Raw genomic sequence first — 54,432 nt, forward strand, 5'->3', positions numbered from 1 at the left:
GTTGGCCAGCGACAGCGCCCCGGCCCACGAGTCGAACACCTGGACGGCGTCCACCCCGGCGTCCAGTTGCACCCGCAGGAAGCCCACGGTGATGTCGGTCAGCTTCTCCATCAGGGCGTGCCAGCTGTCCGGGTCGGCCAGCATCATCGCCTTGGTGCGGGCGTGGTGGCGGCTGGGCCCGCCCTCGATCAGATAGGACGCCAGCGTGAACGGCGCACCCGCGAAGCCGATCAGCGGAACCTCACCGAGCGCGGACACCAGCAGCCGCACCGCATCGGCGATCGGCTGAACACGTTGCCGCTCAAGCGGTTTCATCGCGGCCACGTCCGCGGCGGTGCGCACCGGCGATGCGATCACCGGCCCGACGCCCGCCACGATGTCCAGGTCGATGCCGGCGCCCAGCAGCGGCACCACGATGTCGGAGAACAGGATCGCCGCGTCGACGTCGTGCCGGCGCACCGGCTGCAGCGTGATCTCGCAGACCAGCTCGGCGTCGAAACAGGCCGACAGCATTTCGTGCTGGGCCCGCAGCGCCCGGTATTCGGGCAGCGACCGGCCGGCCTGCCGCATGAACCACACCGGAACCCGGTGGGGTTTGCGGCCGTTCACCGCGGCCAGATACGGCGACTCGGGAAGGTCGCGGCGGGTACGCGCGCTGCTGTTCATCGGGCTCAATGCTGCCATGACGGCGTCGCTGCGTAGTATCGACGACCGTGCCAGTCAGCCACCCGCCGGTCGATTACCACGACTTCCCCAGCCTGCGCTGCGAACTCGGCGACGACGGGGTGCTGACGGTGGTGCTCGACTCGCCGGGTCTGAATTCGGTGGGGCCGCAGATGCACCGCGACCTGGCCGACATCTGGCCGGTGATCGACCGCGACCCGGCGGTGCGCGCGGTGCTGGTCCGCGGTGAGGGCAAGGCCTTCTCCTCCGGCGGCAGCTTCGACCTGATCGACGAGACCATCGGCGATTACCAGGGCCGGATCCGCATCATGCGGGAGGCCCGCGACCTAGTGCACAACATGATCAACTGCGACACCCCGGTGGTGTCGGCGATCCGCGGGCCGGCCGTGGGCGCGGGCCTGGTGGTGGCCCTGCTCGCCGACATCTCGGTGGCCGGCCGCACCGCCAAGCTGATCGACGGGCACACCAAGCTGGGCGTGGCCGCCGGCGACCACGCCGCCATCTGCTGGCCGCTGCTGGTCGGCATGGCCAAGGCCAAGTACTACCTGCTGACCTGCGAGACGCTGCTCGGCGAGGAGGCTGAGCGGATCGGCCTGGTGTCGCTGTGCGTCGACGACGACGACGTGCTGTCCACCGCCGCGGGCATCGCCGGGAAACTGGCGCAGGGCGCCCAGCACGCCATCCAATGGACCAAGCGCAGCCTCAATCACTGGTACCGCATGATGGGCCCCACCTTCGAGACCTCGGTGGGGCTGGAATTCCTCAGTTTCAGCGGGCCCGACGTGCAGGAAGGCCTGGCCGCGCACCGGGAAAAACGCGCCGCCCGCTTCACCGGCGGATCTGCCACCTGAGCTGGACATATAGCTTTGGTGGAGGCCCGGTAACGGCTTGGTCGCGGCGGGTGTATAACCCGGCGCGCCTGTCGCGGCGTGTCGGCCGATGGGTCTACCGTCGATCCCTGTGACCCGCGCTGTGACGATGCAGAACGGCCGGGATGAACAGGAGCGGCGTCAAGTGACCTCATCCGAACCGGCCCCATTCCGCGAGGCGGTAGCGGCGATGAACGCCGTCGTCATGCGGCCGGAGATCGAGCTGGGTCCGATCCGGCCGCCGCAACGCCTGGCGCCCCACAGCTACGCCCTGGGCGCCGAGGTCAAACATCCCGACCGCGAAATCATTCCGGAACGGTCCGACGGTGACGCCTTCGGCCGGTTGATCCTGCTGTACGACCCCGAAGGCGCCGATGCCTGGGACGGCACCATCCGCATGGTGGCCTACATCCAGGCCGACCTCGACCCCAGCGAGGCGGTGGATCCGCTGCTTCCTGAAGTAGCGTGGAGCTGGCTGGTCGAGGCACTGGAGTCACGCATGGAACACGTCGTCGCGCTGGGCGGCACCGTCACCGCCACCACGTCGGTGCGCTACGGCGACATCTCCGGACCGCCGCGTGCCCACCAGCTCGAGCTGCGGGCGTCCTGGACTGCGACGTCGCCCGCAGTGGGCGCGCACGTGCAGGCGTTCTGCGAGGTGCTCGAGCACGCCGCGGGGCTGCCGCCCGCCGGAGTCACCGACCTGAGCTCGCGGTCACGCGCCTAGCATGGGCGAACCGTCGGCCGAGGGGCCGGGTAGCGGCGTGCCCGCTCCCATCCCGCTGCCGCACCCGTCCGAAGGCGTCCCGCCGATCTCGGCCAGCGTGCCCGACATCGAGGACGCGGCGCGGCGGCTGGACCGCGGCCGCGGGCCGTTCGCGGTGGACGCCGAGCGGGCGTCGGGATTCCGCTACTCCAACCGGGCCTACCTGATCCAGATCCGCAGGGCCGGGGCCGGCACCGTGCTGATCGACCCGGTGAGCCACGGCGCCGACCCGGTGCGAGCGCTGCGACCGGTGGCCGAGGTGCTCGGCAGCGACGAGTGGATTCTGCACTCCGCGGATCAGGACCTGCCCTGTCTGGCGGAGGTGGGCATGCGGCCGCCGGCGCTGTATGACACCGAGCTGGCCGGTCGGCTGGCCGGGTTCGAGCGGGTGAACCTGGCGACCATGGTCGAGCGGCTGCTGGGCTTCGGGCTGGCCAAGGGCCACGGCGCGGCCGACTGGTCCAAGCGCCCGCTGCCCGCCGAATGGCTCAACTACGCCGCCCTGGATGTGGAGCTGCTCATCGAGCTGCGCGCCGCGATCGCCGACGTGCTGGCGGAGCAGGGCAAAACCGATTGGGCCGCACAGGAATTCGACTATCTGCGGCAGGCGGGTTCCAAGGAGCCGGGCCCCGCCGCGCGGCGCGACCGGTGGCGGCGGACGTCGGGAATCCATCGGGTGCGCGATCAGCGCGGCCTGGCCGCGGTGCGCGAACTGTGGTTGACGCGCGACCGCATCGCGCAGCGCCGCGACATCGCCCCGCGGCGCATCCTGCCCGACTCGGCGATCATCGAGGCCGCCCTGGCCAACCCGACGACCATCGAGGAGCTGGTGGCGCTGCCGGTGTTCGGCGGGCGCAATCAACGGCGCAGCGCCGCGACCTGGTTGGCGGCGCTGGATGCGGCCCGGCAGAGCGAGAATCCGCCGGTGGACTCCGAACCGCCGAACGGGCCGCCGCCGCCGGCGCGGTGGAGCCGGCGCAAACCGGAGGCGGCCGCGCGGCTGGAGGCCGCGCGCGCGGCGCTGGCCGAGGTGTCCGAACGCGTGCACGTCCCCACCGAGAACCTGGTCGCGCCGGACCTGGTGCGACGGCTGTGCTGGGACTGGGAGCCCACCCCCGACCCGTTCGCGGCGGTGGAGGCGTTCCTGTGCGCCGGGCACGCCCGGCCCTGGCAGCGCGAGTTGGTGGATCCGGTTCTGGCCCGGGCGCTGCAGCAGCCGCCGCCGGCGGTTGCGGACGACGACGGCTGACGCGCACCGGCCGCGCCGGGTGGGCACCCAGACCCGTGACTAGTCGAGGTGCTCGCGGATCTCGGCCTCGGCCACGCCGCTGCCCAGCGCGGCGACCCAGCCGGTGATGCGGCGGGCGATGTCCTGATCGGTCAGCGCCAGATCCGCCAGCAGCTCCCCGCGCGAGGCGTGCTCGTAGAACCGCTGCGGCAATCCGACGTCGCGGCACGGGACGTCGAGCTCGGCGCGGCGCAGCGCGGCCGAGACCGCCGACCCCACCCCGCCGTTGACGCCGTTGTCCTCACAGGTGACCACCAGCTTGTGCCAGGCCGCCAGCTCCAGGATGGAATCCGAGACCGGCAGCACCCAGCGCGGATCGACGACCGTGACGCCGATGCCCTGATCCGCCAGCCGCCTGGCCACCGCCAGGGCCATCGGCGCGAACGCGCCGACGCCGATCAGCAGCACGTCGTGGTTGCAGCCGCTGGCCGGCAGGGCCAGCACGTCGACGCCCGACAGGCCGGAGCCGCGCCGCTCGATCGCCGGAATGTCCTCGCCCACATCACCTTTGGGGAAGCGCAGCGCCGTGGGCCCGTCGTCGACGTCGAGCGCCTCGCCGAGCTCCTCGCGCAACCGGGCGGCGTCGCGGGGTGCGGCCACCCGCATGCCGGGCACGACGCCGAGGATGGACAGGTCCCACATGCCGTTGTGGCTGGCGCCGTCCGAACCGGTGATGCCGGCCCGGTCCAGCACCATGGTGACCGGCAGCCGGTGCAGCGCGACGTCCATCATGATCTGGTCGAAGGCGCGGTTGAGGAACGTCGAGTAGATGGCCACCACCGGGTGCATGCCGCCCATGGCCAGGCCGGCCGCCGAGGTCATCGCGTGCTGTTCGGCGATGCCGACGTCGAACAGGCGGTCGGGGAACTGCTGGCCGAACGGCGTCAGCCCGGTGGGCCCGGGCATGGCCGCGGTGATGGCCACGATGTCGCGGCGCTTGCGGGCGTAGCCGATCAGCGCGTCGGAGAAGGTCGCCGTCCAGCCGGGCCCGGCGACCTTGGTGGCCTGCCCGGTGATCGGGTCGATCACGCCGCAGGAATGCATCTGGTCGGCCTCGTCGTCCTCGGCGGGCGCGTAGCCCATCCCCTTGCGGGTCACCACGTGCACGATCACCGGGCGCCCGAAGCCGCGGGCATGGCGCAGCGCGGCCTCCACCGCGCGTTCGTCGTGGCCGTCGACGGGGCCGACGTACTTCAGCCCGAGGTCGGTGAACAGCAGCTGCGGCGACAGCGAGTCCTTGATGCCGGCCTTGACGCTGTGCATCACCCGGTAGGCGAGCTTGCCCACCAGCGGCAGCGCCCGCAGCGCGTCGCGGCCCCGCTGAAGCGCCTGCTCGTAGGCGGGTTGCAGCCGCAGCGTGGCCAGGTGGTCGGCCACCCCGCCGATCGTCGGCGCGTAGCTGCGGCCGTTGTCGTTGACCACGATGATCACCGGGCGGCCGGACGCGGCGATGTTGTTCAGCGCCTCCCAGCACATGCCGCCGGTGAGCGCGCCGTCGCCGACCACCGCGACCACGTGCCGGTTGCGGTGCCCGCTCAGCTCGAAGGCCTTGGCCAGGCCGTCGGCGTAGGACAGGGCGGCGCTGGCGTGGCTGGACTCCACCCAGTCGTGTTCGCTTTCGCTGCGCGACGGATACCCCGACAGGCCACCCTTTTTGCGCAGGCTTTCGAACTCGTGCGCCCGCCCCGTCAGCATCTTGTGCACGTAGGCCTGATGGCCGGTGTCGAAGATGATCGGGTCGTGCGGAGAGTCGAACACCCGGTGCAGCGCGAGCGTCAGCTCGACCACGCCGAGGTTGGGCCCCAGATGCCCCCCGGTGGCAGCGACCTTGTGGATCAGGAACTCGCGAATCTCGGCGGCCAGTTCGCGGAGCTGATGCGTCGAAAGGTGCTGCAGATCAGCGGGCCCGCGGATCTGTTCCAGCATCCCGTCAGTCTACGCAGCGCCCGGCGGAACACTACTGATCAATGTGGCCGGCGCTCGTCGTATTGTCCTGGGTATGCGCGCGGCGGAACTGGCCGAGGACTTCCCGGTCGTCTCGGTCGACTCCGACGCCCTGGACGCCACCCGGCTGCTGGCCGAGCACCGGCTGCCCGGGATCGTCGTCACCGACGCGTCCGGTAAACCGTTCGCGGTGCTGCCCGCCTCACAGGTCGTGCGCTTCATCGTGCCCCGCTACGTGCAGGACGATCCGTCGCTGGCCGGGGTGCTCAACGAGTCGGTGGCCGACCGCTGCGCGGAAAAGCTGCGCGGCAAGACGGTGCGCGACGTGTTGCCGGACCACCTGGTCGACGTGCCCCCGGCCGACGCGGACGACACCATCATCGAGGTGGCCGCGCTGATGGCGCGGCTGCGCAGCCCGCTCGTCGCGGTGGTCAAGGAGGGCCGGCTGATCGGGGTGATCACCGCATCGCGGGTGCTCGGGGCGGCGCTGCGGCCTTGAATCGGGTGGGACATAGATGAGCGTCATCGCGATTGCGGTGTTCGTGGTGGCCTACGCCCTGATCGCCAGCGATCGCGTCAACAAGACGTTCGTCGCGCTGGCCGGCGCCGCGGTGGTCATCACGTTGCCGCTGATCCGTTCGGACGACGTCTTCTACTCGCGCGAGACCGGAATCGATTGGGACGTAATCTTTTTGCTGCTCGGCATGATGATCATCGTCAGCGTGCTGCGCCAAACCGGTGTCTTCGAGTACGTCGCGATCTGGTCGGCCAAGCGGGCCCGGGGCTCCCCGCTGCGCGTCATGATCCTGCTGGTGCTGGTGACCGCGCTCGCGTCGGCCCTGCTGGACAACGTGACCACGGTGCTGCTGATCGCCCCGGTGACCCTGCTGGTGTGCGATCGCCTGGCGATCACCGCGGCCCCGTTCCTGATGGCCGAGGTGTGCGCGTCGAACGTCGGCGGCGCGGCGACGTTGGTCGGCGACCCGCCCAACATCATCATCGCCAGCAGGGGCGGGCTGAGCTTCAACGACTTCCTGGTTCATCTGGCGCCCATCGTGGTCATCGTCGTCGGCGCGCTGATTGCGTTGCTGCCCAGGCTTTTTCCCGGAGCCTTCACCGTCGATCCGGAGCGGGTGGCCGACGTGATGTCGCTGGAGGAAAAGGAGGCCATCCGCGATCCCCGGTTGCTGGTCACCTGCGGGGTGGTCTTGCTGGCGGTGTTCGCGGCGTTCATCGCCCACGGGCCGCTGCACCTGGAACCCTCGCTGGTGGCACTGTTGGGCGCCGGCATCCTGGTGGTGGCGTCGCGGTTGCAGCCCGCCGACTACCTGTCCGGCGTGGAGTGGGACACGCTGCTGTTTTTCGCCGGCCTGTTCGTCATGGTCGGCGCCCTGGTGAAGACCGGCGTCGTCAAACACCTTGCCCGCCTGGCGATCACCGCCACCGGCGGCAACACCCTGACCGCGACGATGGTCATCCTCGTCGCGTCGGTCGTCATCAGCGGGATCGTCGACAACGTCCCGTACGCCGCGACGATGGCGCCGGTGGTCGCCGACCTGGTGCCGGCCCTGGGCGACCACGCCAACCCCGCAGTGTTGTGGTGGTCGCTGGCGCTGGGCACGGACTTCGGCGGCAACCTCACCGCGATCGGCGCCAGCGCCAACATCGTGCTGCTCGGGATCGCCCGCCGGGCCGACAATCCGATCTCCTTCTGGGAGTTCACCCGCAAGGGCGTGGTGGTCACCGCGGTCTCGGTCGCGCTGTCCGCGCTGTATCTGTGGCTGCGCTATTTCGTGTGGGGCTGATTCGGCGTCGAACGTGGGGCCTGGGTACGAGCCTCGTTCGTTTTTCGTCCATATCCCCCACGCTCGGCGAGTGCGAAACTCACCGCGTCAGCAGCGCGACGCATTCGCTGTGATGGGTGAGCGGGAACGCGTCGAACACCCTGATCTTCTCGATGGTGTAGCCGTGCGCCAGGTAGGTTCCCATGTCGCGGGCGAAAGATGCTGCCTCACAACCGATGTGGACGATGCGGGCACACCGGCGGCGGCCAGCGAGTCGATGACCTCGCGCCCGGCGCCGGCCCGCGGCGGATCCAGCACCGCCACGTCTGCTTGCAAGGCGGGGTTCGTTGCGCCGCCAGGGCGCGGCGCACCGAGTCGGTGACCACCTGCACCTGCGGCAGGTCGGCCAGCGCCGCCCGGGCGGCCCGGGTGGACGCCCGCGAGGTGTCGACGCTGAGCACCCGCCCGGACGCGCCCACGGCCTCGCCAGCGCCGCGGCGAAAACGCCTGCGCCGCCGTAGAGATCCCACGCGGTCATGCCGGCGCCGGGCTGCGCCCAGTCGAGCACCAGGGCGCGGTAGGTCGCCGCCGCGTCGCGGTGCGCCTGCCAGAACGCGGTCACCGGCACCCGCCAGCTGCGCCCGCTCACCCGCTGCACCGCCTCGTAGCGTCCCTCGATGACCTTGGTCGCGGTGCGCCGGCCCTGCCGCAGGGTGCGCACCACGTGGCGGGCGCCGTCGTCGTCGACGGCCACGTGCAGCTGGGCGGCCGACGGCCACTGGGTCTCGGCGATGCCGTCCAGCATGCCGGGCGGCAGCTGCGCGCAGCGCAGGTCGGTCACCAATTCCTCGCTGTGGTACCGGTGAAAGCCCGGCCGGCGGTCGGCGCCCACGTCCAGCCGGACCCGGGTGCGCCACCCCGTCGGCCCGGTATTCCCCAGCGGTTCGGCCTCGCCGGCCCAGCGATGCCCGCCGAGGCGCTCCAGCTGATTGGCCACCACCGCGGCCTTGAGCGCCCGGGCCGCCTCGGGCCGCACGAAAGCCAGGTCGCAGCACCCGGCGCCGTCCACCCCAGCGATCGGGCACAGCGACTCGATGCGGCCGTCCGCCGCCTCGATGACGTCGAGAACCTCTGCGTGCCAATAGGATCCGCGGTCGGCGGTGACCCGAACCCGGACCCGCTCACCGGGCAGCGCGTACCGGACGAACACCACCCGGCCCTCGTGATGCGCCACGCAGCTGCCGCCGTTGGCCGGGCTGCCGGTGGTCAGCGTCAGCTCGCCCACCGGGGGCGGCCCCGGGCGGGTCAATCGAAGATTCCCCGCCGGGCGTCGCCCGGGGCCATGTGCGGCTCCAGGGTCTTGCGCCGCTCCGACGAACTCAGTTGCCAGGGAACGGAAGTCACCATCACCCCCGGCATGAATAGCAGCCGCCCCTTGAGCCGCAGCGCGCTCTGGTTGTGTAGCACCTGCTCCCACCAGTGGCCGACCACGTACTCCGGAATGAACACCGTGACCACGGTGCGCGGCGACTCTTCCCTGGCCCGCTTGACGTATTCCAGTACCGGGCGGGTGATTTCGCGGTAGGGCGAGGCGATGACCTTGAGCGGGACGCTGATGTCGGCCTCCTCCCACTTGTGCACCAGATCGCGGGTTTCGGCGTCGTCGACACTGACCGTCACCGCCTCGAGCACGTCGGGTCGGGTGGCCCGGGCGTAGGCCAGCGCCCGCAGCGTCGGCAGGTGCAGCTTCGACACCAGCACCACGGCGTGGTTGCGGCTGGGCAACACCACGTCGTCCTGGTCGGCGGCCTGCTCGGCCAATTCGCGGTTCACCGTGTTGTAGTGCCGGTTGATCATCTTCATGATCCCGAACAGCAAGCTCATCGCGAACAGGGCGATCCACGCCCCGGCGGCGAACTTGGTGATCAGGACCACCAGCAAAACCGCGCCGGTGGAAAGCAATCCGACGGTGTTGACCGCCCGGGAGCGCATCATCTTGCGCCGCGCGGCCGGGTCGGTCTCGGTGCGCAGCAACCTGGTCCAGTGCCGCACCATGCCGATCTGGCTCAGCGTGAACGAAATGAACACGCCGACGATGTAGAGCTGGATCAGCGCGGTGACCTCGCCGCGGAAGGCGATGATCGCCAGCAGCGCCGCCCCGGACAAAAACAGGATGCCGTTGGAGAACGCCAACCGGTCGCCGCGGGTGTGCAGTTGCCGCGGCAGGTAGCTGTGCTGCGCCAGGATCGAGCCGAGCACCGGGAACCCGTTGAACGCGGTGTTGGCGGCCAGCACCAGGATGAGCGCGGTCACGGTGGCGATCAGCAGGAACCCGATGTGGAAGCCGCCGAACACCGCCTGCGCCAGCTGGGTGACCAGGGTCTTCTGGTAGTAGCCCGGCGGCGTCCCGCTCAGCTGCGTCGCCGGATCCTCGACGAGTTTCACCCCGATCTTCTCGGCCAGCACAATGATGCCCATCAGCAGCGTGACGGCGATGCCGCCCAGCATCAGCAGGGTCGTGGCGGCGTTGCGCGACTTGGGTTTCTGGAACGCCGGCACCCCGTTGCTGATCGCCTCGACACCGGTCAGCGCCGCGCACCCGGAGGAGAACGACCGCGCCACCAGGAAGGCCAGCGCGAAGCCGACGACCTGGCCGTGCTGCGCATGCATTTCGAATCCGGCGGATTCCGCCCGCAGCGGGTTGCCTAGCACGAAGATCCGGAACAGCCCCCAGCCGATCATCGTGAGCACCCCGATGATGAACGCATATGTCGGGATCGCGAAGGCTACCCCGGACTCGCGCACCCCGCGCAGGTTCAACGCCATCACCAACAGGATGGCCGCCACACAGAAGAACACCTTGTGTTCGGCCACGATCGGGACCGCCGAGCCGATGTTGGCCATCGCCGAGGCCGTCGAAACCGCAACGGTCAGAACGTAATCCACCATCAGCGCGCTGGCCACCACCAGGCCGGCGGTCTCGCCGAGATTGGTGGTGACCACCTCGTAGTCCCCGCCGCCGGACGGGTAGGCGTGCACGTTCTGCCGGTAGCTGGCCACCACCACCAACATCACCGCGGCCACCGCCAGGCCGATCCAGGGCGTCAGCGCGTACGCGCTCACCCCGGCCACCGACAGCATCAAAAACACCTCTTCGGGCGCATACGCCACCGACGACAACGCATCGGAGGCGAACACCGGCAAGGCGATCCGCTTGGGCAGCAGGGTGTGACTCAGCCGGTCGCTACGAAACGGCCGACCGATAAGCAACCGACGAGTGGCGGTTGAAAGTTTGGACACGAGAGCCAAGAGTAAGCCCCGGCGAGTATGCCGGTAGCGTTCGTAGGCGAGAATGTTCGCCGACCGAAACGGCTTGCCGACGTGCGTTGCCGGTGACGGCGCCAGACGCGGCCGAGAGGATCTGGATGTGCGTGTAGTGGTGATGGGCTGCGGCCGGGTCGGGTCCTCGGTCGCCGACGGGCTGTCGCGCATCGGTCACGACGTCGCGGTCATCGACCGCGACAGCACCGCCTTCAACCGGCTCAGCCCCGAATACGCCGGCGAGCGGGTGCTGGGCCAGGGATTCGACCGGGATGTGCTGCTAAGGGCCGGCATCGAGGAGGCCGACGCGTTCGCCGCGGTGTCCTCGGGCGACAACTCCAACATCATCTCGGCGCGGCTGGCCCGCGAGACGTTCGGCGTCAAGCGGGTGGTGGCCCGCATCTACGACGCCAAGCGCGCCGAGGTCTACGAGCGCCTCGGCATTCCCACCATCGCGACCGTGCCCTGGACCACCGACCGTCTGCTCAACGCGCTGCTGCGGGAGACCCAGACGGCCAAGTGGCGCGACCCGACCGGCACTGTCGCGGTGTCGGAGGTCGTGTTGCACGAGGACTGGATCGGGCACCGGGTCACCGATCTCGAGCAGGCCACCGGCGCGCGGGTCGCGTTCTTGATCCGGTTCGGGTCGGGCGTGCTGCCCGAGCCCAAGTCGGTCATCCAGGCCGGCGACCAGGTGTACGTGGCGGCGATATCGGGCCGCGCGGCCGAGGCGGCGGCCATCGCCGCGCTACCGCCGAGCGAAGACCTGTGAACCACGAGGAGCGGCGCGCATGAAGACCGCCGACGACGAAGGAGCCGGCTTGCCCCATGGGCAAGCCGGGTACGAGGAGCGGCGCAAATGAAGGTAGCTGTCGCCGGCGCCGGCGCGGTCGGCCGCTCGGTCACCCGGGAACTTCTGGCCAATGGGCACGACGTGACCCTGATCGAACGCAACCCCGATCACGTCGACGTCGACGCCATCCCGGCCGCGCACTGGCGGCTGGGCGACGCCTGCGAGCTGAGCCTGCTGGAGTCGGTGCAGCTGCAGGAGTTCGACGTGGTGGTGGCCGCCACCGGCGACGACAAGGCCAACGTGGTGCTGAGCCTGCTGGCCAAAACCGAGTTCGCGGTGCCGCGGGTGGTGGCCCGGGTCAACGATCCCCGCAACGAATGGCTGTTCACCGACGCCTGGGGGGTGGACGTGGCGGTGTCGACGCCGCGCATGCTGGCCTCGCTCATCGAGGAGGCCGTCGCCGTCGGTGATCTGGTGCGGCTGATGGAATTCCGCAAGGGGCAGGCGAACCTGGTCGAGATCACGCTGCCCGACGACACCCCGTGGGGCGGCAAGCCAGTGCGCCGGCTGCAGCTGCCCCGCGACGCCGCGCTGGTGACCATCCTGCGCGGGCCGCGCGTGATCGTGCCCGAGGAGGACGAGCCGCTGGAAGGCGGCGACGAGCTGCTGTTCGTCGCCGTGGCCGAGGCCGAAGAGGAACTGCAGAAACTGCTGCTCGGCTAGCGGCCGCCGGATTACTCGCCGGCGGCGCCGGAGGCCAGCTCGACCGCGGCGATGGCCCGCTGCGCCGACTTGATCGCGGCGTAGGTGGCCAGCGCGGCCAGCACGGTCAGCGGCCAGCCCATCCCGATCCGCGCCGCCGCCAGCCAGCCGGTGCGGTCGGCGTCGTACAGCAGCCCCTGCACCACGAAGCGGGCGGCGAACACCAGCACCCAGCACAGCGAGGCGACGTCGAACGCGTACACGGCCCGCGGCACGCTGCGCCAGCCGTCGCCGCGCCCGCCGGCCCAGCTCCACGCGTAGCCGACCAACGGGCGGCGGATCAGCACCGACGCGGCGACCACCACCGCCCACAGCAACGACATCCAGATGCCCAGCAGGAAGTAGCCCTTGGACTCCCCCACCACGTAGGCGATCAGCGCGCACAGCGCCACACCGAAGAACCCCGAGATCGCGGGCTGCGGCGAGTCCCGGCGCACCAGGCGCCACAGCAGCACCAGCGCGGCCACCCCCAGCGCGGCCGCGATCGCCGCGACCAGGCCGGACACGCTCGACGCGATGACGAACACGACCACCGGCAGCGACGAGTAGATGACACCACTGACTCCGCCTGCCTGTGCCAGCAGACGTTCGGGATTGATGCGGTTAGCGGTCATTTGTTCCGATGAGCCCGGCTCCCCGGGGGACGGGATTGCCCCCATGTCGTCGGGGACGGTCACCGTTGAATTTCGTAGTGCGGGTTGTAGATCGCCTTGGTTCCGTTCTCCAGCTTGCCCAGCCGGCCGCGCACCCGCAAGGTGCGGCCCGAGTCGATGCCCGGGATGCGGCGCTGGCCCAGCCACACCAGGGTGACGGTGTCGCTGCCGTCGAACAACTCGGCGCGCACACCGCCGGCGCAGGCCCGGCCGTTACATTCCACGCTGCGCAGCGTGCCGACCATGGTGACCTCCTGGCCACGCTCGCAGTCGATCGCACGTTGCGCGCCGGTGCTGGCGACCTCGTCGGACAGTTCCTCGGAGTCGCGTTGCTCCGGATCCTCCGTCAACCGTCGGGTGAGCCGGCGCAGATACCCTTGGGCCCCCATGGCCACTCCTGACAATGCTGATAAGCCTCGACGCTTCCATTTATGCCAACGGACACCGTAGACCTCTTGGTTCCCCCGCGCCAACCGACTCAAACACCCCGGTTGGAGCCCCGGTGAACGCCGGGGCACTATCAAGGGGTGGTGGTCGATCTGCGCGGTGTCAGGGCCGTGTTGTTGCCCGGCACCGGCTCCGACGACGACTACATTCACCGGGCATTCTCGGGTCCGCTCGCCGGGGTGGGCGCGGTGCTGGTGGCCCCGCCGCCAAGTCCCGACCGGTTGGTGGCGGGCTATCTGGAGGCGCTGGACGACGCGGCGCGCCGAGGGCCGATCGCGGTCGGCGGCGTGTCGATCGGCGCGGCCGTGGCGGCCGCGTGGGCGCTGGCCCATCCCGATCGGGCGGTCGCGGTGCTGGCCGCGCTGCCGGCCTGGGCCGGGGCCCCCGAGGAGGCGCCGGCCGCGCTGGCGGCGCGCTATTCGGCCGCCCGGTTGCGCGCCGACGGGCTGGCGGCGACGACGATCCAGATGCGCGCGTCCAGCCCGGCGTGGCTGGCCGACGAGCTGACCCGCTCGTGGGGCGCGCAGTGGCCGCACCTGCCCGACGCCATGGAAGAGGCGGCCGGCTACGTGGCGCCGAGCCGCGACGAGCTGGCCGGGTTGACCGCGCCGCTGGCGGTGGCGGCCGCGCTCGACGACCCGATTCACCCGCTGCAGGCCGGCCGGGACTGGGTGGCCGCCGCGCCGCGGGCGGCGCTGCGCACGGTGACGCTGGATCAGATCGGCGCCGACCCCGCCGCCCTGGGCGCGGCCTGCCTGGCCGCGCTGGCCGAGCTGTAGTCCCGAGCGGCCGGGTCAGCCGCCGGTGGTGGTGCGCAGCTGTTGCATGGCCGACCCGTCGGCGCTGCGCCGCGCGGCCGGCTCGTTGCCCGGCGACTGCTGGGACTGGGCTTGCTGCGCGGCGGCCTGTTGCGCGGCCGCGGCCTCCCGCAGCTGCTGGGCCATCGGCTCGGGCAGCTGCACCGGCAGCGGCGTGCGCACCGGAAGGGGGGTGTCGCCGCGGCGAACGACGGTGTCCGCCAACGCCGCTCGCGCTTCCTGCTCGAGTGCCTCCATCGTCTCGTGGGTGCCGTTGACGACGCAGCGGATCATCCACCGGTAGCCGTCGACGCCGATGAAGCGCACCACGCCGGCGGCGGTGCCGACCACCTCCCGCCCCCAGGGCCCGTCCTGGATGCTGACCTTGGCCGAGTCGTTGCGCAGCGACTCGGCCAGCTCGGCGGCCACCTCGCGCCACAGCCCGCCGGTCTTGGGCGCCGCGTAGGCCGCGATGGTGAAACGGCCGTTGGCCGTGACGACCCAAACCGCGCTCGGCACACCGGTTTCGGTCAACTCCACCTGCAGTTGGCCGGCCTCCGGCATCGGGATCAGCACCGAGCCCAGGTCCAGCCGGGCCAGCTCCGCCACGGCGGGGTCGTCGAAATCGTCGATGTCGAACGGACCCTCGAGCTCGTCGGCGGCCTGCTCGTCCGCGTCGTCGTGCGCCACCACCGGGTCGGGTTCGGGGATCTCCGCGCCGACCGGGGTGTCCTCGTCGTCGCCCCTGCGGGCGCGCCTACCGAATACAGCCATCAGCGCCGCTCTTCCCCGGGTGGGGTGCCCACCTCATCGCGCCTCATCGCGCCTCCTCGTGAAATCCTCGCCGGCGCGCATCACAGACTCGCGTGTCCGCCGGAGGAACCGTGGCCGCCGTCGCCCCGGGACGTACCGGCCAGCCCGGCCTCGTCGAACGACGACACCTCGACCAGCTCCACCAACTCGACGCGCTGCACCAGCAGCTGGGCGATGCGGTCGCCGCGGTGCACCACGATCGGCTCGGCCGGGTCCAGGTTGATCAGCGCCACCTTGATCTCGCCGCGGTAGCCCGCGTCGATGGTACCCGGGCTGTTGACGATCGAAAGTCCAACGCGCGCAGCAAGTCCCGACCGCGGATGCACCAGGCCCACCATGCCGAACGGGATGGCGACCGCCACCCCGGTGCGCACCAGGGCGCGCCGGCCGGGTTCCAGCCGGACGTCTTCGGCGCTGTAGAGGTCGACGCCCGCGTCGCCTTCGTGGGCGCGGCTGGGCAGCGGAAGCCCGGGGTCGAGACGGACGATGGCCAGACTGGTCGACACGGGGCCACAGACTACCCTTGACCGCGTGTCCGATACCCGCGTCGCGCCGCACCACGTGCGATATCGCGAACGATTGTGGGTGCCCTGGTGGTGGTGGCCGCCGGCGTTCGCGCTGGCCGGCATCATCGCGTTCGAGTTCAACATGGGCGTCACCCGCCAGTCCTCGTGGTGGCCGTACGCGGCGCTGTTCGCGGTGGCCGCCGCGGCGCTGCTGTGGCTGGGCCGCATCGAGGTCCGGGTCACCGCCAACCCCGCCGCGCCCGGCGACGTGGAACTGTGGGCCGGCCCGGCGCACCTGCCGGTCACCGCGATCGCCCGCTCCGCGCCGGTGGCGCCGTCGGCGAAATCCGCCGCCCTGGGCCGTCAGCTCGACCCGGCCGCCTACGTACTGCACCGGGCGTGGGTGGGACCGATGATCCTAGTGGTACTCGACGACCCGGACGACCCGACGCCGTACTGGTTGGTGAGCTGCCGTCACCCGGAGCGGGTGCTGTCGGCATTACGCGGCTGACCGATCAGGCCGCGCAGTCGGTACAGATCATCACGCCGTTCTTCTCGCTGGCCAGCCGACTGCGGTGTTGCACCAAAAAGCAGCTCGAGCAGGTGAATTCGTCAGCCTGCTTCGGGATGACGCGCACCGAGAGCTCTTCCCCCGAGAGGTCGGCGCCGGGCAGTTCGAAAGATTCAGCGGATTCAGATTCGTCGACGTCGACGACGGACGAAGCCGCCTCGTTCCGTCGCGCTTTGAGCTCCTCCAGCGAGTCCTCCGAGACGTCATCGGTCTCGGTACGCCGTGGAGCGTCATAGTCGGTAGGCATTCTTTCCCCTCACATGCCCTCGTTATCCAAGCATCGCTTTGTACCAGCGTCGAACGCATCCACCAAACGATTCGTGCCCGGATCGCGGCCCCTTAAGGTGTGATTTACCTCACACCCCTATTTTTACCCTTGCGCTCGCTTCTGAACAGGGGTTTGGCGTGCGACTAGAGTGCAGCTGTGGTCACACAAATCACCGAGGGTACCGCTTTTGACAAGCACGGCCGGCCATTCCGCCGGCGCAACCCCCGGCCGGCGATCGTGGTGGTGAGCCTGCTCGCGGTGGCCACCGCCGTTATCTGGACGGTGGCGCTGACGCGGCCCGCCAAGGTGCACGAGGCCGCGGTGTGCAATCCCCCACCCAAGTCGACCGGGCCGGCGGGGTCGACGGGTTCGGCGCCGGCCCAGCTCGGTGAGCAGGTGTCGCGCAGCGCCATGATGGACGTGACGCCCGCCAAGCTCGCCGACACGAAGGTCCGCGTGCTCAACGCCAGCGGCCGCGGCGGGCAGGCCGGCGACGTCGCCGGGGCGATGAAAGACCTCGGCTTCGCCCAGCCCACCGCCGCCAACGACCCGCTGTACGCGGGCACCCGGCTCACCTGCCAGGGCCAGATCCGGTTCGGCACCGCCGGGCAGGCCACCGCCGCGGCGGTGTGGCTGGTGGCGCCGTGCACCGAACTGTTCAACGACAACCGCGCCGACGACTCCGTCGACCTCGCGCTGGGCACCGACTTCACCGCGCTGGCCCACAACGACGACATCGACGCGGTGCTGGCCACCCTGCGGCCCGGGGCCACCGAACCCTCGGATCCCACGCTGCTGGCCAAGATTCACGCCAGCAGCTGCTGAGCCGTTCAGTCCAGGATCGGGTCCAGGCCGTCGAAGCGTTCCAGGACGGCCAGCAGCTCGTCGGCGATCCCGGGCGCGGCGGCCAGCACCAACCCGGCCCCGTCGCCGTCGGGTGCCGGCAGCACCACCCGGGCGCCGGCCTCCGCGGCGATCAGCGCGCCCGCGGCGCGGTCCCACACTTTCAAACCGTGCTCGTAATAGGCGTCCAGCCGGCCCGCGGCGACCATGCACAGATCCAGCGCCGCCGAGCCGATCCGCCGCACGTCGCGGACCACCGGCAGCATCCGCGCCAACAGCGCCGCCTGCGCCGCGCGCCGTTGCCGCGCATAGCCAAAACCGGTGCCCAGCAACGCCATCGACACATCGTCGACCGCCGCGCACTGCAGCGGTTGCCTGCCTGCGCCGTCGCTGACATGGGCGCCGAGACCGGCGGCCGCCGAGTACACCCGGTCGCCGACCACGTCGGCGACCGCCCCGGCCACCGACTCGCCGTCGACCTGAGCGCCGACCGAGACCGCATAGGCGGGGATGCCGTACACGAAATTCACCGTGCCGTCGATGGGGTCGAGCACCCAGGTGACCGTCCCGTCCCCAGGGGCCGACGGCTCGGCGGGCCCGCCGCCCTCCTCGCCGAGAATCGGTTCGCCGGGCCGTAATTGGGCCAACCGGTCCCGCAGCAGCCGTTCCGTCTCGGTGTCCACCACGGTCACCGGGTCGGTCGGCGTGCTCTTGGATCGCACCGCGCCGCCGTCGGGGGCGGACGCCCCGCCGGGCTCGGTGCCGAACACCTCGGCGCGCCGGCGCCGGACAAACGCGGCCGCCTCGGCGGCCAGGGTCTCGGCCACCGAACGCAGCCGCACGAGCTCGTCATCGGAGGGCATCACCGGTCCATCGCATCACAGTCGCCGCCGCCGCGCAGACGCCGTGGACCGCGCGGTCGCGGCGTTAAGGTGGGCGGACAGCCCAGTGACGCCGAGGAGATTCGATGACCAGCACCGACTCGACCGCGCACACCCCCGACGCCCCGGCCGCCGGCCCGCCGCCGCGGCGCGGCTTCGGCGTCGACGTCGGCGGCAGCGGCATCAAGGGCGGCATCGTCGACATGGACACCGGGCTGCTGATCGGCGAGCGGGTCAAGCTGCTGACCCCGCAACCGGCGACACCGTCGGCGGTCGCCAAGACCATCGCCGCGGTGGTCGACGCCTTCGAATGGACCGGGCCGCTGGGCGTCACCTATCCCGGGGTGGTCACCCACGGCGTCGTGCAGACCGCGGCCAACGTGGACAAGGCGTGGATCGGCACCAACGCGCGCGACATCATCAGCGCCGAACTGAACGGCCAGGAGGTCACCGTCCTCAACGACGCCGACGCGGCCGGGCTGGCCGAGGAGCACTACGGGGCGGGCCGAAACCAGTCGGGGCTGGTGGTGTTGCTGACGTTCGGCACCGGGATCGGCTCGGCGGTCATTCACAACGGCACCCTGATACCCAACACCGAGCTCGGGCACCTGGAGGTGGGCGGCAAGGAGGCTGAGCAGCGCGCGGCGTCCTCGGTGAAGGAACGCCACGGTTGGTCCTATGAGAAGTGGGCCAAACAGGTGACCCGGGTGCTGGTGAGCATCGAGAACGCGCTGTGGCCGGACCTGTTCATCGCCGGCGGCGGGATCAGCCGCAAGGCCGACAAATGGCTGCCGCTGCTAGAAAACCGCACCCCGGTGGTCGCCGCGGCCCTGCTCAACACCGCCGGGATCGTCGGCGCGGCCATGGCCGCGACCTCGGACGTCACCCACTGATTTTTGGCCGGCACAGCCGTAGTACCGCGCACTGTCGTTACAATGGTGCTCGGCGAACGCCCAACCGCCAGCGTGCGACTGGTCACGCTGATACCAACGCCGACATCGACATAGCAGACACTTTCGGTTAACCATGCCCACTACCCACCGAAAGTGAGCCCAAACGAAGGGGTGTAAGTGGCAGCGACCAAAGCAAGCCCGGCGACGGATGGGCCGGTGAAACGCACCGCCACGAAGTCTCCGTCGTCCCCCGCCAAGCGGCCGGCGGCCAAGGCCGCCAACGGCTCCGCGCCCGCCAAGCGGGCCACCAAGACCGCATCGCGGTCCGCCAAGTCCGAGGCCGGCGCGGCCGCCGAACCCGCCAAGAAGACCCGCTCGTCGGCCAAGGGTGCCGACGCCAAGGCGGCGTCGACGCGCGGGACGAAGGCGGCCAAGGGCGGCCCGGCCGATCCCGACGCCCTCGACACCGACGGCGCCGTCGAGGATCTCGACACCGAACCCGACCTCGAGGGCGAGCCCGGCGAGGACCTCGACATCGACACCGACCTGAACCTCGACGACCTCGAGGAGGACGTGGCGGCCGACGACGCCGACATCGAGCCCGGTGACGCCGAGGAGGGCGAGGACGAGGAAGCCGCCGCCCCCAAGGCTGCCGGCGCCACCGTCGCCGACGAGGACGACGAGATCGCCGAGCCGTCCGAAAAGGACAAGGCCTCCGGCGATTTCGTCTGGGACGAGGACGAATCCGAGGCGTTGCGGCAGGCCCGCAAGGACGCCGAGCTGACCGCGTCGGCCGACTCGGTGCGCGCCTACCTCAAGCAGATCGGTAAGGTCGCGCTGCTCAACGCCGAGGAAGAGGTCGAGCTGGCCAAGCGGATCGAGGCCGGCCTGTACGCCACCCAGCTGATGTCGGAGATGGCCGAGCGCGGCGAGAAGCTGCCCGCCGCCCAGCGCCGCGACATGATGTGGATCTGCCGCGACGGCGACCGCGCGAAAAACCATCTGCTGGAAGCGAATCTGCGGTTGGTGGTGTCGCTGGCCAAGCGCTACACGGGCCGCGGGATGGCGTTCCTCGATTTGATCCAGGAGGGCAACCTGGGCCTGATCCGTGCGGTCGAGAAGTTCGACTACACCAAGGGCTACAAGTTCTCCACCTACGCGACGTGGTGGATCCGTCAGGCCATCACCCGGGCCATGGCCGACCAGGCCCGCACCATCCGCATCCCGGTGCACATGGTCGAGGTGATCAACAAGCTGGGCCGCATCCAGCGCGAGCTGCTGCAGGACCTGGGCCGCGAGCCCACGCCCGAGGAGCTGGCCAAGGAAATGGACATCACTCCCGAAAAGGTGCTCGAGATCCAGCAGTACGCGCGCGAGCCGATCTCGCTGGACCAGACGATCGGCGACGAGGGCGATTCCCAGCTGGGCGATTTCATCGAGGACAGCGAGGCCGTGGTGGCCGTCGACGCGGTGTCGTTCACGCTGTTGCAGGACCAGCTGCAGTCGGTGCTGGAGACGCTGTCGGAGCGCGAGGCCGGCGTGGTGCGGCTGCGGTTCGGCCTGACCGACGGCCAGCCCCGCACCCTGGACGAGATCGGCCAGGTGTACGGGGTGACCCGCGAGCGCATCCGCCAGATCGAGTCCAAGACGATGTCAAAGTTGCGCCACCCCAGCCGTTCCCAGGTGCTGCGCGACTACCTGGACTGAGCGGTCCGGGCGGAACGCACCGGAAGCGTTGCCGCCCAAGGCAATTCAGCCAGGTGTGAAAAATTCGTGGCCCCGGCGGTGTCGCCGTCGTACCGTGAGGCGCATGTCAACCAGCCGCACCGTGGTCCAATCCGACTCGGCCTTCGAATCCGACGTCGGCTACGCGCGGGCGGTGCGCGTCGGCCCGCACGTCTGGGTCGCCGGGACAACCGGCGCCGGGCCCGCCGGCGACATCGCCGCCCAGGCCCGAGATGCCTTGCGCCGCATCGAGATTGCGCTGCAACAGGCCGGCGCGGCGCTCGCCGATGTGGTGCGCACCCGCATCTACGTCACCGACATCTCGCGCTGGCGCGAGGTGGGGGCGGTGCACGCGGAGGTGTTCGGCGCGATACGGCCCGCGGCCACCATGGTCGAGGTCGCGGCGCTGATCGCGCCCGAGTTGCTGGTGGAGATCGAAGCCGACGCCTACGTGGCGACGGGCGGGAAGCCGCCGTCGGGTCCCGGCCGGTAGTCGGTGACCGCGATCACAGCGCTCACCGGCAGCGGCCCGTACAGATGCGGGAACAACATCGATGCGGGATCGGTTGGCACTCCCGGTTCCCAAAGCAGCGGCGCCGCAAGCCGGTCGGGGTCGACGTGCAGGAGCACCAGGTCGTCGCGGCCGCGGTAGAGCCGGTTGGCGGGCAGGTGCACCTGCTGCGGCGTGGACAGGTGGATGAAGTCGGCGTCCTGCGGATCGATGCGGCCCCGGCGTCGGGCGCGGGCCCACTGTTTCGCCCCGCACAGGTGCACCAGGACGCCGGGAGTGACGGTCACGACCGCCACCCTAGAGACCCCGCCGAACCAAACCTGACCAGGTCGTGAGAAACGACACACCCGATAACGATCGGGGAACAAGGCGAAAACGCCATACGTCTGAGAAAGTGAATGTACGAGAACGGAGAAGCCATGAATGCAACTCTGACGAGTCCTGAACTGACCAGAGCCGACCGCTGCGATCGCTGCGGTGCCGCGGCTCGGGTGCGCGCCAAGCTGCCTTCCGGACTGGAGCTTCTCTTCTGCCAGCACCACGCCAACGAGCACGAGGCCAAGCTGACCGAGCTGGACGCGGTGCTGGAGGTCAGCGAAAGCTAGCCCTGCCGAACTCGCCCGCCGCCAATGTGGGAAGTGGGCGCGATTTCCGGTAATGCTGGACTGGTATGAGCGATCAGGTCGCAAAACCGTCGCGCCACCACATCTGGCGAATCACCCTGAGGACTCTTTCCAAGAGTTGGGACGACTCGATCTTCTCGGAGTCGGCTCAGGCGGGTTTTTGGTCGGCGTTGTCCCTGCCGCCGCTGCTGCTCGGGCTGCTGGGGACGCTCGCCTACGTGGCGCCGCTGTTCGGTCCGGACATGCTGCCCAGCATCCTGCGGCAGCTGATTTCGACGGCGCACAGCGTGTTCTCCCCCAGCGTGGTCAACGAGATCATCGAGCCGACCGTCCGTGACATCGCCAACAACGCCCGCGGCGAGGTGGTGTCGTTGGGATTCCTGATCTCGCTGTGGGCGGGGTCGTCGGCCATCTCGGCGTTCGTCGACTCGGTGGTCGAGGCGCACGACCAGACGCCGCTGCGCCACCCGGTGCGCCAGCGGTTCTTCGCGCTGTTCCTCTACGTGGTGATGCTGGTGGGCGTGGTGGCGACCGCGCCGCTGGTGGTGGTGGGCCCGCGCAAGGTGGGCGAACACATCCCGCTCGGCCTGTCCAACGTGCTGCGCTACGGCTATTACCCCGCCCTGATCGTCGGCCTGACGATCGCGGTGATGATCCTGTACCGGGTCGCCCTGCCCGAGCCGCTGCCGTCGCACCGGCTGATCCTGGGCGCCATGCTGGCCACGACGGTGTTCGTCACCGCCACCCTGGGCCTGCGCTTCTACCTGCGCTGGATCACCAGCACCGGCTACACCTACGGCGCGCTGTCCACCCCGATCGCGTTCTTGCTGTTCGCGTTCTTCGGCGGCTTCGCGATCATGCTGGGCGCCGAGCTCAACGCCGCCGTCCAGGAGGAGTTCCCGGCGCCGAAGACCCATGCGCACCGGCTGCGCACCTGGTTGTTCTCCCGGTCGCCCGCCCTGGAGCGGACGGTGCAGACGCTGGCCAGCCCGATCGCGAACCCGGCCACCCAGCGGCGCGAGGTGGCGCCGGCCGAACCGCGGGGCTGATCAGCCCTTCTTGAGCCGGTCGTAGATCTGCTTGCACTCCGGGCAGACGGGTGAGCCCGGCTTGGCCGCCCGGGTGACCGGAAAGACCTCGCCGCACAGCGCCACGACGTGGTTGCCCAGCACCGCGCTCTCGGCGATCTTGTCCTTCTTGACGTAGTGGAAGTACTTGGGCGTATCGCTGCCCGTCCCGTCGTCGACGCGTTCGTCGGTCTCGGTGCGTTCGATCGTCTGGGTCTGCATACCCCATATTGTGCACCGACGGCGGCACCGGCGGACGCGCCGCCGGACGGGCGGAAACCGGCCGAGCCGGAATCGCCCGGGTGTGGGACAGTGGAGGAATGAAGCACGGCTCCGATTCGGGGTTCGATGGCGGATTCGACGACTTTGACCGCAACAAGAGCCGGCCAGTGCTCATCACCGCCGCCGCGCCCTCCTACGAGGAGCAGCACCGCGCGCGGGTGCGTAAATACCTGACCCTGATGGCTTTCCGGATTCCGGCGCTGATCCTGGCGGCGGTCGCCTACGGCGCCTGGCACAACGGGCTGATCTCGCTGGCGATCGTGGCGGCGTCGATCCCGCTGCCGTGGATGGCTGTGCTGATCGCCAACGACCGGCCGCCGCGCAGTCCCGACGAGCCCGCCGGTTCGACAACGCCCGCCGCCGCACCCCGCTGTTTCCCCGCGCCGAGCAGGCGGCGCTGGAGCCGCCGCCAGCTGCGCAGGCGCGGTGGCAACCGGGCGGGTGGGACGGAATCGATCGGGACCGCCCGCCGTTTCACTGAGCGTGCCGCCGGGGCGCACTTCTCAGGACATTCTCAGGTCGGCGACACATTTCTGCACGTCAACACGTGTGAGATGGGGAACCGCCGGGAACTCAGAAGGCTGGTCTGTCGTTGAACCCGATGACAGTACAAGCCGAACGGGAGGTCGCTATGGCGAACGCCAGCACGAGCAGATTTGACGGCGATCTGGATGCTCAAAGCCCCGCAGCGGACCTGGTGCGCGTGTATCTGAACGGGATCGGTAAGACGGCGTTGCTGAATGCGGCTGGCGAAGTGGAACTCGCGAAGCGCATCGAGGCGGGGCTCTACGCCGAGCACCTGCTCGAAACGCGTAAGCGCCTCGGGGAGAACCGCAAACGCGATCTGGAGGCCGTGGTGCGCGACGGCCAGGCCGCGCGCCGTCATCTGCTGGAAGCGAACCTGCGCCTGGTGGTGTCGCTGGCCAAGCGGTACACGGGTCGCGGCATGCCGTTGCTGGACCTGATCCAGGAAGGCAACCTGGGGCTGATCCGGGCGATGGAAAAGTTCGACTACACAAAGGGATTCAAGTTCTCGACGTACGCGACGTGGTGGATCCGTCAGGCCATCACCCGCGGCATGGCCGACCAGAGCCGCACCATCCGGCTGCCGGTGCACCTGGTCGAGCAGGTCAACAAGCTGGCGCGGATCAAGCGGGAGATGCACCAGAACCTGGGCCGCGAGGCCACCGACGAGGAGCTGGCCGCCGAGTCGGGCATCCCGATCGACAAGATCAACGACCTGCTCGAGCACAGCCGCGACCCGGTGAGCCTGGACATGCCGGTGGGCTCGGAGGAGGAAGCCCCGCTGGGCGACTTCATCGAGGACGCCGAGGCGATGTCCGCCGAGAACGCGGTGATCGCCGAGCTGCTGCACACCGACATCCGCAGCGTGCTGGCCACCCTGGACGAGCGCGAGCACCAGGTGATCCGGCTGCGGTTCGGCCTCGACGACGGCCAGCCGCGCACGCTGGACCAGATCGGCAAGCTGTTCGGGCTGTCCCGGGAGCGGGTCCGCCAGATCGAGCGGGACGTGATGTCCAAACTCCGCAACGGGGAGCGCGCCGACCGGCTACGGTCGTACGCGAGCTGATAGCTCACCCAAGCTAGGTAGCAGACGGTATGCCCGCCGCGTCAGCGGCGGGCATACTGCTTGCCGTCGACGCGTTACACCCATTCACGCAGCTGGCCAAGTAGACTCAGCGTCGATGGAAGGTGCTGAATGAACGACCTGGTTGACACCACCGAGATGTATCTGCGGACCATCTACGACCTCGAAGAAGAGGGCGTGACGCCGCTGCGTGCCCGGATCGCCGAACGCCTCGATCAGAGCGGGCCGACCGTCAGCCAAACCGTGTCCCGGATGGAGCGCGACGGGCTGCTGCACGTCGCCGGCGACCGCCACCTCGAGCTCACCGACAAGGGCCGGGCGCTGGCCGTGGCCGTGATGCGCAAGCACCGGCTGGCCGAGCGGCTGCTGGTCGACGTCATCGGGCTGCCCTGGGAGGAAGTGCACGCCGAGGCGTGCCGCTGGGAGCACGTGATGAGCGAGGACGTCGAGCGGCGCCTGGTGAAGGTGCTGAACAACCCCACCACCTCGCCGTTCGGCAACCCGATTCCCGGGCTGCTGGACCTGGGCGTGGGGCCCGAGTCCGGCGCCGAGGAGGCCAACCTGGTCCGGCTCACCGAGTTGCCGTCCGGCGCCCCGGTGGCCGTGGTGGTGCGCCAGCTCACCGAGCACGTCCAGGGTGACATCGACCTGATCTCGCGGCTCAAGGACGCCGGTGTGGTGCCCAACGCCCGGGTGACCGTGCAGACCGGCCCCGCGGGGGTGACGATCGTCATCCCCGGCCACGAGAACGTCACCCTGCCGCACGAGATGGCCCACGCGGTCAAGGTCGAAAAGGTCTGAGCCGCACCGCTTCTCCGCTTCAGCCGGCCCCGCGGCCGAACGTTTCAGCCGGCCCTGCGGCCGAACGGCCGCCGCGGCGGCATCCGCACGCCGAACTGTTTGGCCAGCCGGTAGCCGGTGCGCGCCAGGTCCCGGATGTCCTCGGGCCGCAGACCCGACTGCAATGCGGTGTCCAGCATGCCGGCCATCCGATGCCCGGGCTCGCAGCGCAGCGCCTCGGCCAGCGACACCCCGGCCAGCGGACCGTCGCCACGGGCGTAGGCGCTGAACGCGACCAGCACCAGCGCCTCGACCCGCCACGGCTCGGGCAGCGTGCGCGCCAGCACCGCCCACAGCGATTCGACCTCGTCGGCGCCCTCGCCGACGGCCAGCGCGTAGAGCATGTCGCGCACCTGAGGGTCGCTCAGCGCGCAGCCCAGCCTCGCCAGCTCGGTGTCGGACAGCGCCTCACCGGATGACACCCGGGCGGCGGCGGCCATGGCCTTTTCCACGTCGCCGCGGGTGCGGCGCACCGGATCCGCCCGGTGCGCCGCGGTCCGCCGGCCGGCCTGACGCCGGACCGCGGCCGTCAACGCCGCGCTGCGCTCGGGGTCCTCGACGGCGATGACCGCCTGCAGATCGGCGCGCCGCGCGTAGAGCCGCCTGCCGTCCAGCACCGCCGCGGCGGCCAGCGGCGACGCCGACGGGTCGTCGATCAGGCCGCTGGCCCCGCAGCCGTCGACGCAGTGCCAACGGCCGCCCAGCGCGACCCGGTCCACCACGTGCGCGGCATACAGCTCAATGTCGTTGCGCGCCAACGCTTCTGACAGCGCATCGCACAGCTGTCGGTAGTCCTCGTTGCAGCTCGGGCAGGGCGCCCCGGCCGCGTCGACGATCACCGCGATCACCGCCTCGGGCCGGGCCGCGGCGGCCACCTCGGCCAGGTGGTCGACCCGGTGCGCCAACTCGTCGGACAGGTCGACGCGTAGCACCGACCCGAGCCGCCCGTCCTCCAAAGACACCAGTACCAATGAACTTTCGGGGACGAAGCCGAGAACGGCGGGCAGCGCGGCGATGAGCGCGCCCGGGCGGGAAAGCGTGAAGTCGGGTTGTCGATGCGTGGTCATGAGCACCCACGCTGACGGCCGCCACCGTCACCGGGTGCGCGGCCGCGCGGGCGCGGCAGCACAGCTGTGGATGAACCCAGCACTGTGAGTTGAGCTGCTCTACTGTTTAGCCCATGAGCTCGCCGCAAGAGTACGACATGGTGGTCATCGGGTCGGGGCCCGGCGGGCAGAAGGCCGCGATCGCATCGGCCAAGCTGGGCAAGTCCGTCGCGGTCGTCGAACGCGGACAGATGCTCGGCGGCGTGTGCGTCAACACCGGCACCATCCCGTCGAAAACGTTGCGCGAGGCGGTCCTCTACCTCACCGGCATGAGCCAGCGTGAACTCTACGGCGCCAGCTACCGGGTGAAGGAGAAGATCACCCCCGCCGACCTGCTGGCCCGCACCCAGCACGTGATCGGCAAGGAGATCGACGTGGTGCGCAACCAGTTGATGCGCAACCGCATCGACCTGCTGATCGGGCACGGCCGCTTCGTCGACCCGCACACCATCGAGGTCGAGGACCCGTCCCGGCGCGAAAAGATCACCATCAGCGGCAAATACGTCGTCATCGCCACCGGCACCCGGCCGGCGCGGCCGTCGGGCGTCGAGTTCGACGAGGACCGGGTGCTCGACTCCGACGGGATCCTGGACCTCAAATCGCTGCCCACCTCGATGGTGGTGGTCGGCGCCGGCGTGATCGGCATCGAGTACGCCTCGATGTTCGCCGCCCTGGGCACCAAGGTGACCGTGGTGGAGAAGCGGGACGACATGCTCGACTTCTGCGACCCCGAGGTGGTCGAGGCGCTCAAGTTCCACCTGCGCGACCTGGCGGTGACGTTCCGGTTCGGCGAGGAGGTGACCGCGGTCGACGTCGGGTCGGCGGGCACCGTCACCACCCTGGCCAGCGGCAAGCAGATTCCCGCCGAGACGGTGATGTACTCGGCCGGCAGGCAGGGCCAGACCGACCATCTGGACCTGCACAACGCCGAGCTGGAGGCCGACAACCGGGGCCGCATCTTCGTCGACGACAACTTCCAGACCAAGGTGCCGCACATCTACGCCGTCGGGGACGTGATCGGCTTCCCGGCGCTGGCCGCCACGTCGATGGAGCAGGGCCGGCTGGCCGCCTACCACGCGTTCGGGGAGGCGTCCGACGGCATCACCGAGCTGCAGCCGATCGGCATCTACTCCATCCCCGAGGTCTCCTACGTCGGGGCCACCGAGGTGGAGCTGACCAAGGACGCGATCCCCTACGAGGTGGGGGTGGCACGGTACCGGGAGCTGGCCCGCGGCCAGATCGCCGGCGACTCCTACGGCATGCTCAAGCTGCTGGTGTCCACCCAGGACCTCAAGGTGCTCGGCGTGCACATCTTCGGCACCAGCGCCACCGAGATGGTGCACATCGGGCAGGCCGTGATGGGCTGCGGCGGCACGGTGGAATACCTGGTCGACGCGGTGTTCAACTACCCCACCTTCTCCGAGGCCTACAAGGTGGCGGCGCTGGACGTGATGAACAAGGTGCGCGCGCTCAACCAGTTCCGCCGCTGACCCGCTAGCAGGCGTCCTGCAGGTCGTTGGGGATCGGGTCGCCCGGTCCGCCGGCCTCGGCGCGGGCCAGCAACTCCGCGGTCTGCGCGTCGAACGGCGCCGAGTACGACATGTTGGCCGCGCAGCCGCCCCGCTCCAGGCCGCCGATCAACCCGACCACGGTGGTGCCGCTGACCCAGGGCGCCCCGCTGGTGCCGTCCACCAGCCCCTCGCAGGCCAGCGCCGGGAATCCGGTGTCGGTGACCGACGTGGCGGCCTGGCACCCGATCGGCGAGCCGCCCACGCCGGCCGGATAGCCCAGCACGGTGACCCGGCTGCCCGGCGGGGGTGTGACGCCCAGCGTCAGCGCCAACCCGACCCGGGACTCGACGGCGGCGCCGCTGTCGTTGCTGACCCGGGCCACCGCGTAATCGGCGTGCGGATCCTTGCCGTTGGTCCAGCGCGGATCGAGGTACACCGCGTCGGCCTTCCACACGTCGGCGGGCCCGGGTGCGGCGTCGCCGGCGAAGCCGGGAACGAACGTGATCAGCGACGCCCCGGCCAGGCAGTGCGCGGCGGTGATGATGAGGTTGCCGGCCGCGGAATGCAGCACCGAACCGGTGCAAACATGAAGCGGCCCACCGTCGATGAAGATCGCCCCGATGCGCCGGTCCGGCTCCACCGGACCCGCGACGGCCTTCTGCTCGGGCTGGCTGAGCCGCTGCACCGGGCCGCCGACCCGCGGTGCGGACACCGGGGCACCCGACACGTGCTCGACGGGCCGGTGGCACGACGTCAGCGACGCCGCCACCCCCACCACCGAGCAGAGCATCAGGATCGGTACGCGCATCGCCTTCATCATGCCTGACCCTGCCCCGCCGGGCCGACTTCCGCGCGTCGCGGTGTGGCCACGGGTTTGCTGGCGCGCCGCGGTGCGGACCCCGGATCGGGGCGCCGCGGATTACGCCGGACAATGGTGACGTTTCAGCTGACAGCGTGACTTCGCGTTCGCTGTTCGATGTCGGTGCCCCGCGATTCGGGGGACACTTGGTAGGGCACCCTGGAGAGACCCCCGAAAGGAGGCGATCCCCATGACTCACCGTCAAGACGCAGGTGATCAATACCAGCCGGGGCAGGCCGGCATGTACGAGCTGGAGCTGCCCGCCCCGCAGTTGTCGACGTCCGACGGGCGCGGCCCGGTCTTGGTGCACGCCCTGGAGGGCTTTTCCGACGCCGGGCACGCCATCCGGCTGGCGGCCAAGCATCTGAAGGCGGCGCTCGATTCCGAGCTGGTCGCGTCGTTCGCGATCGACGAATTGCTGGACTACCGCTCGCGGCGCCCGCTGATGACCTTCAAGACCGACCACTTCACCCACTACGACGATCCCGAGCTGAGCCTGTACGCGCTGCGCGACAGCGTCGGCACCCCGTTTTTGCTGCTGGCCGGGCTGGAGCCGGACCTGAAGTGGGAGCGCTTCATCACCGCGGTGCGGCTGCTGGCCGAGCGGCTGGGCGTGCGCCAGACCATCGGCCTGGGCACCGTGCCGATGGCGGTCCCGCACACCCGGCCGATCACCATGACGGCGCACTCCAACAACCCGGAGCTGATCAAGAACTTCCAGCCCTGGATCGCCGAGATCCAGGTCCCCGGCAGCGCGTCCAACCTGCTGGAGTACCGGATGGCCCAGCACGGGCACGAGGTGGTCGGCTACACCGTGCACGTGCCGCACTACCTCACCCAGACCGACTACCCCGCCGCCGCCCAGGCGCTGCTCGAGCAGGTCGCCAAGACCGCGTCGCTGGAGCTGCCGCTGACCGCGTTGAGCGAAGCCGCCGAGGTGATCCGGGCCAAGATCGACGAGCAGGTCGAGGCGAGCGCGGAGGTGGCTCAAGTGGTGGCCGCGCTCGAGCGCCAGTACGATGCCTTCATCGACGCCCAGGAGAACAGGTCGTTACTTACTCGCGACGGGGACCTGCCCAGCGGCGACGAGCTGGGCGCCGAGTTCGAGCGATTCCTGGCCCAGCAGGCGGAGAAGAAGTTCGACGACGACGACCAGGCCTGACCCGACCACCCAGCCACCACCGCCGTCACCCCGGCCCGACAACAAGGTTGGCGATATGACCGAGCGGAAGCGCAAGAACACGCTCCGCCCGGTGCGGGAAGTGAGCGCACCCCGCCTCGAGTTCCGCACCATTCACGGTTACCGCCGCGCCTACCGCATCGCCGGGTCGGGGCCGGCGATCCTGTTGATCCACGGTATCGGCGACAACTCCACCACGTGGAACACCGTGCAGGCCAAGCTCGCCCAGCGGTTCACCGTCATCGCCCCGGACCTGTTGGGGCACGGGCAGTCCGACAAGCCGCGCGCCGACTACTCGGTGGCGGCCTACGCCAACGGGATGCGCGACCTGCTGGCGGTGCTCGACATCGAGCGGGTGACCATCGTCGGCCATTCCCTGGGCGGCGGGGTGGCCATGCAATTCGCCTACCAGTTCCCGCATTTGGTGGAGCGGCTGATCCTGGTCGGCGCCGGCGGGGTGACCAAGGACGTGAACTTCGTGCTGCGCTGGGCGTCCCTGCCGCTGGGCAGCGAAGCCATCGCCCTGCTGCGGCTGCCGCTGGTGCTGCCGGCGGTGCAGCTGATGGGCCGCGTCCTGGGCACCGCGCTGGGCAGCACCGGCCTGGGCCGCGACCTGCCCAACGTGCTGCGGATCCTCGACGACCTGCCCGAGCCGACGGCGTCGGCGGCGTTCAGCCGGACGCTGCGGGCGGTGGTGGACTGGCGCGGGCAGATCGTCACCATGCTCGACCGCTGCTACCTGACCGAGGCCATCCCGGTGCAGATCGTTTGGGGCACCAAGGATGTGGTGGTCCCGGTCCGGCACGCCTGGATGGCGCACGCCGCCATGCCCGGCTCGCGGCTGGAGATCTTCGAGGGCTCCGGCCACTTTCCGTTCCACGACGACCCGGCCCGGTTCATCGACGTCGTCGAGCGCTTCATCGACTCCACCGAGCCCGCCGCATACGATCAGGAGGCGCTGCGCCGGTTGCTGCGCAGCGGCGGCGGCGCGCAGGCCGTCACCGGCCCCGCGCCCACCCGCGTCGCGGTGCTCAGCGCCATGGGATCCGACGAACGCAGCGCCACCTGAGTCCGGGCCGGCCGCGGCCGGGGTCGTACAGTCGGGCCATGGGTATCGACGTGACGGTGCTGCGGGTGTTCACCGACTCGGACGGCAACTTCGGCAATCCGCTCGGCGTGGTGGACGCCGGCCGGGTCGAGGTCGCCGACCGGCAGCGGCTGGCCACCCAATTGGGTTACAGCGAAACGGTTTTCGTTGACCTTCCGGCACCCGGTTCGTCCACCGCGCACGCCACCATCTACACGCCGCGCACCGAGCTGCCGTTCGCCGGTCATCCCACCGTCGGTGCCGCGTGGTGGCTGCGCGAGCAGGGCTCGCCGATCAACACGCTGGCGGTTCCGGCCGGGATCGTGCAGGTCGGCTACGACGGGCCGCGCGCCCGCATCAGCGCCCGCTCGGAATGGGCGCCCGAACTCGCGCTGCACGAATTCGGTTCGGCCGAGGAGGTTCTCGCCGCCGATCCGACGGAGTTCTCCGACGACACCGCGCACTACCTGTGGGCCTGGACCGACCGGGCCGCCGGGGCGCTGCGGTCCCGGATGTTCGCCGCCAACCTGGGCGTGCCCGAAGACGAGGCGACCGGTTCGGCGGCGATGCGGATCACCGATTACCTGAGCCGGGACCTGCGGATCACCCAGGGCAAGGGTTCGGTGATCGAAACCAGCTGGAGCGCCGAAGGCTGGGTGGGGGTGGCCGGGCGGGTGGTCAATGACGGTGTGCGGCACCTGGATTGACGAGCCGGCGGCGATGACTCCTCAGCGCTGCCGGTGCAGCACCGCGGCGAGATGGTCCTGCAGCGGCTGCCCGACCGCGCCCATCTGCACCGAGTAGGAAAGCTCGTCGCCGTCGATGCGGAACCAACGCGCGAGCGCCGTCACCTTCTTGGCGCTGGGGGTCAGCCCGATCGACGTGGTGGACATCCGCATCTCGATGAGGCCGCCGGTGACCGCGTAGCTGCCGACCTCGATCTCGGTGATGCCGCTGGGGTGGGCCAGCACCAGTTCGAGCCGACCCGGTTGCGGCACCCGCAGGTATCCGGTCTCGGCGTGCAACGGCTTGCCGTCGGCCGCCGCCCGGGTCTTCTGGGCGTAGGCCAGAAACGGCTTGCCGACGTGGGAGAAGGTGACCTCTTCGAGGTAGTCGAACGGCTGGATGGTGGGGTACTTGCCGGAGCCCCGGCCGGTCCAGGTGCCCAGCAGCGGGGCCAGCGCCGCCAGGTCGGGATGCAAGTCGGTGGGCATGAACGCGAGCCTAGGCCGACGCGGTGTGCGCGGCGTCGTCAGCCCGGGGTCGCCACCCCGCGGTGCTCGCGCAGCGCCTGGATCTCGCGCTCGAAATCGTCGGCGGACTCGAACGACCGGTAGACCGAGGCGAAGCGCAGGTAGGCCACCTCGTCGAGGTCGCGCAACGGCCCCAGGATGGCCAGGCCGACCTCGTGGCTGGGCACCTCGGGCGAGCCGGCGGCGCGCACGGTGTCCTCCACCTGCTGGGCCAGCAGGTTGAGCGCATCGTCGTCCACCTGGCGCCCCTGGCAGGCCCGGCGGACACCGCTGATCACCTTTTCCCGGCTGAACGGCTCGGTGACGCCGCTGCGCTTGACCACCGCCAGCACCGCGGTTTCCACGGTGGTGAAACGCCGTCCGCACTCGGGGCAGGAGCGGCGCCGCCGGATGGCCTGGCCTTCGTCGGTTTCCCGCGAGTCGATCACCCGGGAGTCCGGATGACGGCAGAACGGACAGTGCATGACTGCTCCTTCACCGTGCCGACGACCGGGTACCGCAGGACTTCGAGCGTACCTGCGCCGACGGCGCCCCGGCTAACGGAGCCACCGGGCCTCCGGGCCCGCCACCGGCAACAGTGGCATCGGGCCCCGGAAACGTTGTGGCACAAGGAGTTCAGCCGACGGGAGCGATCAACGTCTGGCCGGCAACCAATGTGGGCGAGTTCAGGTCATTGAGCTCGCGGATGCGGTCGGCGACCTGGGCGGCCGGCGCGTCGGGCGCCACCCGGTGGGCGACGTCGGACAGCGACTCCCCCGGGTCTACCCGCACCACGGCGAGCCGGTCCGGAACGTGGGCGGCCGAGCTCGGCGCGTCGCCGTTGAGCACCTGACCGACGTTGGCGACCACACCAAGCCACAGCGTGATCGCCCCCGCGGCCAACGCCAGCCCGACCGTCGTCACCCAGGTGACCGAGCGCCTCCGGTGCGGAGCAACCGACATGGCCACCCCGGTGCCGTGGTAGCGGGTCGCCGCCCCGGCGGGCCGGACCGGCCCCGGCCGGCGTGGACGGGTCAGCCCGTCGCGGCCGTACCGAACGCCCTGAACCGGTCCGTTGACCGGGCGCCGAAGACTGCTCGGACGCGGCGCAAGCGTATGGATGACTGTCATCTGCGTTCCTCCGGTCAACTAGCTCTCGCTCGTGTGTTCGACTCTAATCGCTTGTGTGTTCGAAACCCGAACATTTGAGCGAAGCGTGTCGCACGAGCCAAACGCTAGATCACGCCACCGACAACTTCGTCGGCCTTACCACTGTCATGCAGATCAGGTACCCGGTCTACGCAAAAGTTACACATGTGTGATTCCGCAGTTGTAGGGTCTTTAGGCCCCAGGCGGGCTCCGCGGCCGACACCGGGGTCGGACACGACACGCCAGTCGAACACATGTTTGATTCTCGTCGGCGATGGGGTTACATTCGGTGCCATGGACGACAGCAACGACAGTTCATCAGCCGGACCGGACGGCCGGCTGCACGCCGTGGATCCCTCGCTGACCGAACGGCAGCGCACCATCCTGAATGTCATCCGCTCCTCGGTGACCAGCCGCGGCTACCCGCCGAGCATCCGGGAGATCGGCGACGCCGTCGGCCTGACGTCGACCTCCTCGGTGGCCCACCAGCTGCGCACCCTGGAACGCAAGGGCTATCTGCGCCGCGACCCCAACCGGCCGCGCGCGGTCGATGTCCGCGGCGTGGACGACGACGTGGCCGCGCCCGCCACCGAGGTGGCCGGCTCCGACGCGCTGCCCGAACCCACCTTCGTCCCGGTGCTCGGGCGGATCGCGGCCGGCGGGCCCATCCTCGCCGAGGAGGCCGTCGAGGACGTCTTTCCGCTGCCGCGCGAGTTGGTCGGCGACGGAACGCTTTTCCTGCTCAAGGTCGTCGGTGACTCGATGGTCGAGGCGGCGATCTGTGACGGCGACTGGGTGGTGGTGCGCCAGCAGCACGTCGCCGACAACGGCGACATCGTCGCGGCGATGATCGACGGCGAGGCCACCGTCAAGACGTTCAAACGCGCCGGCGGTCAGGTCTGGCTGATGCCGCACAACCCGGCGTTCGACCCCATTCCCGGTAACGACGCGACCGTGCTGGGCAAGGTGGTCACGGTGATCCGCAAGGTGTGACGCCGGTCAGTCGGCCTTGGTGAAACCGTTGGCCTGCGCGACCTCTTCGCTGGACAGCCACAGCTCGGGCAGCGTGTCCCGGTACAGGTCGCTGCCCGGCGTGTAGTACAGGCCGTAGCGAGCGCTGGCCTTGATCGGGTAACCCTCCGGCGCCTGGTAGGGGTCGTCCAGCGGCAGGTGGATCGTCGGCCGCCCGTCCGGGCCGGCCAGACCGTTCTCCGAGGCGTCCTCCTCGTCCGCGGCGGCGTGCCGTCCGGACCGCGGTCGGGTCCCGGCGACACCGGCGGCGACGGCACCGGCGGCCTCCGCCACCTCCTCCGGTCCCGGCTGCGGTTCCGGGCGCTCTTCGGGCTGCGCTTGCGGCGCGGCCAGCTCGGCGTATTCGTCGTCGGCCTCGGCGGCCGGGATGCCGCCGGTCACGGCGTCGGCGTCGGGCGGGGTGTGCGGCACGGCGAGGTCGGGATAATCGTCCTCCCGGTAGCCGACATCCGGGTAGTCGACCTCGGCGTAGTCGGCGTCGGCGTAGGCGGCGTCGTCGGCGGCCTCGGGTTCGGCGACCTCCGGGACGGCGTCGGTGTAGTCGGTGTAGTCGGCCTCGGCGGCGGGATAGTCGGCTTCGGCGAGCATCTCGTCGGAGACCACCGGGATCGAATCGGTGTCGACCGCGTCGGGGTCCTCCTCCTCCTCGAACCCGTACCCGCCGTCGGCGGGGGCCTGGCGCTGCCAACTGACCCGGGCGGCGGCCCCGGACCCGGCCGGCGGCTCACCGGACGGCGGCGCGCCGAAGTGCTCGGTGGCCACGTCGGCGTCGTCGTGTCCCCACTGCCCCTCGGCCGCGTCGTAGCCGTGGTCGACGCCGTAGCCGGTGGCCTCGGGCCCGGGCCGGCGGCGGCGCCAGACGAACAGCACCCAGATCAGCAGCACCAGCAGGACCGCGACCGGGATCGCGGCCATCAGCCACCACCAATGCCAGCTGAACTTCTTGGGGTGGGCCGGCATGGCCGAACTGCTCGGCTGGTTCTGGCCCGAGATCTGCAGGCCGGACAGCAGCGGCGCCAGGTTCGACGGGTCGGTGCTGAACGTGTTCTTGGCCCGGTTCCAGGAGATCTTGCCGCCGGTGAACTGCTGGGAGATCACGTCGCCGTCCACGGCCTGGTCGCCGACCGGCGCGCCCAGTTTGCCGGCCGGAGCGCGGAGTTTGTCCCAGGCGGCCCGCATCGCGCCGCGCACCACGAAGGCGCCGTGGTCGGCCGTCCAGAAGATCACCGGCTTGTCGGGGGCCGAGAAGGTGGCGATCCGGCTGGACGGCCCGATGCCGCCGTCGGTCTCGTTGGTGGTGGGGAATCCCAGGTCGCTGCCGGCCGGCCCGCCCAGCGACTCGTATTTGGCCAGGATGTCGCTCTCCAGCGCGTTCGCCCCGGTGGCCGGGGTGAAGAACACCTTGCCGCCGGCGAAGTTCTGCACGATCCCGTCGCCGCCGACCGGGGTGGGTCCGCCCTGCTTGGCACCCAGCGGGCCGCCGGGCCCGCCGGCCGCGCGCCAGGCCGTGTTGATGGCGGCGGTGGGATCGATGGCGACCTGCAGGCCCTTCAACTGGTCGGCCAACCCCGGCGGTTCGGTGCTGAACTGCTTGGTCTGCCGGTTCCAGGACACCTGGCCGCCGCTGAATTTCTGGGTGGACACCTCGCCGTTGTAGGTCTCGTCACCGACCGGCACCCCGAGCACCCCGCCCGAGCTGCCGAGCTTGTCCCAGGCCGAGTTGATGGCGCCGCGCACCACGTGGGCGCCGTGCTCGGGCGTCCAGAAGATCACCGGCTTGTCGCTGGCCGAGAAGGTGACCACCCGGCTGTCGGGACCGGCCAGGCCCGGCACCTCGTTGATGGCCGGGAAGCCCAGGTCGCTGCCGGCCGGCCCACCCAGCGACTCGTATTTGTCCAGGATCGGCCCGTAGGCGAATTTCGCGCCGGTGGCCGGGGTGAAGAACATCTTGCCGCCGTCGAAGTCCAGCGCGAACCCGTCCCCGACGGGATACACGTCGCCCTTGCGGCCGCCCAGCGGGGAGGTGTCGCCGCCGGCCTTCTCCCAGGCCGCCATGATCGCCGCCTCGGCGTCGCCGATCGGGCTCGCCGTCGCGGCGGGCGCCAGGAGTACCGCGGCCAGTGCTGTGGTCGTCAAGCTGACCAGCGCGCTTCCGACCAGCTTGCGCATCCGACCTCTGTGCACCTTCACCAAGCCTTCCAGCCGACGGGCATGGCTCCCTCTGCGGCGACGCCCGTACTGCGTCTCCGGCGCGCGGGCCGCGATGGCGCGGGGAAAGGACCCACTCACGATCCGCCTTGTCGCCGGGCTCGCATTACTTTGCTCCAGCCAACAAGAAATGCGAAGTCAAATTACGAATTTTACAAAAACGGATACCGCATCGATGTCGAACCGATGCGGGGCCATGTCCGAATCGCGACCCGGCGTGCCCCCGGCCGCGCGAAACGCTAGACGCCGAGGCTGCGGCCGATGATTTCCTTCATGATCTCGGTGGTGCCGCCGTAAATGGTCTGCACCCGGGCATCCAGATAGGCACGAGCGACCGGGTATTCGCGCATGTAGCCGTAGCCGCCATGCAATTGCAGGCAGCGGTCGATCAGGTGCACCTGCTTCTCGGTGGAGTACCACTTGGCCATGGCGGCCTGTTCGGCGGTCAGCTTGTGGTCCAGGTGCAGGCGGACGAACTCGTCGACCATCATGCGCACCACGGTGGCCTCCGTCGCCAGCTCGGCCAGCACGAACCGGCTGTTCTGGAAGCTGCCGATGGGCTTGCCGAATGCCTTGCGCTCCTTGGTGTATTCCAGCGTCTGCTCCAGCACCTGCTCCATCGCCGCGGCCGCCATGACGGCGATCGAGATCCGTTCCTGCGGCAGGTTCTGCATCAGGTAGATGAATCCCATGCCCTCCTGGCCCAGCAGGTTCTCGGCGGGCACGTGCACGTCGGTGAACGACAGCTCGGCGGTGTCCTGGGCGTCCAGCCCGATCTTGTCCAGGTGCCGTCCCCGCTCGAAGCCCTCCATGCCGCGCTCCACCACGAGCAGCGAAAAGCCCTGCGCCCCCTTGTCCGGATCGGTCTGGGCCACCACGATCACCAGGTCGGAGTTGATTCCGTTGGTGATGAACGTCTTTGACCCGTTGAGCACGTAGTGGTCGCCCTGCTTGACCGCACGGGTCTTGATGCCCTGCAGGTCGCTGCCGGTGCCCGGCTCGGTCATCGCGATCGCCGTAATCAGTTCTCCGGTGCAGAATTTCGGCAGCCAGCGCTGCTTCTGCTCCTCGGTGGCCAGGGCCAGCAGGTAGGGCGCGACGATGTCGTTGTGCAGGCCGAAGCCGATCCCGCTGTAGCGGCCGCGGGTGGTCTCCTCCGTGATGATGGTGTTGTACCGAAAATCGGGGTTGCCCCCGCCGCCGTACTCCTCGGGCACCGCCATGCCCAGGAAGCCCTGCTTGCCGGCCTCGAGCCACACCCCGCGGTCGACGATCTTCGCCTTCTCCCATTCGTCGTGATACGGCGCGACGTGACGATCGAGGAAGGCCCGGTAGGACTCGCGGAACAGTTCGTGTTCTGACTCGAAAAGCGTGCGCTGGTATTTGATGGCGCTGCTCATGGACGACCTCCGGGCGACTGGGATTGCTGTCGCCCAACATATACCAACCAGACGGTTGGTCGGCAGCCGCCGGGGTCAGGGACGGCTCAGGGGGCGGCGAACTCGCGCAGCCGCCCGGCCAGGGCCAGCGGAACGCGCGCCTTGATCCGGGTGCCCTCGGCGTTGTGCTCCTCCTGCTGCACCCGCCCGTCGGCGTGCAGCCGGGCCACCAGGTCGCCGCGGTGATACGGGATCACCACGTCCACGGCGGCCTCGGCCGGAACCGCCAGTTCGGCGATCCGGCGGCGCAGGCCCTCGATGCCGTCACCGGTGGCCGCGGACACGAACACCGCGCCGGGCAGGGCGTGCCGCAGCTTGGCCAGCGCCACGTCGCCGGCGGCGTCGGTCTTGTTCACCACCAGCAGCTCGGGCGGCGGATTGCCGTGATGGTCGGCGATGACCTCGGAGATCACCTGGTGCACGGCGTCGATCTGGGCCAGCGGGTTGACGTCGGAGCCGTCGACGACGTGCACCAGCAAATCGGCGTCGACGACCTCCTCCAGGGTGGAGCGGAACGCCTCGACCAGCTGGGTGGGCAGGTGCCGGACGAAGCCGACGGTGTCGGTGAGCACGAACGCCCGGCCGTCGTCCCATTCGGCGCGCCGGGTGGTGGGCTCCAGGGTGGCGAACAGGGCGTCCTGCACCAGCACGCCCGCCCCGGTCAGCGCGTTGAGCAGGCTGGACTTGCCGGCGTTGGTGTAGCCGACGATGGCGATCGAGGGCAAGTCGCTGTGCAGCCGGCGGCTGCGCTGGGTGTCGCGGACCTGCTTCATGTCCTTGATCTCGCGGCGCAGCTTGGCCATCCGCTCGCGGATGCGGCGCCGATCGGTTTCGATCTTGGTCTCACCGGGACCGCGCAGCCCCACGCCTCCCCCGCTGCCGCCGGCACGGCCACCGGCCTGCCGGGACATCGACTCGCCCCAGCCGCGCAGCCGCGGCAGCATGTACTCCATCTGGGCCAGCGACACCTGCGCCTTGCCCTCCCGGCTGGTGGCGTGCTGGGCGAAGATATCGAGGATCAGCGCGGTGCGGTCGATCACCTTGACCTTCACCGCCTTTTCCAGCGCGGTCAGCTGCGCCGGGGACAGTTCGCCGTCGCAGATCACGGTGTCGGCGCCGGTGGCCAGCACCACGTCGCGCAGCTCGGCCGCCTTGCCCGAGCCGATGTAGGTGGACGGGTCGGGCTTGTCGCGGCGCTGGATCAGGCCCTCGAGCACCTGGGAGCCGGCCGTCTCGGCCAGCGCGGCCAGCTCGGCCATGCTGGCCCGGCTATCGGCGGCGGTGCCGTCGGTCCACACACCGACCAGCACCACCCGTTCCAGCCGCAGCTGGCGGTATTCGACCTCGGAGATGTCGGTGAGCTCGGTGGACAGGCCGGCGACGCGGCGCAGCGCCGACCGGTCTTCCAGGGCGAGTTCGCCGGTGCTCGGCTCCGTGATGGCCGGAGCGTCGTCGCGGAATTCGGGATGTGTCATAGGCAATAAAAGATGATGCACGCAACCTCGGTGGCGTGCACCTGAATTAACGCTGCGCTTGCTGCCACCATTCCTCGCTGATTTCGCCGTTGGCCACCAGCACCGACGGCCCGCGCAGGTAGCTGGTGGCGTCGGTGACGGTGACGACGACGTCGCCGCCCGGTACCCGCACGGTCAGGGTGCCGGTGTCGGCGCCGGCGGCGGTCAGCGCGGCGACGGCGGCCGCGACGGTTCCGGTGCCGCAGGAGCGCGTCTCGCCCACGCCGCGCTCGTGCACCCGCATGTGCACCACCCCGGCTGCCGGTGCGGTGAGGACCTCGACGTTGACCCCGTCCGGGAACTGGGCGGCATCGAAGCTCACCGGCGCGGCGACGTCCAGCGCGGCCAGCTCGTCGACGCTCAGCTCGGGGTCCAGGCAGGCCAGGTGGGGGTTGCCCACGTCTACCGCCAGGCCGGCGAACCGCCGGCCCCCCACGGTCGCCTCGAAGGCCTCGCCCCCGCTGCCCAGCGTGTTGGCCTTGCCCATGTCGACGCTGACGTCGGCGCCGGTCGCGTCGGCGGCGTGCACGGTGACCGGCCGGGGGCCGGCCAGCGACCCGACCACGAATTCGTCGCGGGTCTCCAGCCCGCTGGCGCGCAGATAGTGCGCGAAGACCCGCACGCCGTTGCCGCACATCTGGGCCACCGAGCCGTCCGCGTTGCGGTAGTCCATGTACCAGTCGCCGCCGGCCACGCCGTCGGGCAGCCGGTCCAGCACGCCGGCCGCGGCGGCGGCGCCGGCGGTGGTGACCCGCAGCACCCCGTCGGCGCCCAGCCCGCGCCGCCGGTCGCACAGCGCGGCCACGCCCGCCGCGGTCAGGCGCAGCTCGGCCGGGGGGTCGCACAGCAGCACGAAGTCGTTCTCGGTGCCGTGGCCCTTCGCGAATTTCACCTGCTCAGGATACGTGGCGCCAGGCGTCCAGGGCGGCGTCGACGAGGCGGGGCGGGCTGCAGGCGCCGGCGTCGAGCCAGCGCACCCGGTGGTCGCGCCGAAACCAGGACCGCTGCCGGCGCACGTAGCGGCGGGTGCCCGCGTAGGTCTGCTCGCGGGCCTGCCGCAGCTGCTCGTCGCCGCCGCCGGCGTCGAGCGCGGCGATCACCTGCGCGTAGCCCAGGGCGCGCGCGGCGGTGACCCCGTCGCGCAGCCCCCGCCCGAGCAGCCCGGTCACCTCCGCCACCAGGCCCTGCTCGAACATCGCGTCGGTGCGCCTAGCCAGCCGCTCGTCGAGAAGCGTTGTGTCGCAATCCAATCCGATGATGACGGTGTCCCACCGCGGCGCGCCGATCCGCGGCGCGGACGCGGCGAACGGCCGGCCGGTCAGCTCGATGACCTCCAGCGCCCGCACCGTGCGCCGGGCGTCGGTGGGCAGGATGGCCGCGGCGGCCGCGGGATCGCGGCGGGCCAGCTCGGCGTGCAGCTCGCCCACCCCGACCTCGGCCAGCCGCCGCTCCCAGCGCGCCCGCACCCGCGGATCGGTGGCCGGGAACGACCAGTCGTCGAGCAGCGACTGGATGTAGAGCATGGAGCCGCCCACGATGATCGGCACCGCGCCGGCGGCCAGGATGGCCTCGATGTCGGCCGCGGCGGCGCGCTGGTAGCGGGCGACGGTCGCGGTCTGGGTGACGTCGAGGACGTCGAGCTGGTGGTGCGGGATGCCGCGGCGAGCGTCGACGGGCAGCTTGGCGGTGCCGATGTCCATCCCGCGGTAGAGCTGCATCGCGTCGGCGTTGACGATCTCGGCGCCGAGTGGCCCGAGCCGTTCGGCGACGTCCAGCGCCAGCTGGGACTTGCCGGTGCCGGTGGGGCCGATGATCGCCAGTGGCCGCACGGCCGCCGTCACAGCTGCCAGGCGCCGGCGAAGTAGCCCACCCCGTAGGGCGCCCCCCGGTAGAGTTCCTTGGCCGAGCGCGGCCCCGGCTCGGCCAGCCCGGCCAGCACCCCGAAGGCGACCCGGCCCAGGATCTGGCCCGGCAGGCGGCGCAGCGCGGCGATGTCACCGCCGGCCAGCGCGTCGTCCAGGGCCTGCTGCGCGGCGGCGTCGCCGGGGTGGTGACCGCCGGGGGCGGCCGGGGTCAGGGTGTTCGCGCCGTCGGCCACCACCAGCACCCCGACCGGTTCGGGCAGCGCGTCCAGCTCGGCGCGCAACTGCCGGCCGCGGCGCACGGCGGTGTCGGCGTCGTAATCGGCGCGATAGATGCGGGCCCGGGCGGCGGCCCGCGGCTGGACCTGGCCGCGAAGCCAGCCGCCCAGCAGCACGCACAGCGGGAGCGCGGCCGGGGCCGTCTCGGCCCGGCCGTCGGCCGGCGGGGACAGCCGGACCGGCACGTCCACCCCGAACCCGGCGAAGGTGCCCACCGCGTCGTCACCCAGCTCCTGGTCGGCGGCGCCGGTCCCGACGATCAGCCAGCGATCGGGCAGCAACGCGGCCGCCGCGAGCGTCGCGGCGCTCAGCTCGGCCAGCTCGTCGGCGGCGGTTCCGGCGAGCTCGGGGACGAGCACCGGCGCCGACGGGACGATGGCGATGACGCTCAGCACGCCACCAAACTAACGCGGCCCGGCGCGCCCGGGGTCACCACCGGGAGCTGTCGGCCACCAGCAGCCGGCCGCTGAACGGACCGGTGTCGTCGTCGTCCGCGGCGACGTCGGCGGCGGTGTCACGGGCTTTTCGCGGGGCGCTGCCCGGGCCGGGCTCGGGCCGGTTGATGCTGGCGGCCTCGCCGCGGGCCAGCGCGATGGTCGCGACGATCACCACCGCGACGGCGCCGACCAGCACGAACGCCTTGGGACCGTGCGCGTTGAGCGTCTCGTCGAGCACCAGCACGCCGAGCAGCCCGGCCACCACCGGCTTGGCCACCGTCATCGTCGGCAGCGAGGCGGTCAGCGCGCCGGCGCGAAACGCCGATTGCTGGAAGATCATCCCGGTCAGCGCCACCAACAGCCAGGGCACGAACTCCGGCGAGGTCAGCACACCGACCAGGCTGTGCTCGGACATCTCGACCACACCCTTGGTCAGCACCGCGAACAGCGCCAGCGACGAACCCGCGACCACCGCCAGCAGCACCGCCGCGAACGGGCTGCCGGCCCACCTGCGCGCCGCCACCACGCAGGCCACCAGCACCGGCACCATGACCAGGGCCACGATCACCCAGATGTGCAGCGGGGCGCGCTGCTTGCCGGATGCCGGGTCGCCGACGATGATCACCACGGCCAGGGCGGTGGCCAGAATCAGCGCCCACGCCCACTCCCGCGGTTTGATCCGCTGGTGGGCCAGCCGCGCGTAGAGGGGCAGGGCGAACAGCAGCGCCGTCACCTGCAGGGCGGTCACCAGCACCACCGACCCCCAGGCCAGCGCGGCGGCCTGCAGGCTGTAGTTGGTGATCGCGGCCAGGCCGCCCAGCCACCAGCGCGTGTCGCGCAGCGACATGCGGAACAGTTCGAGGTGGCCCACCGGTTTGTCGGTGATCTCGTGCGCGGAGCGCTGGCGGATCACGTCGCCGACCGCGGAGGCCAACGCCGCGCACAGGGCGATCAACGCAGCGACATCAACCTTCGACATGTTCCGACCCCTCCGCCTCGCGACCCGTCCGGACTAGCTTTCCCCGAGGCGCAAGCAAATGCACGCACAATTCGCGTTCAGTTCAACTACAAATTCATGACGTTCCACACGTTGGCGGACCGCGTCCCAAGGTGATCACTCGATTATTACTTCAGCAATCTATGTAGCCGCTTGGATAACTCTAAGAGAACGTCACAGGGAGCCGGCGGGCGTTCTTCGGTGGAATGCCAAGGTGGCGGCGAGCGGCGGGGCAAGCTGCTTGAATACTGTTAAGCAGCTGCTGGGAAAACCTGGATCGGTCATCCGCGGCTGCAGGAGACGGTGCCGCCACGCGCGGCAGGCGCGCGGGACACTGACCCGCGCGGACGGTGCGAAAGGTGTAGTGACGAGCGCATGACGGGTGACCAGCCTCGCGACGATTCGGCTCGGCCTGCGCCGCGCCCGGGTCCGCGACCCGGTCCCCGGCCCGTGAGCGCGGGGCGCCCGGCCGCCCACCCGGTGGTGGTGCCGCCGCCGCCCAGCGACCCGCACCGGTTCGGGCGGGTGGACGACGACGGCACGGTGTGGCTGATCAGCGCGGCCGGCGAGCGCGTCGTCGGCTCCTGGCAGGCCGGCGACCGGGAGGCCGCGTTCGCCCACTTCGGCCGGCGGTTCGACGACCTGGCCACCGAGGTCACCCTGATGGAGGAGCGGCTGGCGTCCGGGACCGGGGATGCGCGCAAGATCAAGGCGCACGCCTCCGAGCTGGCCGAGGCGCTGCCGACGGCGACGGTGCTGGGCGACATCGATGCGCTCGCGGCCCGGCTGGCCAGCATCGCCGAACAGGCCGAGGCGGCCGTCGCCGCCGAGCGCTCGCGGCGCGAGGAGCATCGGGCCGCGCAGACCGCCCGCAAGGAGGCGCTGGCCGCCGAGGCCGAGGAGCTGGCCGCCAACTCGACGCAGTGGAAGGCCGCCGGCGACCGGCTGCGCGCAATCCTCGACGAGTGGAAGACCATCACCGGCCTGGACCGCCGGGTGGACGATGCGCTGTGGAAGCGCTACAGCGCGGCCCGGGAGGCCTTCAACCGGCGGCGGGGCGCCCATTTCGCCGAGTTGGACCGGGAACGCTCGAGCATCCGCCAGGCCAAGGAGCGGCTCTGCGAGCGGGCCGAGGAGCTATCCGGATCGACCGACTGGACGGCCACCAGCGCGGAATTCCGCAAGCTGCTGGCTGAATGGAAGGCGGCCGGCCGCGCGGCCCGGGAGGTCGACGACGCGCTGTGGCGGCGGTTCAAGCAGGCCCAGGACGTGTTCTTCACCGCGCGCAACGCCGCGACGGCAGAGAAGGACGCGGAGTTGCGCGCCAACGCCGCCGCCAAGGAGGCGCTGCTGGCCGAGGCGGAGAAACTGGACACCGGCAACCACGACGCCGCCCGGGCGGCGCTGCGCGCGATCGCCGAGAAGTGGGATGCGATCGGCAAGGTGCCGCGGGAGCGCTCCGCCGAGCTGGAGCGCCGGCTGCGCGCGGTGGAGAAGAAGGTGCGCGAGGCCGGCGACGCGGGCTGGTCCGACCCGCAGGCGCAGGCCCGGGCCGAGCAGTTCCAGGCCCGCGCCGAGCAGTACGAACAGCAGGCCCGCAAGGCCGCCGCGGCGGGCCGCACCAAGGAGGCCGAGGAGGCGCGGGCCAACGCCGAGCAGTGGCGGCAGTGGGCGCAGGCGGCCGTCGAGGCGCTGTCCCGCAAGCCCTGACCGCCGGCGTCAGGCCCCGGCGGCAGGATCCTCGGGCTTGGGCAGATCGTCGAGCAGGGTGGTCGACTGCTGTTGCGCGGCGACCCGGCGGCGCTGCTCCTCGGCGGCGAGCTGCACGATGGTGCGCGACCACACCACCCGGGCCCACTGGTAGATGAGCACCAGCACGGTGATCCAGGCGATGATCAGGCCCCACCCCGGCCCGGGATGCCCGGCGGGCACGGTCTGCCGCGACCAGATCGCCAGCATCCCCGCGGCGCCGGCAATCGCGGTGCCAGCCAACGCAATCCAGGCCAGCGCCCAGCGCCGGGTCACCAGCGCCAGCGTCGAGAAGCCCACGCCGAACACCAGCGCCAGCCAGCCGAACACCCGCGACGGCAGGGCCACCGCGGCCGCGCCCGCGTCGTGGGTGCCGAACAAGACGTCCCAGCCGCGCACGTCGCCGGTGTGCGGCAGGATGAACGAGCCCAGCAGCACGAACACCAGGATCGACACCACGAAGCCGCGGGCGCCGGGGTCGATGCCGCCGGCCACCCGCCGTTCGGCGGCCTCGATCTCGGTGCGCAGCGCGCCCAGCCGGGGGTCGTCGTGGTTGCGGTCGTCGTTCATGAGGCACATCCAACGGGTTGGGCCGGGCCGGCCGGCGGCCCAACGGCGGGCATGCCGAGACCGACGCCGCGCGGGCGCCGGCCGGCGGCGTGCGCGTCACCGGCCCGGGTGCGGCGATGGCTGAGGATGCCGGCGTCGGCGATCAGGTGGTGCGGTGCGGCCCCGGTGATGACCGTGGTGACCAGGTCGCCGGGGCGCACCCGGTCGTCGGCGGCGAAGTGCACCAGCCGGCCGTCGCGGGCGCGTCCGCTCATCCGGGCGGTGGCGCTGTCCTTGCGCCCCTCCCCCGTGGCGACCAGCAGCTCGACGGTCTGGCCGACCAGGGCCTGGTTGCCCTGCAGCGAGATCGACTCCTGCAGCTCGACGAGGCGCTCATAGCGTTCCTGCACAACGGCTTTCGGGATCTGCCCGTCGAGCTCGGCGGCCGGGGTGCCGGGCCGCTTGGAGTACTGGAAGGTGAAGGCGGCCGCGAACCGGGCCCGGCGCACCACGTCCAGGGTGGCCGCGAAGTCCTCTTCGGTCTCGCCGGGGAACCCGACGATCAGGTCGGTGGTGATGGCGGCGTGCGGCATGGCGGCCCGGACCCGGTCGATGATGCCGAGGAAACGCTCGGCGCGGTACGAGCGCCGCATCGCGCGCAGCACCCGGTCGGAGCCGGACTGCAGCGGCATGTGCAGGGCGGGGCACACGTTCGGGGTCTGCGCCATGGCCTCGATGACGTCGTCGGTGAACTCGGCCGGATGCGGCGAGGTGAACCGCACCCGTTCCAGCCCGTCGATCTCGCCGCAGGCCCGCAACAGCCGGGCGAACGCGCCGCGGTCGCGGGGCAGCGCCGGGTCGGCGAAGGACACCCCGTAGGCGTTGACGTTCTGACCCAGCAGCGTGACCTCGAGGACGCCGTCGGCCACCAGGGACCTGACCTCGGCCAGGATGTCGTCGGGACTGCGGTCGACCTCCTTGCCGCGCAGCGACGGGACGATGCAGAACGTGCAGCTGTTGTTGCAGCCGACCGAGATGGAAACCCAAGCGGCATAAGCGGATTCGCGCGCACTGGGCAGCGACGAGGGGAACTGCTGCAGCGCCTCGGCGATCTCCACCTGGGCGGCCTTGTTGTGCCGGGCCCGCTCCAGCAGGGTGGGCAGCGACCCGATGTTGTGGGTGCCGAACACGACGTCGACCCAGGGCGCCCGGCGCAGCACGGCCTCGCGGTCCTTCTGGGCCAGGCAGCCACCGACCGCGATCTGCATCTCCGGGTTGCCCCGCTTGCGCGGCGCCAGGTGGCTGAGGTTGCCGTACAGCTTGTTGTCGGCGTTCTCCCGGACCGCGCAGGTGTTGAACACCACCACGTCGGCGACCTCAGCCCCCTCGGCGGCCCGCCGGTAGCCGGCCGCCTCCAGCAGACCCGCCAGCCGCTCGGAGTCGTGCACGTTCATCTGGCAGCCGTAGGTGCGCACCTGATAGGTGCGCACTCCCAAAACATCCCGGGCCACCGTCGAAGTCACGGGGCCATGGTACGGCGAGCGGTCCGCACGGGAGAAACCGCACGTCATCGGCTAGACGCGGCGGCGCTCCCGTTCGGCGGCCAGCTCGGCCAGCACCACCTCGCACGCCAGGTTCTGGCTGTAGCCGCGCCGGGCCAGCATCCCCACCAGCCGGCGGGTCACCCACGCGTCGTCCTGCGCCAGCGTCTCGCGGCGCAGCTTGGACCGGACCAGTTGCTCGGCCCGGTCCCGCTCGGCGCCGGCGTCGATCCCGGCCAGCACGCTGGTGATCACGTCGTCGTCCACCCCCTTGGTGTGCAACTCGGCGGCCAGGGCGCGCTTGCTCTTGCCGGCATGCGCCCGCCGGGACTGCACCCACTGCTGGGCGAAGTCGGCGTCGTCGATCAGGCCGACGGCGGCCAGCCGGTCGAGCACAGCGGTGCTGACGTCGTCGGGATAGCCCCGTTTGGCCAGCCGGCCGTGCAGCTCGGCGCGGGTGCGCGCTCGCGCGGTGAGCAGGCGCAGGCACAGGGCCCGCGCCTGCTCCTCGCGGGAGGGCTCAGAAGTCGACGGGGGCGGGCAGGACGCCGTCATCGGACAAGTCATCGGTCACGACCGCGCCAATGCCGAGCTTTTCCTTGATCTTCTTCTCGATCTCGTTGGCGACCTCGTCGTTCTCCATCAAGAAGGTGCGGGCGTTCTCCTTGCCCTGGCCGAGCTGCTCGCCCTCATAGGTGAACCAGGAACCGGACTTGCGGATGAAGCCCTGATCCACACCCATGTCGATCAGCGAGCCCTCCCGGCTGATCCCCCGGCCGTAGAGGATGTCGAACTCGGCCTGCTTGAACGGCGGCGACACCTTGTTCTTGACGATCTTGACCCGGGTGCGGTTGCCGACCGCGTTGGTGCCGTCCTTGAGCGTCTCGATCCGGCGCACGTCCATGCGCACCGAGGCGTAGAACTTCAACGCCTTGCCACCCGTCGTGGTCTCCGGGCTGCCGAACATCACCCCGATCTTCTCCCGCAGCTGGTTGATGAAGATCGCGGTGGTGCCCGAATTGTTCAGCGCGCCAGTCATTTTCCGCAGCGCCTGGCTCATCAGCCGGGCCTGCAGCCCGACGTGGCTGTCCCCCATCTCGCCCTCCAGCTCGGCGCGCGGCACCAGCGCGGCCACCGAGTCGATGACCAGAATGTCCAGCGCGCCGGAGCGGATCAGCATGTCGGCGATCTCGAGCGCCTGCTCCCCCGTGTCCGGCTGGCTGACCAGCAGCGAATCGGTGTCCACGCCGAGCTTCTTGGCGTACTCGGGGTCCAGCGCGTGCTCGGCGTCGATGAACGCCGCGACACCGCCGGCGGCCTGGGCGTTGGCCACCGCGTGCAGGGCGACGGTGGTCTTACCCGAGGATTCCGGGCCGTAGATCTCCACGACCCGGCCGCGGGGCAGGCCGCCGATGCCCAAGGCGACGTCCAGGGCGATGGATCCGGTCGGGATGACCGAGATCGGCTGACGCATCTCGTCGCCGAGACGCATCACCGAGCCTTTCCCGTAGCTCTTTTCGATCTGGGCCATCGCCAGTTCGAGAGCCTTCTCGCGGTCGGGGGCTTGCGTCATGGTGCCTCTCCTATAGTCGGTGTGTCTTCTGACCGGTATCGGTCGGTTGGCGGTGACACTAGAGAAGGCCACCGACAAGTTGACGCTGCGAACCTCCCCCACAGTAGCCGAACAGGTGTTCGATTCAAGTTCGACACGCCGCGGGCGCCGCGGCAGCCGCGAAAGGCCGGCCGACATCCTGGATATCTCCCCGCAACTGTCGGAAGTGTCGTCCTACGGCGGCTTCTTCGCGCTGACCGTGGGCGGCGACCCGGCCGGCTGGCGCCCGGCCACCGAGTGCTACGCCGACGGCAGCGCCGACCTGATCGCGGCCACCGCCCGCCGCTACCGCACCCGTGACCTGCGGATCGGCGCCTCGCTGGTGCACCTGGCCCACGCCAGCCGGCTGTGGTCGCCGGTGCTGGGCTGCGCGATCGGCCACGGCGTCGTCCCCGACCTCGGCGACCTGCACCGCGCCGCGACCGGCGCGCAGCTGCGGCTGCCCGAGCCCGTCGGGCGGCGCGTCACCGCGCCGCACCCCGAGCTGCTGTATCGCCTCGTGGTGGACGAGCACCTGGGTCCGCTGGCCGCGGGCCTGCGCGTCGGGCTGGCGCCCGCCCTGCTCGCCGGCAACGTGGCCTCGGCGCTGGTCGGGGCGGCGCGGGCGCTGTTGTCGGCGCGGCCGGACCTGCGCTCCGCGATCATCGAGTCCACCCTGGCGCTGCTGGACACCGGCATCATGTCCGGCGCCGGCACCGTCACCGGCCCGCCGCTGGACTTCCGGCGGGCCAGCTGCTGCCTGTTCTACCGGCTGCCCGGGGGCTCGGTGTGCGGCGACTGCGTGCTGGATCGATAGCACCCGCTTTGCGGGCTCACCACTGCTCCCGCGGCACGTCGAAGTCGACGCACAACGCCCGCCAGACGTCGCGCGGGTCCACACCGTCCTCGATCGCCTGCGCCGCCGTCCGCCCGCCCAAACCGGTCAGTACGTGATCCACCAACACCGATGAGCCGTAGGTGGTGCCGAAGCGCAACACCACCCGCTCGTGGAACTCCGTGAGCCGCATCCCAGCCAACATACCCAGACGCGTCCTCAGCGCCAGCTGGCCGGCAGGTCGATCAGGTGGTTGGGGCAATACGTCTGCACCGCCAGGGACATGGTGTCGCGGGCGCGTTGCGCGGACATGGTGGCGCGCAATTGCATGAAGGCGTACTCGGCCGGCGCCAGTCCCTGCTCGGCGGCGGCCGGGTCGTCCATCAACTGGCAGGCCTGCTGCTGATCGGCGCTGTCGGCGTGGGCCGGGCCGGCCCACAACGGCGAGCCGAACAGCGCCCCGGCCAGCACGGCGCCCGCGGCGAACGTGGTGATGATCCTCATGGGTGCCTCCCGCCGAGATGGGTGCCTCCCGCCGAAGCATAAGGTCATCCGGCCAGCGCCTCGCGGCACACCCGGACCGGATCGGCGACGTCGGCGATGCCGGCGGCGGCGCGCTGCGCGGCCGCCCGGTAGCCCGGTGACGACAGCACCTCGTTCACCGCGGCCACCAGCGCGTCGGCGCTCAGCGGCCGGATCAGCCGGGCGCTGCCCTGGCGGACCACCCGGTTGGCGATCTCCCACTGGTCGCCGCCGCCGGGCACCGCCACCAGCGGCACCCCGGCCAGCAGCGTCTTCGCCACCATCCCGTGCCCGCCGCCGCAGACCACCACGTCGGCGTGCCGCAGCAACTCGGCCTGACTGCCCAGCCCGACCACCGCCCACGGCGGCGCCGCCAGCTCCGGCCCGGCCAGCCGGGACACCACCAGCCGCGCCCCGGCCGGCAGCGTCTCCCCCGGCGTCAGGCAGGACAGCGCCACCTCGGCCAGACCCCGGGCGCCGGTCAGCGCGGTCGACGGCGCGACCACCACCACCGGCCCGGAACCGGCCGGGATGTCCAGCACCCGGTCGGTCGGCTCGAAGTGCAGCGGCCCCACCAGCACGGCCTCGTCCGGCCAGCCGGGCCGGGACACCTCGAGGGCGGGCAGGGTGGCGATCAGCCGGCGCAGCGGCCCCGGGTCGCGGCCGGCAAGCCGATCTCGGCCGCGCCGCGGCGCGCTGCCGCAGCCCGGCCCGCCAGGAGCGCGCGGTCAGCGCGCGCATGGTGGCGTCACGCAGCCGTCCGCGCAGGCCGGTGCCCGGGGCCAGCCCGCTGCCGATCGGCGGCAACCCCTTGGACGGCAGGTAGAGCGGATGCGGGCTGAGCTCGATCCACGGGATGCCGAGCAGCTCGGCGGCCATCCCGCCGCCGGCGGTGATGACGTCGGACACCACCAGGTCGGGCGCCAGGTCGCGCAGGGCGGGCACGTTGAGCACCGCCATCCGGGCGGCGCGGCGGTGGATGCGGGCCCCGGCGTCGACGTCCTCGTCGGTGGCCGCCAGTCCGTCCAGTTCGACGGCGTCGACGCCGGCGCCGCGGGCGGTGTCCAGCCACTGGGCGCCGGTGAACAGCGTGGGGGTATCGCCGGCGTCGGCGAAGCGGCGGCACAGCGCGATCGCCGGGAACGAATGCCCGGGATCCGGCCCGGCGACCACGGCGACGCGCATCGGATTCACCCTGCCACAGCGTTCGGCCGCCACGCTCGCCTACGCTGGCGATATGACCGAGCTGACTGGGACCACCGTTGCGAACACCCGTACGGTCGAAGGATTCCTCAACGCGCTGCAGGACGCGGATTACGACGCCGCCGAGGCCGCACTGGCCGACGACCTCGTCTACGAGAACGTCGGGCTGCCCACCATCCACGGCCGGGCCCGAGCCATGAAGCTGTTTCGCCGGATGGAGGGCCGCGCCGCCTTCGAGGTGAAGATCCACCGCATCGCGGCCGACGGCGGCGCGGTGCTCACCGAACGCACCGATGCACTGATCTTCGGCCCGCTGCGGCTGCAGTTCTGGGTGTGCGGCGTGTTCGAGGTGCAGAACGGGCGAATCACGTTGTGGCGGGACTACTTCGACTTCTTTGACATGCTCAAGGCCACGGCGCGCGGGGTGGCCGCGCTGCTGCTGCCGTCGCTGAAAGCCACGTTCTGAGCGCGCCATGAGCCAGGACAGGGGCCGCACCCGGCCGAATTTCGTTCAGTTCGTCCGCTATTGCTGCGGCGGGCGGCTGCCGGACTCGATGCGCGACTGGGTGCGCAACGACCTGGCCGGCAAGGGCGCGACGGCCCGGATGATGCGGCGGGTGGCGGTGCCGGCGGTGCTGGTGCTGGCCCCGTTCTGGTTGATCCCGACGACGCTCGACGTTCACCTGAGCATGACGCTGCCGATTCTCATTCCGTTCGTGTACTTTTCGCACGCGCTCAACAAGGTGTGGCGCCGGCACATGCTGGCCGTGCACGATCTGGACCCCGAGCTGGTCGACGAGGTCTCCCGGCAGCGCGACGCCCACATCCACCGCTCCTACATCGAGCGCTACGGCCCGCGCCCGGAAGACTAACCGGCGCCGCGTAACCCGCCGAGTTCGTCGAAGGCCTGCGCCCACCCGTTCAGCCGGTCGGTGGCCCCGACCAGCTCGGCCCGGTAGTGCTGCGACGCGGTTGACCCGTCACCGTTGGCCGCGGACACCAATCTCGCTGCGGCGGTGACCATTTCGTTGTACTGGCGCACCCCGGCGCTCAGCTGCGCGGTAAACGCGTTGATGGTAGGCGCCAGATACGACCGGGATTCCTCGCCGGCCTGCGCCGCCCGTTCCATGGACACCACCTGAGCGGCGGTGGACGCCATGGCCGCCGAGGTGCGGCCGGCGGCCGCGGTCAGGTCGCGGATTTCGGCGGCCGGCAACATCGCGCCCCGCTCCAGCACGGCCAGCAACGAGGCGAAGCCGCGTTCGGAGGCGCCCAGCGCGTACATCGCCGGGCGGGCCGCCGAACCCGGCGGCGGCAGCCGGCGCACGGTCGCCGGCCGGGGCGCCGGCAGCGGCTCGGCCCGCAGCCAGCGGTAGCGCAGCAGCAGCAACGTCGCCGGAATGGCCATCACGACCGCGACGGCGCCGGTGATCTCCAGGAGCAGGGCGAACCATCCCCAGGCGGCCAGCACGATCGTCAGCACCGCCCAGAACGCGCACCCGGCGGTGAAGATCAGGCCCCAGCGCAGCGCGCGGCGGCGGCGGCGCAGCAGGCGCGCCCGCGGGTCCGTGGCCGCGCTGATCTTGCGGGCCACCAGGTCGGAAAGGTCGGCGGCGGCGGCCACTCCGCGCTGCAGCAACGCCCGCCACGGCCCGGGCTGCGTTGCGTTCACGGCCATGAGCTACTGACCAAGTGGTTTCTCGCTGACCGCGTCGCCGGCGCCCTGGCCGGGCGCGGGGGTGGCCTGGGTACCGCCGGCGGCCGATGTGCCTCCGGTCGGCAACGCCTCGCCCCGCATCGAGGCGCGGATCTGCTCGAGCCGGGAATGCCCGGCCATCTGCACGCCGGCCTGCTCGACCTCGAGCATCCTGCCCTGCACGGAGCCCTGTGCCAGTTCGGCGGCCCCGATCGCGTTGGCGTAGCGCCGCTCGATCTTGTCGCGCACCTCGTCCAGGCTGGGCACGTTGCCGGGGGCGGCCAGCTCGCTCATCGACTGCAGTGAGGCGCTGACCTGTTCCTGCATCTTGGCCTGTTCGAGCTGGCTGAGCAGCTTGGTGCGCTCGGCGATCTTCTGCTGCAACACCATCGCGTTCTGCTCGACCGCCTTCTTGGCCTGGGCGGCGGCGTTGAGCGCCTGGTCGTGCAGCGTCTTGAGGTCTTCGACGCTTTGCTCGGCGGTGACCAGCTGGGCGGCGAACGCCTCGGCGGCGTTGTTGTACTCGGTGGCCTTGGCGGTGTCGCCGGCGGCGGTGGCCTGGTCGGCCAGCGTCAGCGCCTGACGCACGTTGACCTGCAGCTTCTCCACGTCGGCGAGCTGGCGATTGAGCCGCATCTCGAGTTGGCGCTGGTTGCCGATGACCTGAGCGGCCTGCTGGGTCAGCGCCTGGTGGGTGCGCTGGGCTTCCTCGATGGCCTGCTGGATCTGCACCTTGGGGTCGGCGCGCTCGTCGATCGTGGCGTTGAACTTCGCCATCAGGTACTTCCACGCCTTGACGAACGGATTGGCCATCAGTCAGCTCCACCTTCGCTTCTCGAGGGGCCGCGGCGGCCCTGAAAAGGCTCCACGCCTGTCGCTCAATTTAGTGGGTCGGCGCCGATCGCCGTACCCCTTGCGGGGATCCCGCCGCTCAGGCCAGCGCCAGGCTGGCCACCGGCGGGATGACGACCTTGGTGCTGGCGTCGATGCTGGGGCCGGCCGGCGCGGCGACGGCCGCGCGTTCCTCGCTGGCCATCCGCTCGCCGGCGTCGGTGAGCACCGACGACAACGGAACGTCCAGCGCGTCGCAGATCGCGTTGAGCAGCTCGCTGGACGGCTCCTTGCGGCCGCGTTCCACCTCGGACAGGTAGCCGAGGCTCACCCGCGCCGTATCGGACACCTCGCGCAGTGTCCGGCCTTGCGTCGTGCGGGCCTCGCGCAGTACGTCGCCGATGACCTCGCGCACCAATGGCGGCATCCCGCCCTCCTTCGTCCAGTCGGCCCTGCGCGGCACGCCTCTTCACTCGCCTCCGG

At 70.8% G+C, this 54,432-nt stretch carries 58 protein-coding genes and 3 pseudogenes (1 of these 61 cut by a window edge); 27 read left to right on the forward strand and 34 right to left on the reverse strand.

Translation table 11 applies throughout. The annotated features are described in order from the left end of the window. Nucleotides 1-666, reverse strand: partial view of a uroporphyrinogen decarboxylase gene (gene hemE / locus NF20_RS10555; RefSeq protein ID WP_019734173.1) — the 5' portion only. 408 nt of this gene lie to the left of the window's left edge; 666 of the gene's 1,074 nt are visible here — the first part of the coding sequence; its start codon is at nucleotides 664-666; its stop codon lies beyond the left edge, outside the window. Between the two features lie 47 nt (nucleotides 667-713). On the opposite strand from hemE, the gene NF20_RS10560 reads away from it, so the two are divergent. The 3 genes from NF20_RS10560 (at nucleotide 714) to NF20_RS10570 (ending at nucleotide 3,568) form a co-directional block, all read left to right on the forward strand. After that, on the forward strand, nucleotides 714-1,535 hold the full coding sequence (locus NF20_RS10560; protein ID WP_019734174.1) for an enoyl-CoA hydratase/isomerase family protein: 822 nt from the start codon (nucleotides 714-716) through the stop codon (nucleotides 1,533-1,535). A 127-nt stretch (nucleotides 1,536-1,662) separates the two neighbouring features. Then, a complete protein-coding gene (locus tag NF20_RS10565) occupies nucleotides 1,663-2,280 on the forward strand; it encodes a DUF3000 domain-containing protein (protein WP_016706020.1) in 618 nt (205 codons plus the stop codon). A 1-nt stretch (nucleotide 2,281) separates the two neighbouring features. Continuing rightward, nucleotides 2,282-3,568 (forward strand): ribonuclease D, encoded by a 1,287-nt coding sequence (locus NF20_RS10570; protein WP_033712711.1) that lies wholly within the window; start codon nucleotides 2,282-2,284, stop codon nucleotides 3,566-3,568. 39 nt (nucleotides 3,569-3,607) lie between these two features. Here NF20_RS10570 and dxs read toward each other — a convergent pair whose 3' ends face one another. After that, nucleotides 3,608-5,533: a 1-deoxy-D-xylulose-5-phosphate synthase gene (dxs, locus tag NF20_RS10575; RefSeq protein ID WP_033717276.1), complete on the reverse strand. Its 1,926-nt coding sequence runs from the start codon at nucleotides 5,531-5,533 to the stop codon at nucleotides 3,608-3,610. 73 nt (nucleotides 5,534-5,606) lie between these two features. Here dxs and NF20_RS10580 point away from each other — a divergent pair, with 73 nt between their 5' ends. Both NF20_RS10580 and NF20_RS10585 read left to right on the forward strand, forming a co-directional pair. Beyond that, the gene (locus NF20_RS10580) at nucleotides 5,607-6,050 is read left to right on the forward strand and encodes a CBS domain-containing protein (RefSeq protein WP_009977925.1); all 444 of its coding nucleotides are present in this window, start codon (nucleotides 5,607-5,609) and stop codon (nucleotides 6,048-6,050) included. 16 nt (nucleotides 6,051-6,066) lie between these two features. Next, entirely contained in the window at nucleotides 6,067-7,356 is a 1,290-nt protein-coding gene (locus tag NF20_RS10585) for an SLC13 family permease (RefSeq protein WP_033712709.1), read from the forward strand. A gap of 79 nt (nucleotides 7,357-7,435) precedes the next feature. On the opposite strand, the pseudogene NF20_RS10590 reads toward NF20_RS10585, so the two are convergent. Next, nucleotides 7,436-8,620 (reverse strand): annotated as a pseudogene (locus NF20_RS10590) (class I SAM-dependent RNA methyltransferase). Nucleotides 8,621-8,640: 20 nt separating this feature from the next. Continuing rightward, a complete protein-coding gene (locus NF20_RS10595) occupies nucleotides 8,641-10,635 on the reverse strand; it encodes an APC family permease (RefSeq protein ID WP_011725553.1) in 1,995 nt (664 codons plus the stop codon). Nucleotides 10,636-10,762: 127 nt separating this feature from the next. On the opposite strand from NF20_RS10595, the gene NF20_RS10600 reads away from it, so the two are divergent. Next, the gene (locus NF20_RS10600) at nucleotides 10,763-11,428 is read left to right on the forward strand and encodes a potassium channel family protein (RefSeq protein ID WP_003878611.1); all 666 of its coding nucleotides are present in this window, start codon (nucleotides 10,763-10,765) and stop codon (nucleotides 11,426-11,428) included. An 87-nt stretch (nucleotides 11,429-11,515) separates the two neighbouring features. Next, a complete protein-coding gene (locus NF20_RS10605; protein WP_003875253.1) occupies nucleotides 11,516-12,172 on the forward strand; it encodes a potassium channel family protein in 657 nt (218 codons plus the stop codon). Between the two features lie 11 nt (nucleotides 12,173-12,183). Here NF20_RS10605 and NF20_RS10610 read toward each other — a convergent pair whose 3' ends face one another. Continuing rightward, on the reverse strand, nucleotides 12,184-12,825 hold the full coding sequence (locus NF20_RS10610) for a DUF3159 domain-containing protein (RefSeq protein WP_003878612.1): 642 nt from the start codon (nucleotides 12,823-12,825) through the stop codon (nucleotides 12,184-12,186). A gap of 59 nt (nucleotides 12,826-12,884) precedes the next feature. After that, the gene (locus NF20_RS10615; protein ID WP_003875251.1) at nucleotides 12,885-13,253 is read right to left on the reverse strand and encodes an OB-fold nucleic acid binding domain-containing protein; all 369 of its coding nucleotides are present in this window, start codon (nucleotides 13,251-13,253) and stop codon (nucleotides 12,885-12,887) included. Between the two features lie 138 nt (nucleotides 13,254-13,391). Between NF20_RS10615 and NF20_RS10620 the strand changes: the two genes are divergently transcribed. Continuing rightward, complete coding sequence (locus tag NF20_RS10620; protein ID WP_033712706.1) at nucleotides 13,392-14,090, forward strand: hypothetical protein; 699 nt, start codon at nucleotides 13,392-13,394, stop codon at nucleotides 14,088-14,090. Between the two features lie 15 nt (nucleotides 14,091-14,105). Here NF20_RS10620 and NF20_RS10625 read toward each other — a convergent pair whose 3' ends face one another. Both NF20_RS10625 and dut read right to left on the reverse strand, forming a co-directional pair. After that, nucleotides 14,106-14,882 carry a DUF3710 domain-containing protein gene (locus tag NF20_RS10625; protein ID WP_011725557.1) on the reverse strand — a complete coding sequence of 259 codons (777 nt, stop codon included), beginning with the start codon at nucleotides 14,880-14,882 and terminating at the stop codon, nucleotides 14,106-14,108. An 80-nt stretch (nucleotides 14,883-14,962) separates the two neighbouring features. After that, nucleotides 14,963-15,427: a dUTP diphosphatase gene (gene dut / locus NF20_RS10630; protein ID WP_003875248.1), complete on the reverse strand. Its 465-nt coding sequence runs from the start codon at nucleotides 15,425-15,427 to the stop codon at nucleotides 14,963-14,965. 25 nt (nucleotides 15,428-15,452) lie between these two features. On the opposite strand from dut, the gene NF20_RS10635 reads away from it, so the two are divergent. Continuing rightward, nucleotides 15,453-15,938, forward strand: coding sequence for a DUF3093 domain-containing protein (locus NF20_RS10635; RefSeq protein ID WP_033712705.1), 486 nt, complete (start codon nucleotides 15,453-15,455; stop codon nucleotides 15,936-15,938). 4 nt (nucleotides 15,939-15,942) lie between these two features. Here NF20_RS10635 and NF20_RS10640 read toward each other — a convergent pair whose 3' ends face one another. Beyond that, on the reverse strand, nucleotides 15,943-16,245 hold the full coding sequence (locus NF20_RS10640; protein ID WP_003875246.1) for a DUF4193 domain-containing protein: 303 nt from the start codon (nucleotides 16,243-16,245) through the stop codon (nucleotides 15,943-15,945). A gap of 177 nt (nucleotides 16,246-16,422) precedes the next feature. Between NF20_RS10640 and cei the strand changes: the two genes are divergently transcribed. Further along, on the forward strand, nucleotides 16,423-17,091 hold the full coding sequence (cei, locus tag NF20_RS10645; protein WP_023868452.1) for an envelope integrity protein Cei: 669 nt from the start codon (nucleotides 16,423-16,425) through the stop codon (nucleotides 17,089-17,091). A 5-nt stretch (nucleotides 17,092-17,096) separates the two neighbouring features. Here cei and NF20_RS10650 read toward each other — a convergent pair whose 3' ends face one another. Beyond that, nucleotides 17,097-17,972: an inositol monophosphatase family protein gene (locus NF20_RS10650; RefSeq protein ID WP_009977947.1), complete on the reverse strand. Its 876-nt coding sequence runs from the start codon at nucleotides 17,970-17,972 to the stop codon at nucleotides 17,097-17,099. A gap of 104 nt (nucleotides 17,973-18,076) precedes the next feature. Here NF20_RS10650 and ppgK point away from each other — a divergent pair, with 104 nt between their 5' ends. From ppgK to NF20_RS10665, 3 genes are all read left to right on the forward strand, one after another. Beyond that, nucleotides 18,077-18,883 (forward strand): polyphosphate--glucose phosphotransferase, encoded by an 807-nt coding sequence (ppgK, locus tag NF20_RS10655; RefSeq protein WP_019732867.1) that lies wholly within the window; start codon nucleotides 18,077-18,079, stop codon nucleotides 18,881-18,883. A 177-nt stretch (nucleotides 18,884-19,060) separates the two neighbouring features. Further along, complete coding sequence (locus NF20_RS10660; protein WP_081215431.1) at nucleotides 19,061-20,590, forward strand: RNA polymerase sigma factor; 1,530 nt, start codon at nucleotides 19,061-19,063, stop codon at nucleotides 20,588-20,590. Nucleotides 20,591-20,693: 103 nt separating this feature from the next. Then, nucleotides 20,694-21,101 (forward strand): Rid family hydrolase, encoded by a 408-nt coding sequence (locus NF20_RS10665; RefSeq protein ID WP_033712701.1) that lies wholly within the window; start codon nucleotides 20,694-20,696, stop codon nucleotides 21,099-21,101. On the opposite strand, the gene NF20_RS10670 is transcribed toward NF20_RS10665, so the two are convergent. After that, on the reverse strand, nucleotides 21,056-21,415 hold the full coding sequence (locus NF20_RS10670; protein WP_019732871.1) for a DUF952 domain-containing protein: 360 nt from the start codon (nucleotides 21,413-21,415) through the stop codon (nucleotides 21,056-21,058). The two genes, NF20_RS10665 and NF20_RS10670, sit on opposite strands and share 46 nt — an antisense overlap. Nucleotides 21,416-21,538: 123 nt before the next feature. Between NF20_RS10670 and NF20_RS10675 the strand changes: the two genes are divergently transcribed. Further along, the gene (locus NF20_RS10675) at nucleotides 21,539-21,724 is read left to right on the forward strand and encodes a hypothetical protein (RefSeq protein ID WP_003878617.1); all 186 of its coding nucleotides are present in this window, start codon (nucleotides 21,539-21,541) and stop codon (nucleotides 21,722-21,724) included. A gap of 65 nt (nucleotides 21,725-21,789) precedes the next feature. Continuing rightward, on the forward strand, nucleotides 21,790-22,791 hold the full coding sequence (locus tag NF20_RS10680) for a YihY/virulence factor BrkB family protein (protein ID WP_003875238.1): 1,002 nt from the start codon (nucleotides 21,790-21,792) through the stop codon (nucleotides 22,789-22,791). Here NF20_RS10680 and NF20_RS10685 read toward each other — a convergent pair whose 3' ends face one another. Then, nucleotides 22,792-23,031, reverse strand: a complete 240-nt coding sequence (locus NF20_RS10685) for a DUF3039 domain-containing protein (RefSeq protein WP_003875237.1) — start codon at nucleotides 23,029-23,031, stop codon at nucleotides 22,792-22,794. A gap of 80 nt (nucleotides 23,032-23,111) precedes the next feature. On the opposite strand from NF20_RS10685, the pseudogene NF20_RS10690 reads away from it, so the two are divergent. From NF20_RS10690 to NF20_RS10700, 3 genes and pseudogenes are all read left to right on the forward strand, one after another. Next, nucleotides 23,112-23,572, forward strand: a pseudogene (locus NF20_RS10690) (DUF3099 domain-containing protein). Between the two features lie 120 nt (nucleotides 23,573-23,692). Next, on the forward strand, nucleotides 23,693-24,682 hold the full coding sequence (gene sigB / locus NF20_RS10695) for a sigma-70 family RNA polymerase sigma factor SigB (protein ID WP_024637055.1): 990 nt from the start codon (nucleotides 23,693-23,695) through the stop codon (nucleotides 24,680-24,682). Between the two features lie 129 nt (nucleotides 24,683-24,811). Continuing rightward, nucleotides 24,812-25,501 carry a metal-dependent transcriptional regulator gene (locus NF20_RS10700; RefSeq protein ID WP_033712699.1) on the forward strand — a complete coding sequence of 230 codons (690 nt, stop codon included), beginning with the start codon at nucleotides 24,812-24,814 and terminating at the stop codon, nucleotides 25,499-25,501. Between the two features lie 44 nt (nucleotides 25,502-25,545). Here the strand turns inward: NF20_RS10700 and NF20_RS10705 are convergent, their stop codons facing one another. Continuing rightward, the gene (locus NF20_RS10705) at nucleotides 25,546-26,607 is read right to left on the reverse strand and encodes a DUF4192 domain-containing protein (protein ID WP_033712698.1); all 1,062 of its coding nucleotides are present in this window, start codon (nucleotides 26,605-26,607) and stop codon (nucleotides 25,546-25,548) included. Between the two features lie 113 nt (nucleotides 26,608-26,720). On the opposite strand from NF20_RS10705, the gene sthA reads away from it, so the two are divergent. Further along, entirely contained in the window at nucleotides 26,721-28,136 is a 1,416-nt protein-coding gene (gene sthA, locus NF20_RS10710; RefSeq protein WP_003878620.1) for a Si-specific NAD(P)(+) transhydrogenase, read from the forward strand. A gap of 4 nt (nucleotides 28,137-28,140) precedes the next feature. On the opposite strand, the gene NF20_RS10715 is transcribed toward sthA, so the two are convergent. Next, nucleotides 28,141-28,977 (reverse strand): trypsin-like serine peptidase, encoded by an 837-nt coding sequence (locus tag NF20_RS10715; RefSeq protein ID WP_009977965.1) that lies wholly within the window; start codon nucleotides 28,975-28,977, stop codon nucleotides 28,141-28,143. 229 nt (nucleotides 28,978-29,206) lie between these two features. Here NF20_RS10715 and NF20_RS10720 point away from each other — a divergent pair, with 229 nt between their 5' ends. From NF20_RS10720 to NF20_RS10730, 3 genes are read left to right on the forward strand one after another with little or no spacing between them, the layout of a single operon-like run. Next, entirely contained in the window at nucleotides 29,207-30,178 is a 972-nt protein-coding gene (locus NF20_RS10720; RefSeq protein ID WP_003875229.1) for a proteasome assembly chaperone family protein, read from the forward strand. 55 nt (nucleotides 30,179-30,233) lie between these two features. After that, on the forward strand, nucleotides 30,234-31,265 hold the full coding sequence (locus NF20_RS10725) for an alpha/beta fold hydrolase (RefSeq protein ID WP_003875228.1): 1,032 nt from the start codon (nucleotides 30,234-30,236) through the stop codon (nucleotides 31,263-31,265). 38 nt (nucleotides 31,266-31,303) lie between these two features. Further along, the gene (locus tag NF20_RS10730) at nucleotides 31,304-31,990 is read left to right on the forward strand and encodes a PhzF family phenazine biosynthesis protein (protein WP_033712696.1); all 687 of its coding nucleotides are present in this window, start codon (nucleotides 31,304-31,306) and stop codon (nucleotides 31,988-31,990) included. 21 nt (nucleotides 31,991-32,011) lie between these two features. Here NF20_RS10730 and NF20_RS10735 read toward each other — a convergent pair whose 3' ends face one another. The 3 genes from NF20_RS10735 to NF20_RS10745 form a co-directional block, all read right to left on the reverse strand. Next, on the reverse strand, nucleotides 32,012-32,497 hold the full coding sequence (locus NF20_RS10735) for a peroxynitrite isomerase (protein WP_033717277.1): 486 nt from the start codon (nucleotides 32,495-32,497) through the stop codon (nucleotides 32,012-32,014). 38 nt (nucleotides 32,498-32,535) lie between these two features. Beyond that, entirely contained in the window at nucleotides 32,536-33,000 is a 465-nt protein-coding gene (gene nrdR, locus NF20_RS10740) for a transcriptional regulator NrdR (RefSeq protein ID WP_003875225.1), read from the reverse strand. Nucleotides 33,001-33,151: 151 nt separating this feature from the next. Beyond that, nucleotides 33,152-33,646 (reverse strand): LysM peptidoglycan-binding domain-containing protein, encoded by a 495-nt coding sequence (locus NF20_RS10745; protein WP_033712693.1) that lies wholly within the window; start codon nucleotides 33,644-33,646, stop codon nucleotides 33,152-33,154. A 312-nt stretch (nucleotides 33,647-33,958) separates the two neighbouring features. On the opposite strand from NF20_RS10745, the gene lexA reads away from it, so the two are divergent. Then, nucleotides 33,959-34,657, forward strand: a complete 699-nt coding sequence (gene lexA, locus NF20_RS10750; protein ID WP_003875223.1) for a transcriptional repressor LexA — start codon at nucleotides 33,959-33,961, stop codon at nucleotides 34,655-34,657. A gap of 6 nt (nucleotides 34,658-34,663) precedes the next feature. On the opposite strand, the gene NF20_RS10755 is transcribed toward lexA, so the two are convergent. The 7 genes from NF20_RS10755 to NF20_RS10785 form a co-directional block, all read right to left on the reverse strand. Beyond that, nucleotides 34,664-36,865, reverse strand: a complete 2,202-nt coding sequence (locus NF20_RS10755) for an LGFP repeat-containing protein (RefSeq protein WP_033712692.1) — start codon at nucleotides 36,863-36,865, stop codon at nucleotides 34,664-34,666. 278 nt (nucleotides 36,866-37,143) lie between these two features. Then, the gene (locus NF20_RS10760) at nucleotides 37,144-38,304 is read right to left on the reverse strand and encodes an acyl-CoA dehydrogenase family protein (protein WP_033712690.1); all 1,161 of its coding nucleotides are present in this window, start codon (nucleotides 38,302-38,304) and stop codon (nucleotides 37,144-37,146) included. Nucleotides 38,305-38,390: 86 nt separating this feature from the next. Next, nucleotides 38,391-39,818, reverse strand: a complete 1,428-nt coding sequence (hflX, locus tag NF20_RS10765) for a GTPase HflX (protein WP_033712689.1) — start codon at nucleotides 39,816-39,818, stop codon at nucleotides 38,391-38,393. Between the two features lie 46 nt (nucleotides 39,819-39,864). After that, nucleotides 39,865-40,749 (reverse strand): diaminopimelate epimerase, encoded by an 885-nt coding sequence (gene dapF, locus NF20_RS10770; RefSeq protein WP_033712688.1) that lies wholly within the window; start codon nucleotides 40,747-40,749, stop codon nucleotides 39,865-39,867. A gap of 4 nt (nucleotides 40,750-40,753) precedes the next feature. Beyond that, entirely contained in the window at nucleotides 40,754-41,686 is a 933-nt protein-coding gene (gene miaA, locus NF20_RS10775; protein ID WP_088295528.1) for a tRNA (adenosine(37)-N6)-dimethylallyltransferase MiaA, read from the reverse strand. Nucleotides 41,687-41,694: 8 nt separating this feature from the next. Continuing rightward, complete coding sequence (locus NF20_RS10780) at nucleotides 41,695-42,393, reverse strand: hypothetical protein (protein WP_033712685.1); 699 nt, start codon at nucleotides 42,391-42,393, stop codon at nucleotides 41,695-41,697. Nucleotides 42,394-42,427: 34 nt separating this feature from the next. Beyond that, nucleotides 42,428-43,414: a DMT family transporter gene (locus NF20_RS10785; RefSeq protein WP_019733527.1), complete on the reverse strand. Its 987-nt coding sequence runs from the start codon at nucleotides 43,412-43,414 to the stop codon at nucleotides 42,428-42,430. Between the two features lie 393 nt (nucleotides 43,415-43,807). On the opposite strand from NF20_RS10785, the gene NF20_RS10790 reads away from it, so the two are divergent. Continuing rightward, nucleotides 43,808-45,142, forward strand: coding sequence for a DUF349 domain-containing protein (locus NF20_RS10790; RefSeq protein WP_062887777.1), 1,335 nt, complete (start codon nucleotides 43,808-43,810; stop codon nucleotides 45,140-45,142). Nucleotides 45,143-45,151: 9 nt separating this feature from the next. Here NF20_RS10790 and NF20_RS10795 read toward each other — a convergent pair whose 3' ends face one another. Genes NF20_RS10795 through recA form a run of 4 tightly spaced genes read right to left on the reverse strand, consistent with a single transcriptional unit; the run spans nucleotide 45,152 to nucleotide 48,844 of the window. After that, complete coding sequence (locus tag NF20_RS10795) at nucleotides 45,152-45,751, reverse strand: hypothetical protein (RefSeq protein ID WP_033712684.1); 600 nt, start codon at nucleotides 45,749-45,751, stop codon at nucleotides 45,152-45,154. Further along, nucleotides 45,748-47,253: a tRNA (N6-isopentenyl adenosine(37)-C2)-methylthiotransferase MiaB gene (miaB, locus tag NF20_RS10800; protein ID WP_255250783.1), complete on the reverse strand. Its 1,506-nt coding sequence runs from the start codon at nucleotides 47,251-47,253 to the stop codon at nucleotides 45,748-45,750. Before miaB ends, NF20_RS10795 begins: the two co-directional genes overlap by 4 nt. Before the next feature lie 51 nt (nucleotides 47,254-47,304). Then, entirely contained in the window at nucleotides 47,305-47,826 is a 522-nt protein-coding gene (gene recX, locus NF20_RS10805; protein ID WP_033712682.1) for a recombination regulator RecX, read from the reverse strand. Next, entirely contained in the window at nucleotides 47,792-48,844 is a 1,053-nt protein-coding gene (gene recA / locus NF20_RS10810; RefSeq protein ID WP_003875210.1) for a recombinase RecA, read from the reverse strand. Before recA ends, recX begins: the two co-directional genes overlap by 35 nt. 178 nt (nucleotides 48,845-49,022) lie before the next feature. Between recA and NF20_RS10815 the strand changes: the two genes are divergently transcribed. Continuing rightward, the gene (locus NF20_RS10815) at nucleotides 49,023-49,679 is read left to right on the forward strand and encodes a (2Fe-2S)-binding protein (protein WP_033717288.1); all 657 of its coding nucleotides are present in this window, start codon (nucleotides 49,023-49,025) and stop codon (nucleotides 49,677-49,679) included. A 16-nt stretch (nucleotides 49,680-49,695) separates the two neighbouring features. Here NF20_RS10815 and NF20_RS10820 read toward each other — a convergent pair whose 3' ends face one another. The 3 genes and pseudogenes from NF20_RS10820 to NF20_RS10830 form a co-directional block, all read right to left on the reverse strand. Then, on the reverse strand, nucleotides 49,696-49,890 hold the full coding sequence (locus NF20_RS10820; protein WP_009977991.1) for a DUF3046 domain-containing protein: 195 nt from the start codon (nucleotides 49,888-49,890) through the stop codon (nucleotides 49,696-49,698). A 26-nt stretch (nucleotides 49,891-49,916) separates the two neighbouring features. Beyond that, complete coding sequence (locus NF20_RS10825; protein WP_003875207.1) at nucleotides 49,917-50,201, reverse strand: hypothetical protein; 285 nt, start codon at nucleotides 50,199-50,201, stop codon at nucleotides 49,917-49,919. 44 nt (nucleotides 50,202-50,245) lie between these two features. After that, nucleotides 50,246-51,404 (reverse strand): annotated as a pseudogene (locus NF20_RS10830) (glycosyltransferase). 52 nt (nucleotides 51,405-51,456) lie between these two features. Here NF20_RS10830 and NF20_RS10835 point away from each other — a divergent pair. Both NF20_RS10835 and NF20_RS10840 read left to right on the forward strand, forming a co-directional pair. Next, the gene (locus NF20_RS10835) at nucleotides 51,457-51,888 is read left to right on the forward strand and encodes a limonene-1,2-epoxide hydrolase (RefSeq protein ID WP_009977994.1); all 432 of its coding nucleotides are present in this window, start codon (nucleotides 51,457-51,459) and stop codon (nucleotides 51,886-51,888) included. Between the two features lie 7 nt (nucleotides 51,889-51,895). Further along, a complete protein-coding gene (locus NF20_RS10840) occupies nucleotides 51,896-52,294 on the forward strand; it encodes a DUF5313 domain-containing protein (protein ID WP_003875204.1) in 399 nt (132 codons plus the stop codon). Here the strand turns inward: NF20_RS10840 and pspM are convergent. The 3 genes from pspM to clgR form a co-directional block, all read right to left on the reverse strand. Next, entirely contained in the window at nucleotides 52,291-53,100 is an 810-nt protein-coding gene (pspM, locus tag NF20_RS10845) for a phage shock envelope stress response protein PspM (protein WP_011725583.1), read from the reverse strand. The genes NF20_RS10840 and pspM overlap by 4 nt on opposite strands. Before the next feature lie 3 nt (nucleotides 53,101-53,103). Continuing rightward, nucleotides 53,104-53,931: a phage shock protein PspA gene (gene pspA, locus NF20_RS10850; protein WP_023896828.1), complete on the reverse strand. Its 828-nt coding sequence runs from the start codon at nucleotides 53,929-53,931 to the stop codon at nucleotides 53,104-53,106. A gap of 118 nt (nucleotides 53,932-54,049) precedes the next feature. Further along, complete coding sequence (gene clgR, locus NF20_RS10855; protein WP_003875201.1) at nucleotides 54,050-54,376, reverse strand: transcriptional regulator ClgR; 327 nt, start codon at nucleotides 54,374-54,376, stop codon at nucleotides 54,050-54,052. Nucleotides 54,377-54,432 lie beyond the last annotated feature (56 nt).

Source organism: Mycobacterium sp. MAC_080597_8934 (assembly GCF_000523975.1).
Lineage (GTDB): Bacteria > Actinomycetota > Actinomycetes > Mycobacteriales > Mycobacteriaceae > Mycobacterium > Mycobacterium avium.

Excerpts from the sequence above, each read along its gene's own strand:
- NF20_RS10565 (WP_016706020.1), top strand. The coding sequence starts at position 1,663 with ATGCAGAACGGCCGGGATGAACAGGAGCGGCGTCAAGTGACCTCATCC.
- NF20_RS10570 (WP_033712711.1), top strand. The coding sequence starts at position 2,282 with ATGGGCGAACCGTCGGCCGAGGGGCCGGGTAGCGGCGTGCCCGCTCCC.
- dxs (WP_033717276.1), bottom strand. The coding sequence starts at position 5,533 with ATGCTGGAACAGATCCGCGGGCCCGCTGATCTGCAGCACCTTTCGACG.
- NF20_RS10580 (WP_009977925.1), top strand. The coding sequence starts at position 5,607 with ATGCGCGCGGCGGAACTGGCCGAGGACTTCCCGGTCGTCTCGGTCGAC.
- NF20_RS10585 (WP_033712709.1), top strand. The coding sequence starts at position 6,067 with ATGAGCGTCATCGCGATTGCGGTGTTCGTGGTGGCCTACGCCCTGATC.
- NF20_RS10605 (WP_003875253.1), top strand. The coding sequence starts at position 11,516 with ATGAAGGTAGCTGTCGCCGGCGCCGGCGCGGTCGGCCGCTCGGTCACC.
- NF20_RS10610 (WP_003878612.1), bottom strand. The coding sequence starts at position 12,825 with ATGACCGCTAACCGCATCAATCCCGAACGTCTGCTGGCACAGGCAGGC.
- NF20_RS10615 (WP_003875251.1), bottom strand. The coding sequence starts at position 13,253 with ATGGGGGCCCAAGGGTATCTGCGCCGGCTCACCCGACGGTTGACGGAG.
- NF20_RS10625 (WP_011725557.1), bottom strand. The coding sequence starts at position 14,882 with ATGGCTGTATTCGGTAGGCGCGCCCGCAGGGGCGACGACGAGGACACC.
- NF20_RS10640 (WP_003875246.1), bottom strand. The coding sequence starts at position 16,245 with ATGCCTACCGACTATGACGCTCCACGGCGTACCGAGACCGATGACGTC.
- NF20_RS10650 (WP_009977947.1), bottom strand. The coding sequence starts at position 17,972 with ATGCCCTCCGATGACGAGCTCGTGCGGCTGCGTTCGGTGGCCGAGACC.
- ppgK (WP_019732867.1), top strand. The coding sequence starts at position 18,077 with ATGACCAGCACCGACTCGACCGCGCACACCCCCGACGCCCCGGCCGCC.
- NF20_RS10665 (WP_033712701.1), top strand. The coding sequence starts at position 20,694 with ATGTCAACCAGCCGCACCGTGGTCCAATCCGACTCGGCCTTCGAATCC.
- NF20_RS10675 (WP_003878617.1), top strand. The coding sequence starts at position 21,539 with ATGAATGCAACTCTGACGAGTCCTGAACTGACCAGAGCCGACCGCTGC.
- NF20_RS10680 (WP_003875238.1), top strand. The coding sequence starts at position 21,790 with ATGAGCGATCAGGTCGCAAAACCGTCGCGCCACCACATCTGGCGAATC.
- NF20_RS10685 (WP_003875237.1), bottom strand. The coding sequence starts at position 23,031 with ATGCAGACCCAGACGATCGAACGCACCGAGACCGACGAACGCGTCGAC.
- sigB (WP_024637055.1), top strand. The coding sequence starts at position 23,693 with ATGACAGTACAAGCCGAACGGGAGGTCGCTATGGCGAACGCCAGCACG.
- NF20_RS10700 (WP_033712699.1), top strand. The coding sequence starts at position 24,812 with ATGAACGACCTGGTTGACACCACCGAGATGTATCTGCGGACCATCTAC.
- NF20_RS10705 (WP_033712698.1), bottom strand. The coding sequence starts at position 26,607 with ATGACCACGCATCGACAACCCGACTTCACGCTTTCCCGCCCGGGCGCG.
- sthA (WP_003878620.1), top strand. The coding sequence starts at position 26,721 with ATGAGCTCGCCGCAAGAGTACGACATGGTGGTCATCGGGTCGGGGCCC.
- NF20_RS10715 (WP_009977965.1), bottom strand. The coding sequence starts at position 28,977 with ATGATGAAGGCGATGCGCGTACCGATCCTGATGCTCTGCTCGGTGGTG.
- NF20_RS10720 (WP_003875229.1), top strand. The coding sequence starts at position 29,207 with ATGACTCACCGTCAAGACGCAGGTGATCAATACCAGCCGGGGCAGGCC.
- NF20_RS10725 (WP_003875228.1), top strand. The coding sequence starts at position 30,234 with ATGACCGAGCGGAAGCGCAAGAACACGCTCCGCCCGGTGCGGGAAGTG.
- NF20_RS10730 (WP_033712696.1), top strand. The coding sequence starts at position 31,304 with ATGGGTATCGACGTGACGGTGCTGCGGGTGTTCACCGACTCGGACGGC.
- NF20_RS10735 (WP_033717277.1), bottom strand. The coding sequence starts at position 32,497 with ATGCCCACCGACTTGCATCCCGACCTGGCGGCGCTGGCCCCGCTGCTG.
- nrdR (WP_003875225.1), bottom strand. The coding sequence starts at position 33,000 with ATGCACTGTCCGTTCTGCCGTCATCCGGACTCCCGGGTGATCGACTCG.
- NF20_RS10745 (WP_033712693.1), bottom strand. The coding sequence starts at position 33,646 with ATGACAGTCATCCATACGCTTGCGCCGCGTCCGAGCAGTCTTCGGCGC.
- lexA (WP_003875223.1), top strand. The coding sequence starts at position 33,959 with ATGGACGACAGCAACGACAGTTCATCAGCCGGACCGGACGGCCGGCTG.
- NF20_RS10755 (WP_033712692.1), bottom strand. The coding sequence starts at position 36,865 with ATGCGCAAGCTGGTCGGAAGCGCGCTGGTCAGCTTGACGACCACAGCA.
- NF20_RS10760 (WP_033712690.1), bottom strand. The coding sequence starts at position 38,304 with ATGAGCAGCGCCATCAAATACCAGCGCACGCTTTTCGAGTCAGAACAC.
- hflX (WP_033712689.1), bottom strand. The coding sequence starts at position 39,818 with ATGACACATCCCGAATTCCGCGACGACGCTCCGGCCATCACGGAGCCG.
- NF20_RS10785 (WP_019733527.1), bottom strand. The coding sequence starts at position 43,414 with ATGTCGAAGGTTGATGTCGCTGCGTTGATCGCCCTGTGCGCGGCGTTG.
- NF20_RS10790 (WP_062887777.1), top strand. The coding sequence starts at position 43,808 with ATGACGGGTGACCAGCCTCGCGACGATTCGGCTCGGCCTGCGCCGCGC.
- NF20_RS10795 (WP_033712684.1), bottom strand. The coding sequence starts at position 45,751 with ATGAACGACGACCGCAACCACGACGACCCCCGGCTGGGCGCGCTGCGC.
- recX (WP_033712682.1), bottom strand. The coding sequence starts at position 47,826 with ATGACGGCGTCCTGCCCGCCCCCGTCGACTTCTGAGCCCTCCCGCGAG.
- recA (WP_003875210.1), bottom strand. The coding sequence starts at position 48,844 with ATGACGCAAGCCCCCGACCGCGAGAAGGCTCTCGAACTGGCGATGGCC.
- NF20_RS10820 (WP_009977991.1), bottom strand. The coding sequence starts at position 49,890 with ATGCGGCTCACGGAGTTCCACGAGCGGGTGGTGTTGCGCTTCGGCACC.
- NF20_RS10825 (WP_003875207.1), bottom strand. The coding sequence starts at position 50,201 with ATGAGGATCATCACCACGTTCGCCGCGGGCGCCGTGCTGGCCGGGGCG.
- NF20_RS10835 (WP_009977994.1), top strand. The coding sequence starts at position 51,457 with ATGACCGAGCTGACTGGGACCACCGTTGCGAACACCCGTACGGTCGAA.
- NF20_RS10840 (WP_003875204.1), top strand. The coding sequence starts at position 51,896 with ATGAGCCAGGACAGGGGCCGCACCCGGCCGAATTTCGTTCAGTTCGTC.
- pspM (WP_011725583.1), bottom strand. The coding sequence starts at position 53,100 with ATGGCCGTGAACGCAACGCAGCCCGGGCCGTGGCGGGCGTTGCTGCAG.
- pspA (WP_023896828.1), bottom strand. The coding sequence starts at position 53,931 with ATGGCCAATCCGTTCGTCAAGGCGTGGAAGTACCTGATGGCGAAGTTC.
- clgR (WP_003875201.1), bottom strand. The coding sequence starts at position 54,376 with ATGCCGCCATTGGTGCGCGAGGTCATCGGCGACGTACTGCGCGAGGCC.